We start from the raw sequence: 57671 nt of genomic DNA, 5'->3' as shown, positions 1-57671 counted from the left end.
ACGAGGATGTGGCGGACCTGCGGATCCCCTGTCTTGCTCATCGAGTACCTTTCGCGTTCCGGCGCCCGCGGGCCACGAGCCGCGGCGGCGATCAGCACCAATGTGCCGACCCTGGTTCGACCGGAACCTTGAAAGATCCTTGATCCGCCCCTGAGAGGGGGTCTGTCACTGCGTGCCGGCGGCGGAGGCCACCGTCCCCATCCGGCGCGAGTGCAGCACCCAACGCACGCCGGCCTTGGCGCCGCCGCCGGCGGCCAGGAAGATGCCGGCCAGGCCCAGCCAGCCGACCGGCCCCGCGGTGATGAGCAGGCCCGTGACCAGCGAAGGCCCGATCACGTCCTGGGTGGTCTCGCCGAGGTGGAAGACCGCGAGCGCCTTGCTGCGCCCCTTCTCGGGCGACAGATCGTAGGACACCTGCCAGGAGCCCGCGGAGTGCAGGTTCTCCCCTGCGGTGAACACGATCACGCCCAGCACCAGGAGCAGGGACGCGGCCACCGCGCCGAAGAAGTGGGCGCCGGCGAAGACGAGGGTGGCCGCCGCGAGGAGCACCCCGCTGGCCAGCAGCCCGCGCGCGGCCGACGTCACGTCCTTGGTCCACCGCGTCCACCACACCTGCCCGAGCGCGGTCATCACCGTGTTGACGAACGTGATGACCGCGACCATCACCGCGGGCGCCTCGGTGTGCTGGGTGATCCAGAGAGGCAGGGCCACGAACAGCAGGCTGTCGTTCAGCAGCAGCAAGCCGCTCGTCATGGCGAGCGTCAGGTACGGCACGTCGCGCAGCGGATGGACCTTGTGGCCGCCCTCCTTCTCCTGCGGGGGCAGCGGTTTCTCGTACTTCTTCAGCCGGCTGATGAGATACATCATGGGGATGAACGAGCACGCGTTTCCGAGGATCAGCAGCTGATAGGCGATCGGCGTGTCCGTCACCATCGCCACGCTGGACAGCGCCGCGCCGACCGCCAGGCCGACGTTGCGCACCGAGTGGATCAGCGCCATCGTCTGCGTGCGTTTGTGCCCCTCGAAAATACGGCCGATAAGGGCCTGGTTGACCGGGAAGGCGACCCGGTGGCTCACCGTGACGGCTATCACGGCGAAAACGAACTGCCAGAAATTCGTGACGAATGCCAGCAGCGCGAAGAAAAGCACCCGCGTCGCATGGAGACCGACCATGAACTGCCGCGGCCCGACTCGGTCGGCCAGCGCTCCGGCCGGGACGGCGGCCAAGGTGGCGGCCAGTCCGGCGAGCGAGAGCCCGATGCCGATCTCCGCCGCGGAAAGGTGCACGACCCGCGTGTAGAAGAGCACGCCGCCGGCGAGGAAGAGGCCCGTGCCGATCGAGCCGATCGCCACCGTGCTCACCAGAATCCACGCCGCCCCGGAATCCGGAATCAGATCACGAAGAAAGGTGTTTCGCACGCCACGACCTCTCGCGCCGACGGGACTTGACCTGCCGCCGACATTACGAGGCAATGCACCGGCCCGGAATGTTCTGCTCAATAGGAGACCTGGCCCCGCCGCCCGCCCGAGCACGTTATGAGCACAAACTTCAAACGCGCCCGGCCGCCTGCCTAACGTTCGGGACGTGCGGCGCCCTCCATCGATGGCGCGGGCCCCCTGCTGCCTTTCGGTGCAGGCTTCCGGGAAGGATGGCATGGCTGTTTCTGTGACGACGCTCGACGCGGTGCTCCGCGCGACGGTCTCCCGCCTGCCGGACCAGGTGGCCGTCATCGGGGACGAGCACTGGTCGTACGCGCGCCTGGACGCGGAGGCGACACGGCGGGCGCTGGCGCTGCGGGCGAGCGGCGTGCGGCCCGGCGACCGGGTCGCGGTCGCGCTCAAGGGCGACGCCGAGGCGCTCGCGGTGGTCGCGGCGGTCGCGCGCTGCGGGGCCTCGCTGGTGCCCGTGGATCTCGCGAACCCGCCCGCACGCGTGGCCTTCATCCTCGCCGACTCGGGCTGCCGGCTGATCGTCGCGGACAGCGCCGGGGCGCTGCGGGGGCCGCCGCCCGGCGGCTGCCCGGTGATCACGACGAGCGAACTCGCCGGCGTCGCGCCGGTGACCTCCCTGTCGCCGCCGGAGCCGGACGCGCCGGTGGCCTCGCTGGCCCCGCCCGGGCCGGACATGGAGGCTTACGTCCTCTACACGTCGGGGTCCACGGGGAGGCCCAAGGGGGTCCGCGTCAGGCACTCCGCGATCGCCGACCACGCGATCGTCTTCGCGGAGTTCCTGGGGCTCACGCCGGCGGATCGGGTCCTGCAGTTCAGCTCCCTGGGGTTCGACACGGCGCTGGAGGAGATCTGGTGCACCTGGGCGGCGGGCGCGGCGCTGGTGGTCAAGCGGGCGCGGGTGCTCGGTCCGTACGAGGTGGGCGAGCTGGTCCGCCGTTCCGGGGTGAGCGTGCTGTCGTTGCCCACCGCGTACTGGCGGACCCTGGCCGGCGAGCTCGACGGCGTCTCCCGTGCGGGATGGGAGGGGCTGCGCTGCGTCAGCATCGGCGGTGAGGCGGCCTCCGTGGCGGACCTGCGTGCTCATCGGCGCGGCGCGCTGGCGGGCGCCGACCTGGTCAACGGCTACGGCCCCACCGAATGCGTGGTGACCGCGACGGCGCGACGCTTCGGGCCGTCGGATCCGGTGGACTCTGCGGCCGGGTCGCTCCCCATCGGAGCCGCGCTGCCCGGGCGGGTGGCGGTCGCCCTGCTGCCCGACGGGCGGACGGCGGGTCCTGGGCAGGAGGGCGAGCTGCTCGTCGGCGGTGTGATCGCGGACGGCTACGTCGGCCGCGACGAGCTGACCGCCCGCCGCTTCGTGCGCCGCCGGATCGCGGGCGAGGAGCGGACGATGTACCGGACGGGCGACATCGTCCGGGTGCCGGCGGACGGCGACGGGTTCGTGTTCCTGCGCCGGGTGGACGACCAGGTGAAGCTGCGGGGGTACCGGATCGAGCTGGGCGAGGTCGACGCCGCCCTGCGGGAGCTCGGCCCGGTCCGCGACGCGGCCGCCGCGCTGGTGCCACGGGAGCATGCGGAGCCGCTGCTGGGAGCCCTGGTGGTGCCGCGCTGCCCGGAGGCGTGGCAGGCGGCCGAGGCCGCCGGCACGCTCGCCGCCTCCGTCCCGCCCGCGATGATCCCCGCGGTGTGGGTCATGGCCGACAAGGTGCCGCTGAACGTCAACGGCAAGATCGACCGGGTCAGGGTGGCGGAGGCGATCGCCGCAGGAGCGGGCGGCGCCCGGGACGCCCGCCCGCCGTCCTCGGATGACGACCGGCCGCTCGCCCTGCTGGCCCGGATCTGGGCGGATGTGCTGGACATGCCGGACCCGTCCCCATCGGACGACTTCCTCGACTCCGGCGGCGACTCCCTGCTGGCCGTGCGGCTGGCCGCACGGGCGCGCGCCCTCGGCCTGGCGGTGAGTCCGAGCATGGTCCTCCAGCACGGTTCACTCGAACGCATCGCCCTGGCCGCGACCGCCACGACCTCCACCGGTACGACGCCGCAGCCCCGGCCCGGCGCCGACCCCCTGCGGACGGGATCCACTCCGGCCGCCACGCCGGCCGGGCGGCTGATGCCGTCGCAGCTGCGGTGGATCCTGGACGGACCGGTGCCTGACATTCATCACTTCGTGCTGCCGAACCTGTTCCGCATCCCGGCCGCGCTGCCCGACGCGGCGGTCGAGGCGGCGGGGCGGGCGATCGTGGCCGCGCACGGTGCTCTGCGCAGCTCGATCGACTTCGGCGCTCCCGCGATCCGCGAACTGCCCGTGGACGCCGTGGACCCGGTGGAGATCGTCGAGCTGCCCGCAGGCCCGATGGACGCCGTCCTGCCCCCTGCCGCCGAGCGGATCCTGTCGAGCATGGATCCGGCGCTCGGCGGGTTGTTCCGGCTGGTCAGGCTGCGGTCGGGAGAGCGGCATCGGCTGCTGGTCGCCGCCCATCACGCTGTGGTGGACGGCTGGTCGATGGCGCTGCTCACCGACGAGGTCGAGACCGCGTTGAGCACCTGGGCACGTACCGGGCAGGCGCGGCTCCACCCTCCCGCGGCGAGCGTCGCGGACTACGCCGCGCACATCGCCCGGTACGTCGCGAGCGACCAGGCCCGCCACGACCACGCCGCGTGGCTGGCGGCGCCCTGGTCCGAGCTGGACACGCTGGACGGCGTACGGCGGGACGGCGCGGGGCTGCTGCCCACGATCGTCACGAGCCACGCGCTGCTGCCCGCCGGCGACACGGACGCCTTCCTGCGAGCCTCCTCCCGCATCGGCCGGCCAGACGCCCTGCTCCGGGCCTGCCTGCTCGTCGCGGTGGCGGAGTGGACGGGCGTGCCGGTGCAGGCCGTGGACGTGTACGGCAACAACCGGGTGAACCCTCCAGGAGGGCTGGACCTCACCAGAACGATCGGCTACATCCAGACCACGCATCCGGAGTTCGCCGTGGTCGAGGGAACGGGCGTGAAGGCGGTGCGCTCCGTACTCGACGGCCCCCGGTACGCCCCGCCCCGCCCGTACGGTTTCGACGCCCTGCGGTTCCTGTCGCCCTCGGCGGAGGAGCGATCGGCGCTCGCGGCGCTGCCCCGGCCGGTCCTGCGGCTCAACTACCGGAGCCAGATGGACCGGCTGAGCCGGCGCGCCTCCGACGCGATCCTCGCCGACGCCGACGAGGACACCGGCAGGCACCGCTCGCCCCGGCAGCGTGAGCGTTACCTGCTCATGTTCGAGGCCGACGTCATCGGCGACCGCCTGGACATCGGGGTGAAGTTCAGCACCGACCAATTCGACCGTGACGCGATCGACACGCTGGCGGCGCGCGCGGCCCGCCTGCTCGGCGAGACCGTACGAAAGGGGGCCAGGTGAGCGTCATCGACGACGAGGAGCGGCTGGCGCGGGTGATCGCCGGCCACGTGGCCGAGCTGCTGGGCGTCGCGACCGTCGAGACGGACGCCGGCCTGTGGTCGATGGGCCTGGACTCGCTGGCCGCCATGCGTCTCGTCCGGCGCCTGTACACCGACCACGGCCTGGCGCTCCGCGCGGACGCCGCCCTGCACGCCGGCACGGTGGCCGCGCTCGCCAAGCTGGCCGCCCAGTCCGCCCGTCCGTCGCGCGCCGAGACCGGGGCGGCCGAGGCGAGCGTCCCGACCACGGGGCAGCTGGCCCTGTGGCTGGACGGCCAGGTACGCCCCGAGCTGGCACTCGGCAACCTCGTCCTGTTCGGTTTCCGCATGACCGGCCCGCTGGACACGACCCGGCTGACGGAGGCGATCCGGCAGGTGGTCCGGCGGCACGACGCCCTGCGCACCGGCATCACCACCGACGAGGACGGCATGCCGGTCGCGGTGACGGTACCGGAGGAGCGCGCCCTGCGGCTGAACGTCACCGAGGCAGGCGGAGGCGGGCTCGCCGAACGGACATCGGCGCTGGCGCGGGCGGTGGACGTCGCCGACGGGCCGCTCATCGCGGTAGAGCTCCAGTGTGGGGACGGCTGGACGGATCTGGTCGCCGCCGTGGCGCACATCGCGTTCGACGGGCACAGCGAGGCGCTGTTCGCCGCGGAGCTGAACGCGTTCCTGCGGGGCGAGCGGCTGCCGCCGGTACGGTCGTTCGCGCACGCGTACGGCGCCCAGGCCAGTGACCGCACGGCGCCGGCGGGGTGGATCGCCGAGCTGGCCGCAACCGAGCCCCTGACCTGGCCGGGTGAACCGCCCGGCGGCGCCGGCGACCGCTACGGCCGGCTGGCCTGCGATCCGGACGAAGCCGCCTGCCGGGCGCTGGAGGCGGCGGCGCGCACGGCGGGAGTGACGCCGTTCGTCCTGGCCCTGCACCGGTTCGGGCGCGCACTGCGCGCGGTCACCGGGGCGCGGTCGTTCCGCGTCGGCGTTCCCACGGCGGGACGCGACGACCCCGCCGCCCACGCCACCATCGGCTATTTCGTCCGCGAGGCGGTCGTGCCGCTGCGGGACGGGGAGCTGGACGGCTCGCCGGCCGGCCTGCTGGAGACCTGGCGGCAGGCGATGCGCTGGTCAGGCACGTCACCGCACGACCTGGCCAGAGGCATCCGCCGGGCGGGGAACCGGGACCCGATCTTCGGGGCGCAGTTCATCTGGCAGAACACGATCTCCGCCGACTGGGACGTGCCGGGGGTGCGGGTGGAGCCGCTCGACGTCCACCCGGTCGCACCGCAGACCGACCTGTCGCTGGAGTTGTGGCCGTCGCAGGACGGGCGGATCAGGGGAGCGCTGGAGTACGACCGCGCGGTCGTTCCCGCGCAGGCCGCAGCCGAGGTCCGCGCGCGGTTCCTGGCCGAGCTGACCGAGCTGACCGAGCTGGCCGAGCTGGCCGGGCCCGCCGCGCAGGCACAGGCCGATGATCACCGTCCTCGATCCGTGTGGCGGCGGATCCGCGAGCACGCCGAGCGGAACGGTGACCACGTCGCCCTGCGCGGCGGTGGCGAGCAGGTCACCTATCGGGAGCTGACGGAACAGGCGCTCCGCCGTGCCGAGCACCTGAGCAGGCGCATGAAGGAACCGGGCGAACTGGTCGGCATCGCCCTGCCCAACGGCCGGGACGCCGTCGTGACGATGCTTGCCGCGATGGCCGCCGGCGGCGCGTTCCTCCCGCTCGACACCGCCTGTCCCCCGGAGCGGCTGGCCGAGATCACCCGCGACGCGCGCCTGCGCATCCTGATCGACGAGTCGACGCCGCCGCCGGAGGACCCGGCGACGCGATGGTCTGCTCCGCCCACGGCCGACGACCTCGACGCACTGGCCTGCGTCTTCTACACCTCGGGCAGCACCGGCCGCCCGCGCGGCGTCATGATGCCGCACGGCCCGCTCGCCGCCTACGTCCGCAACCTGGTGGCCGACTGGCACATCACGCCGGCCGACCGGTTCGTCCAGCTTTCGGCGCTGGCCTGGGCGAACAGCGGCGAGGAGATCTTCACCTGCCTCACGGCGGGAGCGACCCTGTACGTCGAGCCCGGCCTGCGTTTCCTGCCGATGGGCGCGTTCGTCTCCTTCGTGGCCGAGAACGACATCACCGTCCTCGACCTGCCCACGGTGTTCTGGCGTGAGCTGACGGACTTCCTGCACCGCGGGGAGGCCGCGCTGCCCTCCGGCGTCCGGCTGGTCGTGATCGGCGGCGACGGCCTCGACCGGCACTCGGTGCGCAAATGGCAGGCGGTCGCCCCTGCGGGGGTGCGGCTGGTGAACACCTACGGGTCCACCGAGTTCGGTCTCGCGCTGCAGGCCGACATAGACGGGCGACCGCCGCCGGAGGCGCCGCCGCCCATCGGCCGGCCGCTGCCGGGCATCGTCGCGTACGTGGACGGCCGCCCGCTCGACACGCTCCCGGCCGGCACCACCGGAGAACTCGCCATCGGCGGCGCGACGGTCGCGCGCGGCTACCTCAACGACCCCGAATTGACCACGGAACGCTTCCGGCGGGACGGGAGCGGCCGGCGGCGGTTCCACACGAGGGACCTCGTACGCGTACGCGAGGACGCGTCCTTGGAGTTCGTCGGCCGGATCGACCGCCAGGCCAAGATCCGCGGCAACCGCGTCGACCTGACCGAGATCGAGGCGCTGCTGGAGAACGAACCCGGCGTCACCAGGGCCGTCGCCGTGCCGCTGGCCGGGCCGGACGGTCAGACCAGGCTGGTCGCCGTGGTCACCGGCGAGGATCCCGATCCCGCCGGCCTGCGCGCGGCGCTCCTGCGCCGGTTGCCCGCCTTCGCGGTGCCGGACCGCGTCCTCCCGGTCGCCGACCTGCCTCTGCTGTCCAGTGGGAAGAAGGACGTGCTCACAGCCCGTCAGATCGCGGCGGAGAGGGCGGGTTTCCCATGGACGTAGCGCGCGGGACGGCGTACGTCGCGGTGAGCGTCGCGACGGTGTGGACCGGCAGCTCCAGCCCCCGCCCGCAGGACGCACCGGGCCTCGGCAACCCGGTGGACGTGCCGGGCTGGCTGGCCGCCACGTCGGCCGACCGCGAGGGCCTCATGTCCGGCGGCCTCACCCAGACCCAGGCCCTCTACGGGGACGAGGTCGAGATCGTGGGCGGGAAGGACGGATGGTGCGAGGTCGCCGTGCCGGGGCAGGCCAGCAGGAAGGACGACAGGGGCTATCCGGGCTGGATCCCCGCCGCCCAGCTCGTGACCGGCCCCGCCTTCGGCGAGCTGCGCGCGACCGTACCGTTCGCCCAGGTGGACCGGGCCCGCACCACGGTGCTGTACCAGGACCCGCGGCTCGCCTCCGCCCTGCTGCGCATCAGCGCGGGCACCCGCCTGCCCGTGCTCGCCGAGGACGGCCCCGCCGTCCAGGTGGCGACGCCGTGCGGCGCGTCCGGCTGGCTGCCCGCCGCAGCCGTCACCGTGCGCCGGTCGGTGGACGACATCCCCCGGCCCTCCGGCGTCGATCTGGTCGCGACGGCGGCGCTCTTCCTCGGCCTGCCGTACCTGTGGGCGGGGCGCTCAGGGCTGGCCGTCGACTGCTCGGGGCTGACCTCCCTGGTCCACCACATCCACGGCCTCCCCCTTCCGCGCGACGCCGACGACCAGCACTTGCACCCCGCCGGCCGGGACGTGGACGCGACCGCCGGGCTGGAGCCGGGCGACCTGCTCTTCTACACCGACGATCGCGACGGCGCGTCGCGCGCGATCGATCACGTCAGCATGTACGCCGGCGACCGCCGGATGATCGAGGCGCGAAACGGCCGCCACGCCCGCGTCACCGAGGTGCGCACGGAGTTCCTGGCGGGCGGCAGACGTTTCGCGGTGTCCTAGTCCGAGATGCGAGTCAGGAGACGTCTCGTGCGTGAACCAGCAGCACCCGGCCGTCCGGCGGGTGAGGACTTATGAAGGTCGTCTTCTCCGAGTGCGCCCCCGACTACGGGTCCTACGTCTTTCCCTACCAGGTGTGGGCGTTCCTCGAGGACGGCGAGGACATCGAGGTGCCGTACGAGAACGGGTTCCTGCCGGGTGTCCTCGACCTGTCGCGCTTCTACCTCACCCGCAGCGTCAGGGTGGACCTGCGGCGGTACACGAGCACCGGCCGGGTGCGCTACGTCCGGCGGCGCTGCCAGGACATCGGGTGGGAACTGCTCGACCGCCGGGAGTTCCGCTGGAGCCCGGAGTACAAGGCCCTGTACGCGGACTACTTCGACCAGCAGGAGATCAACGCCGGCTACCGCAGGAACCGCTTCGAGGAGATGCTGGAGGCGCCCTTCACCACGCACGTGGCGCTGTTCCACGACGTACGGGACGGACGCGCGGCCGGCCTCGTGCCCCTCTTCGCCGGCGCGGGGCTCGCCCAGTACGGCATCCCCGTCTACGACACCCGCTACCGTCCGATCAGCATCGGCAACCACATGATGAGCAGCGTGCTCGCCGAGCTCCAGGCACGAGGGCTGCGTCACTGCTACCTCGGCTCGTGCTACACGCGGGGGGACCTGTACAAAACCCGGTTCGCCGGGATGGAGGTCTTCAACGGCCACGCCTGGACGAGCAGCAGGGAGGAGCTCCACTTCCTGCTCGACCGGCAGGACGACGCCACGGGCGGCCACCTCCTCGAACACCGGCCCTACGTGGACGCCTACTGCGGCGCGGACGTCGCGTCCCTGCGCTCCACGGCGCCCGGCCGCCTCACCCTCGCCTAGCGACTGGAGACCCTCATGCGCATCGCGATGGTCGGCGGAGGCGCGGCCGCGGTCAGCCTCCTGGACAGCCTGCTGACCGTGAACCCCGGCGGCGTGGCTCTCGACCTGTGCGTGTACGAGCCAGGGGAGCTCGGGCAGGGCCTGGCGTTCGCGGACGACCTCGACTGCGCCCTGATCAACCTGCCGAACGGGCGCATGTCGATCCGCGACGCCGAGCGCGACCATTTCCTGCGCTGGCTGGAGCGGCCTGCCGTTCCGTTCCCGCCCGGCATCGACGTACGGCCCGACGGGTTCGCGCCGCGCCGGATCTTCGGCCGCTACCTGCGCGAGCACTTCGCGGCCTGCCGGGCGGCCGCGCGGGAGCAGGGATGGCGGGTCGGCGTGCGTCCTGAGACCGTGCTGGAGGTGGCGCGCGGCGGGGACGGCGGCCTCCTCGTACGCTCGGACCGGGGGACGCGGGCGTACACCCACGTCGTGCTGGGGGTGGGGCCCGGCGGGCCGGCGGACCCGTACCGGCTGGCGGGCGCGCCGAACCACATCGCCGGCCCCTACCCGCTGAAGAAGCGGCTGCCCGAGGTGGATCGAGGGGCGCACGTGCTGATCGTCGGCACGGGGCTCACCGCGGTGGACACCGTGCTCGGCCTGCTCGCATCGGGGCACCAGGGGCGCGTCACCATGGTGTCGCGCAACGGCGTCCTGCCCGAGGTGCTGGCTCCGGCCAGGGAGTGGCGGCGCCTGCATCTCACCGGCGAGGGCCTCGACCAGCGCAGGGGCACGGACGGCAGGCTGGGGCGGCGGGCGGTCATCGACCTGTTGCGCGAGGAGCTGAGCGCCGCCGGGTTCGACGCGCGGGCCGAGCTGGACTGGTACAGGCGCGGGCGATCGGCCGCCGGCTACCTGCGCCACCAGCTCACGCACCCCGAGGCGAATCTCGTGCAGTCCCTGTTGCTGTCCCTGCCGACGCCGCTCGCCCGCGCGATCCGCGCCGCCCTGCCGGACGAGGACGTGGCGCTGATGCTGGGCGGCTACAAGCCGACGCTGCGCAGCCTGCAGTGCCCCATGCCGCCGGGGACGGCCCGCACGCTGCTGGCGGCGATGGACTCCGGCCGGCTCACCGTGCTCGCCGGCGTGCGGGAGGTCCGCGCCGCGCACGGCGCGTTCACCGCGCTCGCGGGCGACGCGGTCGTGACGGCCGAGGTGGCGGTGGACGCGACCAGGGCGAGCCCCGCCAGGACGCGAGGACCCCAGGGCCGGCTCGTCGCCGCCCTCGACCGCAACGGCCTGGCCGCCTGGGACGCCTACGGCGGGCTCAGGACGGACCCCGTCACCGCACGTCTCGATCCACGGCTGAACCTCTTCGCCATCGGCGAGCTCACGGCCGGCGACATCTACTACGCCAGCAGCCTGCCGGCGGTCAACAGAGGCGCGAACGCCGTCGCCAAGGCACTGCTGACCCCCAGCTGACCCCCAGCCGACCCGCAGACCGACCCGCAACCGACCCGCAACCGACCTCGCAGGCTGACCCGCAGCCGACCCGCAGCTCCTCCCTCCCCTCTCCCCCGGTTGGTCAGCGGCGTTCAGGCGCGGGGCTCGAAGCGGAGGGCGGCGCGGAGCAGGGGGCGGGCGGCCAGGGCGACGAGGAGGGCGGCGGCCACCAGTGCGTGGGCTCCCGTGTAGCCGCCTGCGGCCTGCTGGGCGCCGGCTGCCGCGCCGAGCAGCAGCATGACGTACCCGGCCGCGATGACGATTGTGGACGGACATGAAGTTCTCCTGATACTCGGCCATGAGCATCCTGGTCCACGGCCAGGATTTCTCCAGGTAGACGGCCACCATCTCTCAAGGCCAATGGTCACCGTGCTTGATCGGAAATGTCGGACCCGGCCGCTACCCTGTCGTCTCCACCATGCGAGAGGGGAGAGCATGAGCCCGGTCACGCCCGAAATGATCAACTACTACGTGCAGCTCCGCCAGGCCCTGGGTCGAGTGGACCCTTACATCAACGACGCGATGTTCTGGATGGTCGTGCGAGGTCATGGAGAGCCCCTTACGGTCGCCGATGTCGCACGCCGACTGGGGGCCGACCCCGACGCCGCAAGTCCCGGCACTGTGCTGGAACTGGGGGAACACGTCGTCCTGGAACAGAGCGACCATGGTGTGATCGTGCTGGCGCACAACGCCTATCCCAGCGATCCTGACATCTGGGCCCGCCTGACCGAGAACGCGCAAGCATGGGGCTTCTGGTGCCTGGTCAACAACGCCCACGAGCTGTTCTATGCGGCCGACGGCGTTCTCGTCACGTCGGTGGGGCAAATCTCGTCGCCCTATGGACCGGAGTGCTTCGGCCAGGACCCCACCGCGCTCGATGCCCATCTAGGGGCCTTGCGGGCGCTGGGAAAGCGGATGAAGGCCGATGACGAGGCGGGCGTAGAACCCGCTACGCCCTACCCTGACTGGGAGACCGCACTCGCAACCGTTGAGGCGCTGACAGGCGTTCGCCTGGATCTCGACCGGTTCACGAGGAAGCGACAGTCGGTCTACGCTCCTGGGCTGAGCTGATCTATCGAACTGAACGCTCAGCCCGGACGACAATCAGCAAGGCGAGCCAGCTGACCGCCCACCAGGATTTCTCCTGTCCGTCCATCAGGAACCAGGTAGCCATCTACCTGGACCGACATGGCCACCAGCCAGGATTTTCCCGTGACCGCTTACAACGATCGAGGCGCCGTACCTGCCGGGATCCCGAACAGGCTGCGCGGCACGCCGCCAGCACCACGACCACCGGCACCTGCGGCAGCGGTCCGCCGAGGTGCGTGAGCACGTAGAGCAGGCCGCCGGCCAGCGAACCGGAGAGGGCCGGCAGCCCGCCCTCCATGGCGCCCAGCCGGCGCACGTCGCCCGGTGTCGCCCCCGCGAGGCGCAGGGCCGCCAGCCGTCGTTCTCTGGTGGCCGAGGCGAGCCGGTTGGCCTGGTGGACCAGGCCGGCGACCGGCGCGACCAGGAACGTGGCCGTAACCTGGTCAGCGCCGCCTCGGTCAGCGTGTCGATGCGCCTGCCGTCCAGCGTGACCTCGCCCGACTCCGGCCTGATGATCCCGGCCAGGCGGTGCAGCAGCGTCGACTTGCCCACGCCGCTCGGCCCGGTGACGGCGACGATCTCGCCCTCGGCGATCGTCAGGGAGACGCCGGTCAGCGCCTTGGTCGGGCCGTACGACTTGCCGAGGCCCCTCGGCTCAAGCATCGGCCGACCTGGGCGAACTTCCGCGCGGCGCTCAACGAGATCGACCTGCTGCACGCACTCGGCAACTCGATGATCATGGCGCTGCTGGCCGTGGCGGTGAACTGCGTGGTCGCCCCGCTCGCCGGGTACGCTTTCGCCCGGCGGAAGTTCCCCGGCAGCGGCGTCGCGTTCTTCGCCATCGTCGCCACCACGGCGATCCCGGTCTCGGTGACGATGATCCCGCTGGCCAGGCCGCTTGGTCGCGGTGGTCGCCATCTTCTCCTTCACCGGCACCTGGAACGACGGCGTGGACGTGCGCGGCTACCTGTACTGGTCGCTGCTGGACAACTACGAGTGGGGCAGCTACGAGCCGACGTTCGGGCTGGTGGCGTGGGATCGGGAGACGTTCGCCCGCCGCCCGAAGCCGTCGCTGGCCTGGCTGGGCGAGGTCGCGCACCGGCGTCGTGCCCGCCCGCACCAACTAGTAGTATTTTTTCGCTCAGTCATAGTACTGCACGGCAGTTGTACGACCCTGAGGAAAGGTGCGGCTGTGCGACGAATCGGCGTCCCGGGCGAGACTGCCCCGCCGCTCGAAGGCCATCTGCGGCTGGGTGATCCGCCCGGTGCGCCCGATGCGATCACCGTGAACTCCCGCCACCTGAGCAGGGGCGGTATGCCGTGGTTCCCGATCATGGGCGAGTTCCACTACGGGCGCTACCCGGCGGCCGAGTGGCGGGAGGAACTGCTGAAGGTGCGGGCGGGCGGGGTGACGGTGGTCTCCACGTACGTCTTCTGGAACCTGCACGAGGAGCGGCGCGGCGTCTTCGACTGGAGCGGCGACCGGGATCTGCGGCGGTTCGTGCGCACGTGCGCCGACCTGGAACTGGACGTGGTGGTGCGGATCGGGCCCTGGGGGCACGGCGAGTCGCGCAACGGCGGGTTTCCCGACTGGGTGCTGGAGGCCGGCTGCGTGCCGCGTACCGATGATCCCCGCTACCTCGGCCTCGTGCGGCCGCTGTTCGAGCAGATCGGCGGCCAGCTGTCCGGGCTGACCCGCGAGCACGGCGGCCCCGTGGTGGCGGTGCAGGTGGAGAACGAGCTGTACGACCAGCCCGGCCATCTCGTCACGCTCAAGCGCATGGCGCGGGAGGCGGGCATCGACGCGCCGCTGTGGACCGCCACCGGGTGGGGGCACCCGCGGCTTCCGGCGGACGAGATGATCCCGCTGTTCGGCGGGTACTCCGAGGCCGCGTGGGACACCGCGCACGACGGCTGGCCGCGGCAGAGCAGGGCCCACTACTTCTTCGGGCCGGGCCGCGACGACGACTCCATCGGCGCGGACCTGCGGACGACCGAGGTGACCGGCTCCGACGAGAGCCACCTGGCGCGCTACCCGTTCGCCACCTGCGAGCTGGGCGGCGGCATGTACACCTCCTACCACCGCAGGCCGATCGTCGAGGCGGCCGACATCGCCGCGCTCGGCCTGGTCAAGCTGGGCAGCGGCTCGGTGTGGCAGGGCTACTACATGTACCACGGGGCGTCCCAGAAGATCGGCGCGCTGTCCACGCTGCAGGAGTCGCACGCCACCGGCTACCCGAACGACTGCCCGATCGTCAGCTACGACTTCCAGGCGCCGCTCGGCGAGTACGGCCAGTTCCGTGAGTCGTTCCGGCACCTGCGGCGGCAACATCTGTGGCTGGCGAGTGACGGGCCCGGCCTCGCCACCATGACGCTGGTCATGCCGCAGGACGCGCCCGACGACCCGGCCGACCGGGACACCCTGCGCTGGTGCGTACGCTCCGACGGCCGCTCCGGCTTCCTGTTCGTCAACAATCACCAGCCCGTCGAGACGCTGCCCGCCCACGAGGACGTGCAGTTCGCGGTCGAGCTGGACGGCCGCGAGCTCGTCGTCCCGCGCGAGCCGGTGACGGTGCCGTCCGGCGCGCACTTCGTGTGGCCGCTCGCCCGCCCGGTCGGCGGCGCCACGCTGCTCACCGCCACCGCGCAACCCATGGGCGTGGTGGACGCCGGCGTCCACGTGTTCTTCCAGACCGCCGGCATCCCGGTCGAGCTGGTCTTCGACGCCGCCACCGTCACCGGGGTCGAGGGGCCCGCGACGGTGTCGCGCGACGGCGACCGGCTCGTGCTCACCGATCTCACGCCGGGCACCGGCTGCCTGCTGCGGATCCGGGATGCCTCCGGTGACCGGGCGGCCGTCCTGGTGCTGGACGCCGCACGTGCCTTGAGCGCGGCGGCGGGCCGGCTCTGGGGTGCGCGGCGGCTGGTGCTCAGCGAGCGGCCGGTGGTGATCGAGGACGATCGCCTGGTGGTGTACGGCGAGGGCTCCTCAGACGTGCGGGTCTTCCCCGCGCCGGCCGGCGCTCCCCGGACCGACGGCGTGTTCGCGCTGCTGCCCGCTGTCGCCGCCGCCGAGGTGCCCGGGATGCCCGGGGTGCCCGAGGTGAAGGTGGAGGAGGTCCGGCAGGCCGGTCCGGCCAGGGAGCCGGTGATCGACCCCGCGTCGGGGCGGGCCTCCGCGCCTGCCGACGCCGACTTCGAGCAGGCCGCCGTCTACCGTGTCACCGTGCCGGCCGAGGCGTTCGCGGGCGAGGACGAGGTGCTGCTGCGGCTCGACTGGACCGGCGACGTGGGCCGCGCCTACGTCGGCGGCCGTCTCGTGGCCGACCAGTTCTGGTACGGGCCCGCGTGGGAGATCGGGCTGCGCCGCTTCCGCGACGAGGTGCTGGAGCACGGCCTCGAGGTACGGTTGCTGCCGCTGCGCGCGGACGCCCCCGTGTTCGTCTCGCCGCAGGTGCGGCCTGCCGCGTATCCGGGCGGCTCCGTGCTGGAGCTGCGCTCGGTCACCCTCGTCCCCGTGCCCCGTACGGTGCTCACCCAGGAGGAATCTTGACGACGCTGGACGATGCGCTGGCCGCGCTGCCCGTCATCGCCATCATCAGGGCCGCCGAGGCGCGCCACCTCGACGCCGCGCTGGAGACGCTGGCCGGCGCCGGGGTGCGGGCGATGGAGGTCACCATGCCGACGCCCGGCGCGGAGGCGGCGATCCGGCGGGCGGCCGGGCTCCCGGGGGTGGCGGTCGGGGCGGGGACGGTCCTCGACGCGGACTCGGCGCGCCGTGCCGTGGACGCGGGCGCCGGCTACCTCATCACGCCCGCCGTGCTCCCCGAGGTGATCGCCGAAGGGCGGCGGCTCGGCGTGCCGGTCCTGCCGGGGGCGTTCACGCCGACGGAGATCGTCCAGGCGTGGTCGCAGGGCGCCGCCCTGGTCAAGGTCTTCCCGGCGGGTGCGGCGGGCGGCCCCGCCTACATCAAGGACGTCCGCGCGCCGCTCCCGCACATCCCCCTGGTGCCCACGGGCGGCATCGGCATCGATGACGTCCCCGCCTACCTGCGGGCCGGCGCCCGAGCCGTCGGCATGGGCTCCCCGCTGCTCGGCGACGCCTGCGCCGACGGCGACATGGCGGCCCTGACCTCCCGAGCCAAGCGCCTGATCGACGTGATCACAGGCAACGGCTCGGACGGCTGAGCCGTTCACCTTGAACCGTGGACCTTCTTGGCGAGGTCGACGTCGGCGATCGAGCGTTCGATGAGAACGCGCATCGCGGCCTCGGCCGCCTTGGCGCGCTGCTTGCGTACCGCGAGCAGGACCTCGGCGTGCTTGTCGGCGGACTCGCTGGTGAGCGTGGCGTGCACGAACTGGTCGCGCAGCCGCAGGCCCGCCTCGATGGCGGTGGCCATCTGGGCCATCAGCTCGTTGTGCGCGGCCCGCAGGAGGGCGTGGTGGAAGGCCAGGTCGGCCTCGACGTGATCGACGGCCGCCCGGCCCGCCGCCGCTCGCATGGCCGCCAGCGCGTCCTCCAGGTCGGCGAGGTCGCGGTCGGTGCGGCGCAGCGCCGCCATGCGGGCCACGGCGGGCTCGACGGTCAGCCGCACCTCGCCCAGCTCGTCGAGGAACGTCTCGTCCACGCGGTCGGCGAAGCGCCAGCGCAGCACGTCGGCGTCGAGCAGCGCCCACTGCTCGCGGGGCGCGACGAAGGTGCCGCGCCGGGGCCTGGCCCCCACCAGGCCCTTGGCGGCCAGGACGCGCAGCGCCTCGCGCACCGCCGTCCTGCTCACCGAGAACCGCTCCTGCAGCGCCACCACGTCGAGGTCCTCGTCGGGGACGAGCTCGCCGTTGACGATGGCCGTGCCGAGGCTGCTGACCACCCGGTCGTGCGCGCCGGACCTCCCGATCTCCGTCATGGCGGAATCATGCCACGCCCGCACTCCAGGCCACCGCCCCCAAGATCACCAACATCACCTCTAAGCATACTAGTGTAAAAAGTAATCGTACTTTTTATTGACTTCAGGGAAGTCTGAGTGCATCCTGCGAGACGAAGTTCCGCATCCGGGCGCCTCACACCCCCGACGAAGGAGCCGACGATGAGCGAGTTGTCCACTTTGACCATCACGCTCTGGGACTTCTCCTGGTACGCCAGGACCGGCCCGGGCGAGCCGTTCGAGGACCTCGACCGCGCCTTCGACGAGGCGGTGGCGCGCGGGTACGACACCGTGCGGATCTGCGCGATGCCGTACCTGCTGTTCGGGTCGGGGCTGGACACCTCGGCGCTGACGTTCGCCCCGTTCGGCCGCGGCTACGGCCTCGACACCCGCTGGTACGACGTGCGCGAGCCGTCCACCCTGGACGGCCGCGCGCACCTGCTGAGGTTGTTCGAGGCGGCAAGGCGGCACGGCTGCCGGGTGATCGTCTCCTCCTGGGAGTACCAGCAGAGCTCCAGCTTCCTGGCCGACCCCGCCTGGTACGAGGCGCTGCGCGCGGTGCCGGCCGAGCGGCGGGCGACCGTGCTGGCCGAGGCGCTCGCCGGCCTGGTGGACTTCGTGGCCGGGCACGGGCTGGCCGAGCAGATCGCGTTCGTCGAGCTGCACAACGAGATCCAGGCCACCTGGCTCACCGAGGTGCTCGCGCCGGGCGAGTCCGCGGTGCTGGGGCTGCGGCCGTACCTGGAGAAGGCGCTCGACGTGTTCAAGTCGCGGCATCCCGACGTGCCGGCGACCGTGAACTACGCGGGCGTGCCGCACGGCGAGATGCGCGGCATCCCCGCCAACGTGGACGTCGCCGTCTTCCACCCCTACGTCTACGGCGTGCTGGACGAGCTGGTCGAGACGTTCGCGCTGCGCGACCCGGGCGTGCCGTTCCCGCAGGAGCGCGCCCGCCGCGAGCTGCTGCGCCCCGGCGCGCCCGACCTCGCGGACTGGCATCCGGAGGAGGAGTGGCGCGGCGCGGCCACGGTGGTGCCGCCGCGCGAGGTGTACCTGCACGACTGGTGCGACCCGGCCCTGTTCGACCGCTGGCTGTACGACCGGTACGCCACCTACCGTCACGGCATGGCCGAGAAGCTGCGCCTGTGGATGGAGGTCGCCGCCGACTGGGCCGCCGCCCGCGAGCTGCCGCTGGTCTTCGGCGAGGGCTGGGTCGGCTACACCCCGCTGCGCGGCACGTTCGAGGAGGGCCCGGTGGGGGCGGAGATCTGCCTGGACGCGGTCCGCCACGCCCGCAGGCTCGGCGCGTGGGGCACGGTGGTCTGCTCGAACGCGGCCCCGCAGCACCCGATGTGGGACGACGTGGAGCTGCAGGTCACCGCCAACCGGATCTTCACGGAGGGCCGATGAGCGGCAGGACCGCCCTGGTCACCGGCGCCGCGTCGGGCATCGGCGCGGCCACCGCCCGCCGCCTCGCCGCCGGGGGCGCGCGGGTGCTGGTGGCGGACGTCGCCGACGAGCGGGGCCGCGCGGTGGCCGCGTCGATCGGCGAGCGGGCCGCCTTCCTGCACCTGGACGTGGCCTCCGCCGCCGGCTGGGCGGCCGCCCTGGAGGAGGTGCGCGAGCGGTTCGGCCGCCTCGACGTGCTGCACGCCAACGGGCCGGGCCGGGTCGTGCCCGCCCGCCCGGCCCACGAGATGCCCGAGGCGGACTGGGACCTGCAGATCGACGTCTCGCTCAAGGCGGCCTACCTGGCGGCGCGCACGTTCTGCCCGCTGCTGGCGGAGAGCGCGGGCGCGCTCGTGATCACCTCGTCGGTGCACGCCCAGACCGGCATCCCCGGCTGCGCGCCGTACGCGGCCGCCAAGGGCGGGCTGCAGTCGCTGACCAGGCAGCTCGCCGTCGAGTACGCGCCCCGCGTCCGTGTCAACGCCGTCGTGCCCGGCCCGATCATGAGCCCCGCCTGGGACGGCATCGACCAGGCGGGCCGCGACGCGACCATCGCCGAGACGCCGGCGGGCCGGTTCGGCACCCCGGACGAGGTGGCCGCGGCCGTCGCCTTCCTCGCCTCGCCCGACGCCTCGTTCATCACCGGAGCCTGCCTCAACGTCGACGGCGGCTGGAGCGTCTCCACCACTTCCTCCTAGAACGGAAACCTGCATGAAGATCGTCTCTCTGGACACCTTCCTCGTCACACCACGCTGGCTGTTCCTGCGGATCCGCACCGACGAGGGCATCACCGGCTGGGGCGAGCCGATCGTCGAGGGCCGGGCGGAGACCGTCCGCGCCGCCGTCGCCGAGCTGGCCGACCACCTCATCGGCCAGGACCCGCTGCGCATCGAGGACCACTGGCAGGTCCTCACCAAGGGCGGCTTCTACCGGGGCGGTCCCGTGCTGTCCAGCGCGGTCGCCGGCATCGACCAGGCGCTGTGGGACATCGCCGGCAAGTCCGCCGGGCTGCCCGTGCACCGGCTGCTGGGCGGTCCTGTCCGCGAGAGGGCCCGCATGTACGCCTGGATCGGCGGCGACCGGCCCGCCGAGGTCGCCGAGCAGGCCAAGGCGCAGATCGAGGCCGGGTTCACCGCCGTGAAGATGAACGGCTCGGGCGAGCTGACCGCCATCGACACCCCGGCCCGCACGATGGAGGTCGTGCACCGGGTGGCCGCCGTGCGCGCGGCCATCGGCGACGACCACGACCTGGTGGTGGACCTGCACGGCCGCGCCAGCACGGCGATGGCCAGGCGGCTGCTGCCGCTGCTGGAGCCGTACCTGCCGCTGTTCGTGGAGGAGGCGGTGCTGCCCGAGCACTCGCGCAATCTCGCCGCGCTGGCCGCGGGGACCTCGATCCCGCTCGCCACCGGCGAGCGGCTGTTCTCCCGGTGGGACTTCCGCGACGTCATCGGGCACGGCATCGCGGTCGCCCAGCCGGACGTGAGCCACGCCGGCGGCATCTCGGAGGTTCGCAGGATCGCCGCGATGGCGGAGACGTACGACGTCAGCATGGCCCCGCACTGCCCGCTGGGCCCGATCTCGCTGGCCTCCAGCCTGCAGCTGGCCTTCGCCGTGCCGAACTTCCTCATCCAGGAGCAGAGCGTCGGCATTCACTACAACCAGGGCAACGACGTCCTGGACTACCTCGTCGACCCGGCCCCGCTGACCTTCCCCGGCGGCTACGCGACCCGGACGGAACGGCCGGGGCTCGGCATCGAGATCGACGAGGCCGCGGTGGAGCGGGCGGCGGAGCAGGGCCACCGCTGGCGCAGCCCGCTGTGGCGGCACCCCGACGGCTCCTTCGCCGAGTGGTGATCAGCCGCACCGGCGGCCAGGCGATCGTCGGTACGCCGGCGACCGGCGCGGGCTACGCCGACGGCCGGAACGCGTCGGCGTCGCGGGACGTCCACAGGCGGGCGCTGTGGAAGAGCGCCTCCTGCCTGATCAGCTGATCGGGCACGGAGGCGAAGCGCCGCCACAGCTCGCGCGCCTGCTGCGGGTGGTGCCGCGCCAGGTGCGGGTGCAGCCGGGCGGCGAGCCGCACGGCGTGGTCGGGCAGGCCGCCGCCGATGCCGAGGTCGACGGCCTCCATCAGCAGCGGCCACTCGCGGTCGAGCCAGCCGCCGGGATCGCGGCGCACCAGCGCCGCGATCGCGCGGACGACCGGGTCGCCGCTCGGGGACGGCGGCGCGGGCGGGCGGTCGTCGGCGCCGTACGTGCCGGCGGGCAGGCGGGAGCGGGCCAGCTCGGCGAGTTCGGCCCATAACGTGAGCACGTGCCGCAGCGCGGCGGGGTATTCCGGGTCCTCGGCCAGCAGGTCGAGGGCATAGTTGCGGAACAGGTTGAGCATCCGGTAGCGGGGCCGGCCCTGCGGCGACGAGCCCGCGTCCTGGAGCAGCGAGCGGTCCCGCAGCGCCTCGACCAGGTGCTCGGCGCCGACCCTGCGGAGCAGGACGCAGGCCGTCCACTCGGAGAAGTCGTGCGGACCGGCCAGGGCCAGGTAGCGGAAGGCGCGCTGCAGCTCGGGGTCGAGCGTGGCGTAGCTGCCGGCGACGGTGGCGCGCAGGTGCGGGTCGCGGCCGACCTGGGTGACGAGAGTGGAGCTCGGCGTCAGCATGTCGGCCGCGTAGGACAGCGACCACGTCACGCGGGTCGCGAGGCGGTCGCCGATGATCCGCAGGGTGAGCGGGATGCCCTCGCACGCGTGGGCGATGCTTTCCGCGGCGCGCTGCTCCCCGCCGACCCGCGCGCAGCCGATGATCTTACGGAGCAGGTGCAGGGACTCGTCCATGTCGAACGGCTGCAGCTCGAACAGGTGGGCGCCGGGCAGGTGGATGTTCTGCCTGCGGCTCGTCACGACGGCCACGCATCCGGAGGCGCCGGGTAACAGGGGCAGGATCTGCTCGCTGTCCTGCGCGTCGTCGATGAGGACGAGCATGCGCTTGCCCGCCAGGATCGAGCGGAACAGGGCGGCGCCGTCGCTGAGCGTGTGGGGAATGGCCTCCTGCGCCACGCCGAGGGTCCTGAGCAGCTCGTGCACCGTCTCCTCCGGCTCGCGGGCGGTGCCGTCCTCGCGGGTGCCCGGGATGAAGAGCTGGCCGTCGGGGAAGGCGTCGGCCACCCGGTGCGCGGCCAGCACGGCGAGCGAGGTCTTGCCGACGCCGGGCGGGCCGTGCACGTGCACGATGGGCACGGCGGCGCGGTCGGCCCGCTTGAGGATGCCGGCGATCTCGTCGAGCTCTTTCTCGCGGCCGGTGAAGTCCCTCATGGTGGGCGGGAGCTGGCGCGGGACGGGCACGCTCGCGGGGCCGGCCGGAGGAGCAGGGGCCGGCTCGGCGGCGGGCACGGGCGCGGCTTCGTCGAGCCGCAGGGGTTGCGGCGGGGGCATCAGCAGCGGGTCGTTGGCGAGGATGCGCTGGTGCAGGGCCTGGACCTCGCCCGACGGTTCGATGCCGAGCTCGGCGACCAGCCGCTGGCGGGCGGCGCCGTAGGTGTCGAGTGCCTCGGCCTGGCGGCCGGCGCGGTAGAGCGCCAGCATGAGCTGGGCGCCGAAGTGCTCGCGCAGCGGGTGGGCCATGACCAGCTCGACCAGCTCGTGGATCACGTCGTCGTGGCGGCCCAGGTGGAGCAGCGCGTCGATGCGGGACTCGAGGGCCTGGAGCCGGATCTCCATCAGGCGGGGCACCTCGGCCCGCAGCAGCGATTGGGCGGGGATGTCGCTGAGCGGGTCGCCGCGCCACAGCTCGAGTGCGGCCGACATCTCCTGCACGCACTCCTGCCATCGGCCCATGCGCTCGGCGTGGCGGCCGCGCTGGAAGTGCTGGTCGAACAGGCGCAGGTCGAGCTCGTGGTCGGTGAGCTCAATGTAGTAGCCGGGCTCTCTGGTGCCGATGCGGGTGCCCGCGATGGGCCCGATGGAGCGCCGCAGGCGCATGACGTAGGAGCGCAGGGTGGTGCGCGCTCCTGCGGAGGGGGTGCCGTCCCAGACGATCTCGGCCAGCTCGTCGGCGGAGATGACCTGATTCGGCCTGGTCAGCAACGCGGCCAGGGTGATGCGCTGGCGTGCCGAGGGTATCTTGATCACTTCGTGGTCCACAGACACTTCCAAGTGACCGAGCACCCCGAACCGCATGCAGACCTCCAGTGACGCTCTCCCGTGAGGACATCGCCGTGCGCACCGTCGCCGTGGACGCACGACAGCGGCTGCAAAGACATGTCAGCTGTTCTGCAAGTGCAGATACTACAAGTTTTCTTCACGTATCGGAAAGCGCCGTAGGGAAACTCCACCAATCGTCACTCTGACGTTTTCTGGTCCTTACTCCATGATGCGGGTGAGTGCAACAGCGAACTGCGCAAAAGCGCCGAAGCGGTGTCAAGAGCCCAGGACGTGGGCGGACACCGCCGATCAGGAGCCGCCCGGGAAAGAAGTAGAGAATTAAATCAATGGGCACGCGGAAAGTATGGTGAAAGTGTGGGGCGCATATGGACGAGGGCCCGCACGGCCCTGGCTCGCGGAAACGCGGGCCCCTCCACCCGCGGTGCGAGCCGGCTATTGGGCCTGGCCCGACTACTGCGCCAGCCGCCGCTCGTGCGCGTCGCCGGCCTTCTGCTTGGTGAACGGATCGGTCACCTTCGACCGTTTCTCCAGCTCCAAGGCCACCTCCCGCCACATCTCCGAATTCTGCCAGGCGACCTGCATGATGAGCGACAGGCAATGCGAGGGCACCGCGGCCACCACGTCATGCATGGTGCTCGCGCCGCTGACGTTCTCCTGCAGCAGGCGCAGGAGCTGACGGCCCTTCTCGTTGTGCCGCAGCGAGGGATCGCGCAGCAGCTTCTGCAGCGCGAGGCCCGGCGGCGGCCCGGGCCAGTCGGTCTCCTGCGCGGCGGCCTGCTTGGGCCAGCGCCCGCCACCGCCGGCGGCCTGCTGGGGCGGGACGGGCTCCTCACCGCGCTCCAGCCGCTTGCGGACGTCCATCGCGGTCGCGGCGGACACACCGGCCACCCTGGCGATGTGGCGTAAGGACGCCTCGGGATGCTCGGCCAGTAACGCCGCCACCCGCAGCCGCCCCTCCCTGCTGCTGAGGGGCCGGACCTTGCCGTCCTTGCCGATCCTGGCGTTCAGCTGCGGCACGGCGTCGTTCGAGCGCCGCAGTTCCGCCACCGCCTTGGTGCCCAGTCCCGTCGACTCCGCGATCGCCCGGTCGGACATGCGCGGATGCGTCATGAGGATGCGCAGCGCGGCGGCCCGCCGGTCGGCCTGCGACAGCGGCAGCCCGTGCTTCACGTTCGACTGGACGGCGAGGAGGAACGCGTCCTCCGGGCTGCCGTCGAAGAACTCGACGTCGATGGTCGCCTGCCCGCGCAGGGAGGCGGCCATGAGGCGGTGCACTCCGTCGATCACCCGCATGGTGTGCCGGTCCACGATGATGGGCGGCAGCGGCTGCTCGGTCTCCGCCAGGCGCATGATGTGCGCCTTGTCCTCGCCTTTCAGGCGTGGCGACTCCCCCAGCTGCAACGTCAGGATGGGCACGGAGACGACCCGTGGTCGTTCCGTCTGCACATCGATCGATCTGATCCTCCGCCGCGCTTGCGATGCGGCGCTTACACGAACCACCCATGCCTCCCGGTTTGCAGCATGGCATCGGGACGCCCCACCCCGTACACAACCGCGATGACGGACGGCTCGGCCGGCCACGTGGCCTGACCTCGCCTTCCCGCCGGTTCTGGAGGCCCCTCTGCTGGTCAGTCCTCATGGTCATACACGGCCGTGGCGCGAGCGTGGCACCGGCGTGGCGTTGATCAATCATCGCTCCAGACGGGCTCCCGCTTCTCGGCGAACGCCTCAGGGCCCTCGACGAGGTCCCTGCCGCGCAGCCGTCGTTCCTCCCACACGTAGCGCGTGGCGAACGCCCGCTCCAGCGGCATGTCGAGCGAGGCGAGCACCGCCTCCTTGATCGCCCTGACCGACAGCGGGGCGCTGCGCGCCAGGTCACGCGCCCACCCGGCGACGCACTCGTCCAGCCGCTCGCTCGCGACGACCTCGTTGACCAGCCCGAACCGCTCGGCCGTGGCCGCGCTCATGCGGCGGCCGGTCAGCAGGTGCCCCATGGCCTGCTTCAGCGGTAGCTGCCTGGCCAGGCGGAACGCCCCGCCCGCGCCGGGTACGAGCCCCAGTCCGGCCTCGGGCAGGCCGAACTCCGCCCGATCCGACGCGACGATGACGTCACAGGCGAGCGCCAGCTCGAAGCCCCCGCCGAGCGCGTACCCGTCGACGCGCGCGAGCACCGGTTTGGCGAAGGCGAAGCGCTCGGTGAGCCGGGGCCAGCCGGGCTGGTCGCGGCTGCCGAAGGTGGTGGGCGGCGCTCCCCCGGCGTTCAGCCTGGCGCGTTCCTTCAGGTCCTGCCCGACGGAGAAGGCGCGCTCGCCCGCTCCCGTGAGCACCGCCACGCGGACGGACGGATCCGCCTCGACGTCGTCCCAGATCGCCGCCAGCTCCTCGTGCATGCGCAGGTCCATCGCGTTGAGCACGTGGGGCCGGTCGAGCGTGACGTAGGCGACGTGGTCCTTCTTGGCGTAGCGGACGCGGGGACGGTCATCCTCTGCGGCGCTCATGACCGTCCCGTCCGCTTCGGGGGTGGATCATCCGAGGTAGACGTTGTTCGGGTTGAACCTGGTCCCGGCCACGGGCACGCAGCGGTGGCCGCTGATGTCGAGGTTCGACCCGTCGTAGGTGTCGCCGGTCGCGCGCTGCGGGTATACCCAGGTGTCGCCGAGGGTGTAGCGGGCGTTGAGCGCGAGCCTGGTCGTGGCGTCCGGCAGGGAGCCGCGCGAGCGGTGCATGCAGCGCTCGCTGAAGATGACGTACTCGCCGGCCTTCATCGGCATCGTCTGGGTGTCGCCCGGCTTCACCTCGAACGGCTCGGTGACGACCGCGAGCAGGTCGTCGCAGAAGGCGTCGAGCCGGTCGAACAGCTCGTCGAGGGTGTACTTGTCGGGGTCGACGTCCCTGAAGACGTTGCGGGTGTCGATGTCGAGCAGCACGCTGTTGTTGGCCGCGCGGGTCAGCAGCTCCTCCTTGGTGCTGATGCGGTTGCGCGGGTTCACGTACGCGCCCGACTCGACCAGCTTGACCATCCGCTTCGGGTACGAGCTGCGCTGCGAGCCCTTGACGAACTCCATGACCCCGTCGTCCTCGGAGACGTCGGTCAGGGCCATCCATACCGTCCAGTCCCATTCGCCGGCCGGGTTCATCGGGAACAGCGCGGGGCGGTGGCCGCCGATCTCCTCGCCGTCGAAGTAGCCGTACTCCTGGTGCCAGTCGATGGGGCCGTCACCGGGGAACTTCTCGAAGAGCTTGGAGCGCCACAGGATGAGCGAGTCGGCGCCGGTGACCTCCTGCACGGTCTGCACCAGCTCGGGGGCACTCATGACGGCGCGTACCTTCTCGTCGACGAGGTGCCAGTCGCGGACGGAGTAGCGCCCGTAGAGCGGGTGCTGCGGGGCGTCGTCGAGCAGGGTGGCGAAGAAGTCCCGCAGCTGCGTGATCGTCTCTTCCGAGGCGAAGCGGGGGAAGGGACCCGCGAAGCCGTTCTTGGCCAGGGACTCTTTGGGAGTCAGTTCGATCATGTCTGGGGCCTCTCACTGGTGGGCGAGCTTGCGGTGGTGAAACGGCTGACCTTGGTGACCACGTCGATGCTGTAGAGGCGGAGCGCCTGGTGCAGGGCGAAGTCGGCCATGTAGCGGCGGAACGCCTCGAGCGGCTCCTCGGTGAGGTTGAGCATCCTGCGGTTGGCGACCACGGCGGCGCCGCGCAGCCGCTGGAGCGCGCCCTCGATGGCCAGGTCGAGCGTGTCGGGGTCGTGCACCTCGTCGATCAGGCCGATGGCCCGCGCCTCGTCGGCCGGGAGGCGCCGCCCGGCCAGGATGATCTGGCGGGCCGGCCGTGGGCCGGTGTGCCGGGTGAGCCGGAGCGCGGAGGCGCCGGGGATGATGCCTTCCTGCGCGGCGGGCAGGCTGAGGTAGGCGTCCGACGCGGCGACCACGTGGTCGAAGACCAGCAGGAGCTGCGTGCCGCCGCCGATGGCGAAGGTGTCCACGGCGGCCACCCACGGTTTCTGGATCGGCTGGGCCCGCCAGGCCGGGCCCTCGTCGGTCACCAGCCCGCGCAGCAGCTTGTGGATGTAGCCGAGCTCGCGCCGCAGCAGGAAGTCGACCAGCGAGATCGTGCCGTTGTGCAGGGCCTTGAGGTTGATGCCGGCGCTGAAGACGCGCCTGCCCCGGTAGCGGTGGTGGGTCATCTCGCCGCCGCGCAGCAGGCCGGCCTCGACGCCGGGATCGAGCAGCGCCAGGTCCACCGCCGTCTCCATGTCCTCGACCTGCCGGTTGTCCTCGGCGTTCAGGCAGTCGTCGCGGCACATGGTGAGCCGGGCCACGCCGTCCCTGCGCTCCATGCGTACGGAGCCGAGGTCCGCGGTGCCGGTCCTGGTGAACTCCGCCAGCAGGCCGAGCGCGCGGGGCGTGGGCCGCAGCATGGTGCCGAGCAGGTGGTCGCCGGCGCGCGGCGCGTGCAGCACCCGGTTGAAGAAGATGCCGATGTCGATCTCGTGGCCTTCTTTGTCCTGCTGCTGCCTGGCCTGCTCGCGGGCCAGCCGGTCAGGGCCGGGCACCAGCCCGGGGAAGGCGGCCGCGGCGGCCGCGGCCAGCTCGGGCAGCCGCAGGCGGCGGGTACGGCCGGCGGTCAGCTCCTCGTAGACCTCCTCGGCGTGCGCGTCGAGGAAGGCGCAGCGGGCGTCGCGGGCGGCGTCGATGGCCGCCGTCGCGGCGGCGCGCTGCCCGGGCGAGCGGTCGGCGGGCTCGGGCAGCCCCGACAGGACGCGTTCCTCCTGCTCGGCGGCCCGTGCCAGGGCGGCGCGGTCCTCCTCCAGAGCCGCTGTCATGAGGTGCTCCCTTCCGCGGTCGTGCGCCGCAGGGCTCGCTCGCAGGCCGACAGGTGCACGCCGAGCGCCTCCTCGAAGCCGACGGTGGGGGCCTCGAGGAGCAGCTGACGTCTGATGGCCAGCTCGGGGCCGGCGATGCCGGCGCCGTACCGGCCCGCCACGGCCACCGCCTCCTCCTCGTCGGCGGCGACCGCGTCGATGAGATGCGCGGCCAGCGCGTCCTCCAGGCCGATCGGGGTGCCGAAGAGCGCCGCCCGGCGGACGGCCGCCGCGCCGCCGCCGTGCTGGGCGAGCCGGTAGAGCGCCATGCCGGGCCAGGTCGCCCCGGCGCTCACGGGCAGGACGAGGCGCGGCCTGCCGATCGCGACGCGGTGGTCGGCGGCCAGGAAGGCGTCGAGGGCGAGGCCGCCGCAGTCGCCGCGGGCGATCGCGAGGGTGGGCAGGGGCAGGCGTTCCAGCGCGCGCAGCGCCCGCTCCCACTTGCTGACCGACGCGACGGTGACGCCGCTCAGCCAGCCGTCGCCGGGGGCGCCGGTCACGTGCACGACGAGCATCCCGTGCTGCACGGCCGCGTCGCAGGCGGCGTTGACCTCGGCGACCACGTCGGGCGTCAGCGGCCTGGCGCCGTCGATCCGCAGCGTCGCGGGCCCGGGGCTCACCATTGGATCAGCGCCGTCTCGATGGTGGAGCCCGGCCCCATGGTCATCATCACGCCGTAGTCACCCGCTCTGACGACGCCCTCGCGCAGCAGCCGCTCGTAGGAGAACAGGAACGACCCGCTGGACAGGTTGCCGTAGTCGCGCAGGACCGAGCGGGTGTGCCGGACGTCGTGGCGGGTGAGGCCGAGGTTGACGCGGACCGCGTCGATCACCTTCTTGCCGCCCGAGTGCACCAGCCAGTGGCTGACGTCCTCGCGCCGCAGGCCGGCGGGGGTGAGCAGGCGGTCGACGACCTGCTCGGCGTGCGCGCCCACCACGTACGGCACGTCGGGGTCGATGTAGAAGCTGAACCTGCCCTGGTCGTCGTCCCAGTCGTAGCGCATCGCGGCGATGGCGTCGGTGATGAGGAGGCTGGCGGTCGACAGCACCCGCGGCCCCGCCGCGGATCCGCCCTCATCTCCCTGCCCGTTCTCGCGCCCGCCTTCTGGTGGGTCGGCGACGAGCGCTACGGCGGCGGCGCCGTCGCCGAAGAGGCTGTTCACCACGGCGGTGCGCATGGTCGCGTCCATGACGTACGCCGCCGAGCATGCCTCCGTGCACACCATCACGGCGAGCCTGCCGGGGTGGGCCACGGCCCAGGAGGTGACCGCGCCGAGCCCGTTGAGGCCGGCGTTGCACCCCATGCCGACGATGTCCGCCCGGCCGCAGGAGGGGTCGAGGCCCAGCGCGTCGATGAGGTACGCGCTCAGCCCGGGGCTGAGGAAGCCGGTCGTGGTGACGCAGCACAGGTAGGCGACGTCCTCCAGCCGGAACCCGGCGTCGTCGAGGCACGCCCGCACGGCCCTGCCGCCCATGTCGAGCGCGTTGCGCTTGTGCTTGGCGAGCAGCTCGCCCTGCGCCTCGGGCCGCCGCTCGCCGTCGGCCCCGGCCGGGGGCAGGACGAGGTGGCGGCGCTCGATCGCGCTGTTGAGGAAGAGCGAGCGCACCTTCGGCGAGGTGACGTGGAGCAGGTCGAGCAGCTCCCGCTGCGTGTACGACGTCGCGGGCACCGCGGTGCCGACGCCGGCGATCCTGGCGGGGGCCGCCGCCTGCCACGTTCGCGGCGGGGCGAGGACGGCCTCGGACAGCGTCATGGTCATCGGTAGGTCCACCCCCACATGCGGGTCTTGCTTCTGATCCGTCGCACGACGGTCAACATGCCGCTCTCCCTTCCTTCGCCTCGGCCCTGATGAAGCGCGCCAGCCTGGCGGCGCCTTCGGTGATCTCGGTGTCGCTGAGGTAGCTGATGGACAACCGGAGTGCCCGGTCGCCACCGCCCAGCGGGTAGAAGTAGGACATCGGCGTCCAGATGACGCCGAAGTGTTCGGCGGAGCGGGCCAGCGCCGCGTTGCCGGCGTGGAACGGCACCCGCATCGCGAGGAAGAAGCCGCCGCTCGGCCGGTTCCAGCGCACGCCGAGCGCGGCGCGTTCCGCCTCGGTGAAACAGCCGTCGAGGGCGCGCAGCGTGCCGCGCATGGCCTGTTCGTAGTACGCGGCGGCGGCGGCGTTCAGCTCGCGGGTACGCCCGCCGGCCGCCAGGAGCATGCCGCCCACCACCGCCTGACTGAGCGGCGAGGTGTTCACGGTCACCATGCTCTTGATCTTGGTGAGCTCGTCCGCCAGCAGCCCCGCGCCGCCCCGGCCGTCCGCGACGGGCTGGTCGGCCACGACGAACCCGACGCGGGCCCCGGGGAACAGCGTCTTGGAGAAGGAGCCGAGGTGGACGACGCGGCCGGTGCGGTCGAGCGCCTTGAGCGTGGGCAACTGCCGGCCGGGGCTGACCAGCCGGTACGGGCTGTCCTCCAGGACGAGGAATCCCTCCCTGTCCGCGAGGTCGAGCAGCGCGTGCCGCTGCTCCAGCGACATCGTGGTGCCCGACGGGTTCGCGTGGTCGGGGATCACGTAGAAGGCCCGGGGGCGGCGGCCACGGGCCCGCTCCCTGGCCAGCGCGGCTTCGAGCGCGGCGCACGCGAAGCCGTCCTCCTCCTCGTCGACCGCGCCCACCTCGGCGTCGAGCAGGCGGGCGGCGCCGGTGATGCCCACGTAGCAGGGGCTGGACACCAGCAGCACGTCCTGCGGGCCCGCGATGAGGGCGCGCAGGGTCAGCAGCATCGCCTCCTGGGCGCCCACGGTGATCACGATCGACTCGGGCGGCACGTCGATGCCCTCGTCCTTGGCCAGCGAGTCCGCCACGAGGTCGCGGATGCGTCCGCTGGTGGGCCCGTACTGGAAGATCGCGTCGCGGATCCCGGCGTCGGTGTGCCCGTTGCCGGCGAGGTGCTCCAGGTAGCGGCGCAGGTGGGTGAAGACCTGCTCGGTGTCGAAGAACCCGTCGTAGGGGCGTCCCGGTGCGAACGAGATCGCCTCGGGGTAGCGGTGGGTGATCTCGTTGAGGAAGTTCATGGTGTCCAGCACCGGGTCCGAGACGCTGGCGTGCAGGTCCGCCCTGCCGAGGGCGCGGCTCGGAGCCCGGGCCTGGCCCGCTACCAGCGCCATTCCCGCTGGCGGAACAGGTGCTCGGCGTGGATGCCGCGGTCGGAGCACCACGTGAGGAACTCGTTGATCTGCTTGATCTGGTAGGTGTCGTCGTTGTACGTGGTCGCCATGACGTGGCCCAGCCAGTCCTCCTCGCCCATGGCGTACACGTAGGCCTCGCTGGCGCCCAGCTCCGTCATGATGGCGGCGGCCTGCTCGGCGTTGGAGCCCGACAGCTTGCGCGAGTCGCTCATCTTCTTGGTCACCGGCTTGGTCAGCAGCGCCTGGTAGAGCCAGGTGAGTGAGGCGCCGTCGCACTCCATGCCGAGGAAGGCCAGGTCGACCTGCCCGAGGTGCTCGCGGATGTAGCGGTAGAGCACCGGGTCGATGCCGGAGGAGTCGGCGCCGACGAACATCGCCTTGCCGGCCATCTCCACCCAGTAGGTGGACTTGCCGCGGATGTCCAGGTCGCAGTGCTCGCCGAGGAACGGCGTGGCGACGACCTTGCCGCCGGGGATCTCCACCTCGTCGAAGTCGTCCACCTCGACGACGGGGAAGCCCAGGTTCTTCAGGTACAGCGCGATGGACGGGTCCTCGAGGTTGCCCCGCGAGGAGCGCGGCGCGACCACCGCTCCGATGCGGCCGCGCAGCTGCAGCAGCGTCTCCAGCACGATGTGGTCCTGGTGCCCGTGGGTGATGAGGACCAGGTCGATGAAGTCGGGCAGGTCGTCCAGCGTGTACCGGTCACCGGCCGTGCTGTCGGCGCTGATGAACGGGTCGGTCACCACCGCCGCCTGGGGCGACTGCATGACCAGGCAGGCGTGGCCGAAGTAGCGGACCCGGCCGCCGGCCTCGATGTGCCGGTCGGGCGCGCCGCTGGGCTGCTCGCTGAGCAGGCCGGCCAGCAGCGCGGCCTGGGCGTCGTCGCCGATCTCCAGCGCCTCGCGCAGCGCGTTCAGCGACGTGGGGCGTACGCGGGCCATGAACAGCGCTTTCAGGCCGTCGTGGCGGAACGGCAGCGGCAGCTCCAGCACGTCGGGCGAGGGCAGCCGGGGCGTGCTCAGGATGAAGGGCCGCTCGTAGCCCGGCTCCAGCGACAGCTGCACCGACTGCCGCGACTCCATGTAGACCGGGCTCTTGTAGACCAGCGGCTCGATGAAGCGCACGGCGGCCTGGTTGTCGGTGTCGTAGGCCAGCTCCACCAGGCCGTTGAGCTCCGGCGGGAGCTTGGGGTAGAGCGGGGTGAGGTCGAAGCCGGTGGCGTTGACCCGCAGCAGCTCCTGGCCCTCGGCGATCGCGTTCGCGAAGCGGATCATGGCGGCGCGGTCGCGCTTGATGGAGTCGAGCAGGTCCCGCACCTCGTCGCTGCGCTCCTCGGCGATGTTCACGAAGAACCCGCCGCGCAGCTCCGGGTTGTTGCTCGCCGCGATGTGCACTTGCGGCGACTGCAGGTACGACTCCAGCATGGGCACCTGGAGGTATGCCAGGTTCATGGACGCCTGCACCGGCGCCACCGTGTGCATCCATCCGAAAAAACGGTCGACCAGCGGTTCGACAATGGCCTTCGACCGCAGGAACATCGGCGCGTCGGACATCTGGGCTCTCCTTTCCGCGGGAGAATTCAGCAAATCCCGGAGGGGTGGCAGGGGCGCCGATAAAGGCACGCACCGCGAAGCGCGCCGCGTCCGGGTCCACGGCATGACGCGGCACCGGGACAGTGAAACAAGAATGGTGTCGCGGACGCCAGCAATAGCGCCGCGGAAAAGTGTTCAACCGTCATCGCACCGCAGTTGAACACCGAGCCGGGCGCCCGTTCTCCGGCGCGATGAATGCCTGCCCTCGTGTACTGTGCGACCCGCGTCACCGGTGCGCAGAATAATTGCCCGCCGCGTCGTGATACGACTTCCCTTGTGGTCACCGGCGGGGGCAAGGTGAGCGCATGGCGTCTGCGACCGATCGATTGTCGGCTGTTTCCCCGGATGTGGCTCAGGAGATCGAGGAACTCACTCTCCGGCTCGCCAAAAGATACGACGGCCCGGAGGACGAGGAACTGCTCCGTGAATTGCCCGTCGTCGCCTCCGAGCTGCCGGCGGCGCAGCGCAGGTTCCTGCGCGGTTTCGCGCTCGACGACGCCCTCGGCTACTGCGTCGTCGGCGGCCACACCGTCGACCAGACCAGGATCGGGCCCACGCCACGCCACTGGCGCGGCCGGCCGCGGCCCGGCCCGGAGCTCGCCGAGGAGATCCTGCTCCTGCTGTACGCGTCCCTGCTGGGCGAGCCGTTCGCGTGGAAGACCCAGCAGGACGGCCGGCTGGTCCACGACGTCTTCCCGATCAAGGGGTACGAGACCGAGCAGCTCGGCGTCGGCAGCACCGACCTGCTCACCCTGCACACCGAGGACGCCTTCCACCCGTGGCGGGCCGACTTCCTGCTGCTGGGCTGCCTGCGCAACCCGCGCAGGGTGGCCACCACCGTCGCCGAGCTCGACGCCCGCCTGCTGGACCCGGCGCACGTGCGCACGCTGTTCCAGCCGCGCTTCCTGATCAGGCCGGACGACTCCCATCTCGCCGAGCACAACGCGCCGTCGGACGCCTACCGTGAGCAGTTCGCGGAGATCGCGGAGATGAAGCGGGACGACAACAGGGTGGCGGTCCTGTGGGGCGACCCGGCCGCCCCCTACCTGCGCATCGACCCGTACTTCATGGAGGTCCCGGACGGCGACGACGAGGCCGCCGCCGCGCTCGCCGCCGTCGGCGGCCTGCTGGAGCGCAGGACCGAGGACGTCGTGCTGCGCCCCGGCGACGTCCTGTTCATCAACAACCACCGGCTCGCGCACGGCAGGCGGCCGTTCACCGCCTCCTACGACGGCACGGACCGCTGGCTCAAGCGCGTGAGCGTGACGACCGACTTCCGCAAGTCACGCGAACGGCGTGGCACCGCGACGGCCCGATTCATCTAGTCGTGAGGAGAGGCGCCCGATGAGATACGAGTCCGCTGCGCTGGAAGAGTGGATGCGGCTCTACTACTTCTCGGCCGAGATCGACATCGGCAGTAGCGGGGTCGAGGACTACTCGCTCGCCGACCTGCGCAGGCTGCTCGGCATCGAGCCAGAGGAGCTCGACGCGATCACGCTGCGTGACAGCACCTCGCTGGGCGGCGCGGAGGTGCGCGCCGCCGTCGCCGACCGCTGGGGCACCGGGGATCCGGAGCGCGTGATGGTCACCCACGGCGCCAGCGAGGCCATCTACCTCGTGCTGAGCACGCTGCTCGACCCCGGGGACGAGATCGTCGCGCTGGAGCCGTCCTACCACTCGCTCACCTCCGTGGCGCAGACCCTGGGCTGCGCGGTGCGCGGCTGGCCGCTGCGCGCGGAGGACGGGTACGTGCCGGACATGGGGCTGCTCAGGCAGCTGATCAACGACCGCACCAAGGCCGTCGTCGTGAACTTCCCGCACAACCCGACCGGCGCCACGCTGGCCCCTGCGCAGCGCGACGAGCTGGTCGCCGTCACCGCGGACGCGGGCGTGCACCTGGTGTGGGATCAGGCGTTCCGCGAGCTGACCCACGACGGCGAGCCGCTGCGCGACCCCGGGCACGACCATCCGCGGGCGATCTCGATCGGCACCCTGTCCAAGGGGTACGGGCTGCCCGGCCTGCGGGTGGGCTGGTGCCTCGCCGACCCTGACCTGCTGGGCCGCACGCTGCACCTGCGGGACCGGATGACGCTGCACCTGTCGCCGCTGGTGGAGTTCCTGGCCACCAGGGTGGCGCGGGGCGCGGACCTGCTGCTGGCCGGCCGGCTGGCGCAGGCGCGGCGCAACCTGGAGGTGCTGCGGCAGTGGATGCGCGACAACGCCGACGTGGCCGACATGGTCGAGCCGCGCGGCGGCGTGTGCGCCTTTCCCCGGCTGCGCGGCCACGAGGACACCACCGAGCTGTGCCACCGCCTGGCGCGCGAGCACCAGGTGCTGCTGGTGCCGGGGGCCTGCTTCGGCGATCCGGCCAGGGTCAGGCTCGGCTTCGGCGGTCCGGCCGAGCCGTTCGCACGCGGGCTCGACCTGCTGGGCAAGGTGCTGCATGTTTAGGATCCGGCTGAGCGCCGCCGACCTGGAGGCGATCGGCGGGCTCGTCGGCGAGCTGCGCCGCTCGTACGCCTCGGTCGAGGACCCGCGCTTCCTCGCCACCGCCACGACCCACGCCCAGGAGCTGCCGCGCGGCCTGCGGCACGGGCTGAACGAGTTCCGGCTGCGCGAACCGGACGCGGTGTGCGTGATCGGCGGCTATCCGATCGACGACGAGCGCATCGGCCCGACCCCGGCCCACTGGAAGGACTGCGTCGGCCGCACCACCACCCCGGAGGAGGACTTCTACTTCTTCCTGTGCGCGTCCCTGCTCGGCGACCCGATCGGCTGGGCCACCCAGCAGGAGGGCCGGCTGATGCACGACGTGTTCCCGATCAAGGAGCACGTGCGCGAGCAGCTGGGCTCGGGCAGCGAAGAGCTGCTCACGTGGCACACCGAGGACGCCTTCCATCCGCTGCGGACGGACTACGTGGGCCTGATGTGCCTGCGCAACCCGGACGGGGTCGAGACGACGTACGCGTCGGTGGACGACGTCGAGCTGCCCCCTGAGGTGGCCGAGGTCATGCGGCGGGAGCGCTTCCCCATCAGGCCCGACCTCTCGCACCGCCCCGGCGTGAGCGGGCGGCCGGACGCGGACGACGAGGAGACGCGGCGGCTGCTGGAGCGCAGCTACGACTGGATCGCCGGCCTGGAGGCGGATCCGGCGCCCATCGCCGTGCTGTTCGGGCATCCGGACCAGCCGTACCTGCGGCTCGACCCGTACTTCATGGACCCGCCCGGCGACGCGGAGGAGGCGGCGGCGCTGGAGGCGACGGTCGCCGCGATCGACGCGGCCATCGGCGGGTACGCGCTGCGGCCCGGCGAGATCATCTTCCTGGACAACTACCGCGCCGTGCACGGCCGCAAGCCGTTCACCGCCAGGTTCGACGGCACCGACCGCTGGCTCAGGCGGCTGAACATCTCCCGCGACCTGCGCAAGTCCAGGGGCAGCAGACTCAGCGCCGACTCACGCGTCATCTACTGACCGATCTCTCCCAAGGAGCCGGCCGGGGCACACCGCCCCGGCCGGCTCCTTTTCACCGCGTGCCGTCCAGCCCCAGCCAGGCGGACGCGGCGTCCCACACCTGGGCCAGCACCTCGGGCTGGTTCATGTCGTTGTGCTCGCACGGCAGCCTGACCTCCGTGATCTTCCCGGAGACGTGGGGCCGCCAGCGCTCGGCGGTGGGCTCGTCCTGCGGGCGGCCGTGCTCGGCGACGACCAGCAGCAGGTCGCCGTCGAAGGTGCCGTAGTCGTGGGTCCTGCCGATGGTCAGGTTGTTGTGGAAGACGCGGGCGAAGCGCACCAGCTCCTCCTCGGTGACCGCGCCCAGGACGTCGCCGGCGTGGCGGCGTACGACCTCGGTGAGCCGCTCCAGCTCGGCGTCCGCGTCCTCCAGGCCGGCGTCCGGGTCGTGGCCCGCGGGGAACTGGTCCAGGACGATCAGCGCCGCGATCTCCTCCCCTTCCGCGCGCAGCTGGACGGCCATCTCGTGCGCCACGATCGCGCCGTACGACCAGCCCAGCAGGTGGTACGGGCCGCTCGGCTGGGCGGCGCGCAGGCGCTCGATCGACGTCCGCGCGGCCTCGCGGACCGAGCGCGACAGCTCGCTCTGCCCGTCCAGGCCGCGCGACTGCAGGCCGTAGAGCGGCATGTCGGCCGGCAGGACGCGGCCCAGCGGGCCGTATCCCCAGCACAGCCCGGCGGCGGGCGGCAGGCAGAACAGCGGCGGGCCGTCGCCCTTGACCCGCAGCGGCAGCAGGACGTCGAAGGAGTCGCTCACCGCTGACATGCTCAGCCGTTTCATCAGGTCGGCGGCGCTCGGGGCGGCGAACAGGTCGCGCACCTCGACCTGCACCCCGCGCTCGCGCAGCCGCTCGACCCACGCCACCGCGAGCAGCGAGTGGCCGCCGAGGGCGAAGAAGTCGTCGTGCACGCCCACCTCGGGCACGCCCAGCACCTCGGCGAAGGCGTCGCACAGGATCTCCTCCAGCATGAGCCCGGCCGAGCTGCGCTCCCCCGCCGTGTACTCGGGGGCGGGCAGCGCCTTGCGGTCGAGCTTGCCGTTGGGCATCAGCGGCATCCGGTCGAGCGGCACGACCGCGGCCGGCACCATGTAACCGGGCAGCCGGTCCCTCGCGAGCCCGCGCAACGTCTCGCGCAGCTCATTCCCCGGGCGCTCATCAGCGCTTCCGGAGGGGACCACGTAGGCGATCAGGCGGCGGTCTCCCGGGGTGTCCTCTCTGACGACCACCACGGCCTGGGCGACCGAGGGGTGCGCGGCCAGGAGGGCCTCGATCTCGCCGAGCTCGACGCGAAAGCCGCGGATCTTGACCTGGTCGTCGGTGCGGCCGAGGAAGCGCAGGTCGCCGTCCCTGCTCCACCGCACCAGGTCGCCCGTGCGGTACATGCGCGCGCCGGGCCCGCCGTACGGGCAGGACACGAAGCGCTCGGCGGTCAGGCCGGGCCGCCCGAGGTAGCCGCGGGCGAGACCGGCACCGGCGATGTACAGCTCGCCGGCCACGCCGGGCGCCACCGGCGCGAGCCTGTCGTCCAGGACGTACACCTGGGTGTTGCCGACGGGGACGCCGATCGATGTGGCGTCCGGCCGGTCCTGGGTGAGCGCTCCGGCGGTCGACCAGACCGTGGTCTCGGTGGGGCCGTACAGGTTGGTGAGGGCGCCGGCCCGGTCCAGGAGGGCGCGGGCGAGGTCGTCGGGCAGCGCCTCGGCGCCGACGAGGACGCGGACGCGCGTCCAGTCCACCGGGTCGCCGTCGTCGGCCAGCAGCCCGCGCCACAGGCTGGGCGTGGCGTGCACGGTCACGCCGCCGCCCGCGTCGACGGACTCGTCAAGGGACTCACGGACGAGCGCGCGCAGCTTCCAGGGGTCGAGCACCTGCTCCTGCGCCGCCATGACCAGCCGCGCGCCGGTGAGCAGCGGCAGGTAGAGCTCCAGCCCGCCCATGTCGCAGCCCACGGTGCTGACCGCCGCCAGGTGGTCGCCGGGGCCGAGCGGCACCAGGTCACGCATGGAGGTCAGGAAGTTCACCACGGCCCGGTGCTCGACGAGCACGCCCTTCGGCCGGCCCGTCGAGCCGGAGGTGTAGATGACCCACAGGGGATGCTCGGGCAGCAGCGGCGCGGTGCGCTCGCGCTGGGCCAGGGGCGCGCCGTCCAGCGCGGCCACCTCCGCGACCAGCGCGGGATCGTCGAGGACGAGCACGGGCACGCCGTCCTCGCCGTCCGGTGAGATGCCGAACTCGGGCAGCCGCTCGCGCAGGTCGTCGCTGGTCAGCAGGCACACCACGCCCGCGTCGGCGATCACGTACGCGGTCCGCTCCGACGGATAGGCCGGGTCGATCGGCAGGTACGCGCCGCCGGCCTTGATCACGGCCAGGAGCGCCACGAGCAGGTCCACGCCGCGCTCCAGCACGACGGCGACGACCGTCTCGGGGCCCACTCCCCTGCCGGCGAGGTGGCGGGCCAGCCGGTTCGCCCGCTCGTGCAGCTCGGCGTAGGTCAGCCGGTCCGCGCCGAAGGTCAGGGCGACGGCGTCCGGGGCCTGGCGGGCCTGCTCCTCCAGCAGGCCGGCGACGGTCGCGCGGGGCACGTCGAGCGCCGTGTCGTTCCACTCCCGCAGCACGCGGTGGCGTTCGCCGCCGTCCAGGACGTCCACCTGGCTCAGCCGCAGGCCGGGGTCGGCGGCGAGCGTGTCCAGCACGCGGGCCAGCCGCTCGGCGATCATCTCGGCCGTCTCCGCGTCGAACAGGTCGGCCGCCGCCGTCACCGAGCCACGCAGCCCGGCCGGGGCGCCGCTCGCGTCGAGCACCTCGACCACGCTGACGTCGAGGTCGAACTTGACGACCGCGGCGCCGGTGCCCAGGCCGCCGCCGTCCTGGCGCACGCCGGGCAGGTCGAGGACCGGCGCGGCGGTGTTCTCCAGCAGCAGCACCACCTGGAACAGCGGGTGGCGGGCCAGGGACCGGGCCGGTGACAGCTCCTCCACGAGCCGTTCGAAGGGCACGTCCTGGTGGGCGAACGCCTCGAGACCTGTCTCCCGCACCCGGCTGAGCACCTCGCGGAAGGCCGGGTCGCCGGACAGGTCGGTGCGCAGCACGAACGTGTTGACGAAGTAGCCGACCAGGTCGTCGAGCGCCTCGTCGCCGCGTCCCGCCGCCGCCGACCCGACGGGGATGTCGGTGCCGGCGCCCAGCCGCGACAACAGGACCGCGAGCGCGCCGTGCAGCACCATGAACATCGTCACGCCCTCGGCGCGGGCCAGCTCCAGGAGCCGCGCGTGGGTGGCGGCCGGGATGTCCAGGGGGACGCGGACGCCGCGGTGACCGGCGACGGCGGGGCGCGTCCTGTCCGCGGGCAGCGGCAGCTCCTCGGGCGCGCCGGCCAGCGCGCCGCGCCAGTAGGCGATCTGGCGGGCGATGACGCTGTCCGGGTCGCCGGCGTCGCCGAGCAGGTCGCGCTGCCAGAGCGTGTAGTCGGCGTACTGGACGGGCAGCGGGGTCCAGGCGGGCGGCCTGCCCTCGCGCCTGGCCGCGTACGCGGTGGAGAAGTCCCTGGCCAGCGCCGACCACGACCAGCCGTCGCCGGCGATGTGGTGCATGACCACGACCAGCACGTGCTCGGCCGGCCCTGTGCTGAGCAGCGACATGCGGATCGGCGCCTCGCGCGCCAGGTCGAAGGCGTGGCGCTCGGCCTGGGCGGTGGCCGCCGCGAGGTCCTCGGGCGCGACGGCGCGGAACTCCGGCTCCCAGTCGAGGTCGTCGAGGTCGAGGACCACCTGGTACGGCTCGCCGCCCACCACGTGGAAGACCGTGCGCAGGGTCTCGTGGCGTTGGAGCACGTCGCCCAGGGCGGCGCGGAGCGCGTCGCGGTCCACCTCGCCGTCCATGCGCACGGCGGCCGGGATGTTGTAGGCGTCGCCGGGGCCTTCGAGCTGGGCGATGAACCACAACCTGCGCTGCCCGTACGACAGCGGCACCAGCTCGGGGCGTTCCCTGGCGGCGAGCGGCGGCCGGCTCCTGCCCGCGCTCGCCAGCCGGACCGCGAGCCCGGCCACCGTCGGCGCCTCGAACAGCTCGCGGATCTCGATGTCCACGCCGAGCACGGCGCGGATGCGGCTGACGAGCCGGACGGCCAGCAGCGAGTGGCCGCCGAGTTGGAAGAAGTCGTCGTCCACGCCGACCCGCTCCAGGCCGAGCACGTCGGCGAAGGCGGCGCACAGCAGCTCCTCGCGCAGGTCGGCGGGGCCGCGGCCGTCGCCCGCCGCCGTGGCGCGGCCGGGGGCGGGCAGGGCCTTGCGGTCGAGCTTGCCGTTGGACATGAGCGGCAACTCGTCGAGCACGACCACCGCCGCGGGGATCATGTGGCCGGGCAGCCGGGCGGCTGTGAACGTGCGCACGTCCTCGGGCTCGACGCCGTCGCCGGTCACGTACGCGACCAGGCGCCGGTCGCCGGGGACGTCCTCGCGCGCCACGACGGCGGCGCCGGTGACGCGCGGGTGCGCGGCCACGACCGCCTGGACCTCGCTGGGCTCGACCCGGAAGCCGCGGATCTTGACCTGGTCGTCGGCGCGGCCGGCGAAGAGCAGCTGCCCGTCGGGGGTCCAGCCGGCCAGGTCGCCGGTACGGTACATGCGCCCGCCGTACGGGCAGGCCACGAACCGCTCCGCGGTCAGCCCCGGCCGGCCGACGTAGCCACGGGCCAGCCCCTCGCCGGCGGCGTACACCTCGCCGAGCGAGCCGGCGGGGACCGGTCGCAGCCAGCGGTCGAGCACGTACAGGCGGGTGTTGGCGACGGGCCGGCCGATGGGCACCGGGCCGCCCGGCGCGAGCCGGGTGGTGGCCACGCCGATCGTGGTCTCGGTGGGGCCGTAGTGGTTGAACACCCGGCGCTCGCCGGCCGCCGCGAGCAGCTCGCCGACCCACGGCTCGGGGGCGGCCTCGCCGCCCAGCACCAGCGACCTGGCGGGCAGCACGTCGGCGAGACGGCCGTCGGCGCCGAGCGCGGCCAGGTGGGAGGGCACCGCCTTGAGGTAGTCGATGCGGTGCTCGCTCAGGTAGGGCGCCACGGGGGTGCCGGCGTCGAGGACGTGCAGCTGCCCGCCGTGGGCGAGGCTGGCGAACATGATCGTGTTGCCCAGGTCGGTGGCCTGGCCCTGGAGGACGGCGTAGCGGGCGCCTGGCTCGCCGAGGCCGACCGCGCCGGGCACGTGCGCCACGTAGTTGGCGAGCCCGCCGTGGGTGACGGCCACGCCCTTCGGCCGGCCGGTCGAGCCCGAGGTGTAGATCACGTACGCGACGGCCTGCGGGGGGACGGCGATCGCGGTCGAGCCGCGCGTGGCCGCGGCGATCTGGGCCGCGACCAGCGGATCGTCGAGCGCGAGCGTGCGGATCCTGGCGACCGGCAGCTCGTCGAGTATGTCCCCGGTGCCGAGCAGCAGCGCGGCGCGGCTGTCGGACAGCATGTACACGATCCGGTCGGCGGGCTGCTCGGGGTCGATCGGCAGGTACGCGGCGCCCGCCTTCCACACCGCGAGGATCGCCGTCACCACCTCCACGCCCCGGGGCAGGCACAGGCCCACGACCGACTCGGCGCCGACGCCCTGGGCGGTCAGGTAGGCGGCCAGCCGGGCGGCCCGCTCGTCCAGTTCGGCGTACGTGAGCCGGGTCGCGCCGCCCACGACCGCCACCTCGTCCGGGGTGCGGGCGGCCTGCTCCTCGAACATGCGGACGACCGTGCGGTCCGGGACGTCCGCCGCGGTGTCGTTCCACTCCTCCAGCAGGCGGCGCAGCTCGTCCTCGCCGAGCACCTCGACGGCGCGCAGCGGCACGTCCCGCTCGGTCTCCAGCGCCGCCACCAGGTTCTTCAGCGCGGTCATGACGAGCCCGCCGACGGCGTGGGGGTCGATGGGCGCCACGGCGTCCACGGCCAGGCCCATGCCGTCGCCGTCGTCGTCCACGGCGACGGTGAGGGGATAGTTGTTGACCGGCCTGGTGTAGGCGACGCGGACGCCGCCGGCGTCCGCGTCCGGCTGACGGTCGGGGGCGGCGGTGTTGTGGCGGTAGTTCAGCAGCGAGGTGAACAGCGGGGCGTCGGCGGGCACGCCGCTCGCGCGCTGCGCCACGGCCAGGGGGGCGTGCTCGTGCTCCAGCAGCGCGGCGAGCTGGTCCCGCATGGCGGTGACGGCGCCGGTCACGCTCGTCCCGCCGTCGCCGAGGCGGACCCGTACCGGCAGGGTGTTCATGAACAGGCCGAGCGCGCGGTCGGCGCCGGTGCCGGCGTTCATGCGGCCGAACAGCACGGTGCCGAAGACGACGTCGTCGCGGCCCGACACGGCGGCCAGCACGCGGGCCCAGGCGACGTGCGCGATCGTGGCGGGGCTGGCGCCGAGGCGGCGCGCCACCGCGCGCAGGCTCGCCTCCAGCCCGGGATCGACGCGCAGCAGCGCCTGCTCGGTCGCGGTGCCGTCGGCGTGCACGTCCACCAGGCCGAACGGGGCGGTCGGCTCGGTCACGTCGCCGAGCAGCCCGGTGAAGTAGCGCTCGTGCTCCTCCCGGGTGACGCCGCCGCGCGCCTGGGCCACGAAGTCGCGGAACGGCACCGGCTCGGGCAGCTCGCCGCCGCGGCCCGCGAGGATGGCCGAGACCTCCTCGTACACGGCTTCGAGCGCCATGTGGTCGCGGACGATGTGGTGCATGCGGACCATCGCCAGCCACCTTCCCGTGGCCGGGTCCTGGGCCGCCGTCACGTCCATCAGCGGGGCGCGGGCGAGGTCCATCGGCTCGGCGGCGAGGGCGAGCAGGCCGTCGAGCGCGTCGCCGTCGCCCAGGCTCGCCTCGCGTACGGGGAGTTCCGCGTGCCGCCACACGACCTGCACCGGCTCGCGCAGGCCCTCCCACACGACCGCCGTCCGGTGGATGTCGTGGCGGTCCACCACCTGCCTCAGCGCCTCGACGAAGGCGTCGAAGCCCTGCCTGGAGTCGCACTCCACGACCGTGGGCGCGGCGTAGGTGTCGCGGCCGCCGCCCGCCATGAGGTGGTGGAAGAGCAGGCCCTCCTGGAGCGGCGCCAGCGGGTACACGTCGGCGACGTTGGCGGCGCCGCCCGTCACGCTCGCCACGATCCGCTCGATCTCCTGGGGGGTCAGGTCCACCAGCGGGAGCATGTCGGGGGTGATCTCCCGCGCGTTCTCGGGGATGCGGCCGGGCGGCACCTCCACCCAGGGCACCGCCGCCGCGGCGGCCAGGCCGGCCACCGTGGGCCGGTCGAACAGGGCGCGCACCGACACCGCGACGCCGCGTGCCCGCAGGCGTTCGACCAGCGAGACGGCCAGGAGCGAGTGGCCGCCGAGGCGGAAGAAGTTGTCGTGCACGCCGACCCGGTCCAGGCCGAGCACGCGGGCGAACTCCTCGCAGAGGATCTCCTCCCGTACGGTGGCGGGGCCGCGGCCCTCGGTCACCGCGTACTCCGGGGCGGGCAGCGCGTCCCGCCTGAGCTTGCCGTTGACCGTGAGCGGCAGCGCGTCCAGCACCACGACGGCGGCGGGCACCATGTGCTCGGGCAGCCGCCCGGCCGCGAAGGCGAGCACCTCGTCCGGCGCGACACCGGCCGCGACACCGGCCGCGACACCGGCTCCCGCGTCTGCCGGGACCACGTAGGCGACCAGGCGAAGATCGCCTGGTCTGTCCTCGCGGGCGATCACCGCCGCCTGGGAGACCAGGGGGTGGGCGGCGACGGCGGCCTGGACCTCGCCCGGCTCGATGCGGTAGCCGCGGATCTTGACCTGGTCGTCCGTGCGGCCGAGGAACTCCAGCTGCCCGCCGGCGTTCCAGCGCACGAGGTCGCCGGTACGGTACATGCGCCCGCCGTACGGGCAGGCCACGAAACGCTCGGCGGTCAGCCCGGGGCGTCCCGCGTAGCCGCGGGCGACCTGCGCGCCGGCGATGTAGAGCTCGCCCGGCACCCCCACGGGGACCGGCTCCAGGCCGCCGTCCAGCACGTACAGGCGGGTGCCCGGCGCGGGCCGGCCGATCGGCGCCCACGTGCCCACCTCCTGCCCGGCCCGCACCTCGAAGGTGCAGCACCCGACCACCGCCTCGGTGGGCCCGTACTCGTTGACCACCACCGACTCGGGCGCCCGCGCGAGCCAGGCGCGCACCTCGGCCCCGGCGAGCGGTTCCCCGCCGACGACCCAGTGGCGCGCGCCCGCCGCGACGTTCCCCGGCTCCTGGCGCAGCAGCGGCAGGTGTCCCGGCACGACCTTGGCGAGCCCGAACCCGCCGCCCTGCTCGCGCACGAGCGCGGCCAGCCCCTCGGCCCCGCCCGCCACGCTGAGGCGCACGCCGGCGCCGGCCGCGAGCGGCACCCACACGCTGGTCACCGTCAGGTCGAACGCCAGCGACGAGTGCACGGGCGCGCCGCCCGCCACCTCGTACGTTTCGGCCGACCAGGCCACGTAAGAGGCCAGGCCGCCGTGGGTGACCGCCACCCCCTTGGGCAGCCCGGACGAGCCGGAGGTGTACATCACGTACGCCAGCCCGCCCGGCTCGGCCCGGGTGCGCACCGGCGCGGGCACGCCGTCCACCGGCCGATCGCCGAGGACCATCACCCCCGGCACACCGGACAGGGCGTCGGCGGTGGCGGCGTCGGCGAGCACGGCCACGGCCCGCGCGTCGGCGAGGACGAACCGGATGCGCTCGGCGGGATGCGCCGGGTCGATCGGCAGGTAGGCGCCGCCCGCCTTCCAGGTCGCGAGCATGGCGGTCAGCGCCCCGATGCCGCGCGGCAGGCAGAGCCCCACGACCGACTCGCGGCCGACGCCCAGGTCGGCCAGCCGGGCGGCCAGCAGGTTCGCCCGCGCGTCCAGCTCCCCGTACGTCACCTCCACGCCGTCGCAGGTCACCGCGACCGCGTCCGGCGTGGCCGCGGCCCACCGCTCGAACCGCTCCACGACCGGCACGGCCCGCGCGGGGGCGGGCGTCCCGTTCCACTCCTCCAGCACCTGCCGCCTGGCGGCCTGGTCCAGCACCGGCACGCCGGACAGCGCCGCCTCCCGGTCGTCGCGCAGGGCGGTGACGAGGCCGTCCAGCGCGGTGCTCAGCAGCCGGGCCACCAGGCCGGGGTCGATGGGCGCGACGGCGTCCACGGCCAGCGACAGGCCCTGCCCGTCGTCGTCCACGGAGACGGTGAGCGGGTAGTTGTTGCTCTCGCGCGAGTAGGCGACCTTGATGCCTTCGAAGGCGTCCGCTGCCTGATCGTCCTGTCCGGGGTTGTGCCGGTAGTTGAGTATCGAGGTGAACAGCGGCGTCCCGGCGGGCACCCCACCGGCTCGCTGCGCCACCGCCAGCGGCGCGTGCTCGTGCGCGAGCAGCTCGGCCAGCTGCCCGCGCATCGCGGCGACGGCGTCCGCGATCGTGGCGCCGCCGATCCGCGTCCTGACCGGGAGCGTGTTGATGAACGGCCCAGGCACGCGGTCGGCGCCCGCGCCGGCGTTCATGCGGCCGAACAGCACCGTGCCGAACACGACGTCGTCGCGGCCGGACACGGCGGCCACCACGCGGGCGAACGCCACGTGCAGGAGCGTCGCCGGGCTGACGCTCAGCCGGCGCGCGGTCTCCCGGACCCGGTCCGGCAGGCCCTGCGGCAGGTCCAGCTCGGCGCGGACCACGTCCTTGCCGTCGCCGTGCACGTCCAGGACGCCGAACGGCGCGGTCGGGCCGTCCACGTCGCCGAGCAGGCCGGCGAAGAACCGCTCGTGCTCCTCCTCGGTGAGCCCGCCCCTGGCCTGGGCGACGAAGTTGCGGAACGGCAGCGGCTCCGGCGGCTCCTCGCCCTTCATGAACGCCGCGACCTCGTTCATCAGGATCTCCAGGCCGAGGTGGTCCTGGACGAGGTGGTGCACCCGCACCAGGGCCAGCAGGCGGTCGCCGTGCCGGGCGGTGTGCACGTCGAGCAGCGGCGCCCGCCTGAGGTCCATGGCCAGGCCGACGGCGGACACCAGCTCCTCGGGTGCCGCCGGGGCGACCTCCGTGACCGGCAGCGTCGCCGTCCGCCACACCACCTGGACGGGCTCGGCGAGCCCCTCCCACAGCACCGCGGTGCGGAAGATGTCATGCCGGGCGATCACCCGCCGCAGGGCCGCCAGGAACGCCTCCAGCCGGGCCTGGGAGTCGAACTCCACGACGGTCGGCGTCACGTAGGCGTCCTCGCCGCCGTCGGCGAGCAGGTGGTGGAAGAGGATGCCGCTCTGCAACGGGGCCAGCGGGTAGACGTCGGCGACGTTGGCCGCGCCGCCGTCCACGGCGGCGACGACCCGGTCCACCTCGTCCTGGGTCAGCGTCACCATGGGGAGCATGGCGGGGGTGATGTGCCGGGCGTCGCCGGGGATGCCGTTGGGGGGTGCGGTGACCTGCTCGTCCTCGGCCGCCGCGGCGAGCCCCGCGACGGTCGGCGTCCGGAAGAGCGCGCGTACGGAGATCGTGACGCCGCGCGCCCGCAGCCACTCGACGAGCGACACCACCAGCAGCGAGTGGCCGCCGAGCGCGAAGAAGTCGTCGTCCACGCCGACGCCGTCGAGCCCGAGTGTCGCGGCGAACCCGGCGCACAGCAGCTCCTCGCGCGCGTTCGCCGGGCCCCTGCCGGCGCCGGTGGCGAACGCGGGCGCGGGCAGCGCCTTGCGGTCCAGCTTGCCGTGCGCGTTGAGCGGCAGCGCGTCGAGGACGACGACGGCCGACGGGACCATGTAGCCGGGCAGGCTGCGGGCCGCGTGCTCGCGCACCTCCTCGGGGGCGACGCCGGTGCCCGTCACGTAGGCCACCAGGCGCTTGTCCCCGGGCAGGTCCTGCCGGGCGATCACCGCCGCGTGGCGCACGGCGGGGTGGCCGGTGAGCACGCTCTCGATCTCGCCCGGCTCGACGCGGAAGCCGCGCACCTTCACCTGGTCGTCGGCGCGGCCCAGGTAGTCGAGGTCGCCTTCGGCGTTCCAGCGCACCAGGTCGCCCGTACGGTAGAGCCGCGCGCCAGGGCCGCCGAACGGGTCGGCCACGAACCGTTCCGCGGTCAGCCCAGGCTGGCCGAGGTAGCCCCTGGCCAGGCCGGCGCCGCCCACGTACAGCTCGCCTGGGACGCCGGGCGGCACCGGGCGCAGGGCGGCGTCCAGCACGTGGGCGCGGACGTTGGTGATGGGCCGCCCGATGGGCGGGGCGCCGGTGGAGGTCTCGCCGTACCAGGCGGTGGCGTAGACGGTGGCCTCGGTGGGGCCGTAGATGTTGGCCAGCCGCACGTCCGGCAGCGCCTCCCGGACGGCGGCGACGGCGTTCGGGGTGAGCGCCTCGCCGGCCATGACGACCGTACGCGCCCGCACGTCGAGGCCGTCGACGTCGAGCAGCCGCGAGAACGCCGACGGCACCGCGCTGATCAGGCTCAGGTCCCAGCGGTCACGGTCGGCGAGGGACAGCAGGTCGTCCACGATCTCGATGGAGCCGCCCGACACCAGCGGGCCGAAGATCTCGAAGACGGACACGTCGAAGTTGAGCGAGGTCGAGGCCAGCACCCGGGAGAACTGCTCGCCCCCGAACTCGGCGGCCGCCCACGACAGCAGGTTGCCGACCGACCGGTGCTCGACCACCACGCCCTTCGGCCGCCCGGTGGAGCCCGAGGTGTAGATCACGTAGGCGGGGTGCGCGGGGGTCGGCGCGCCGGCGGGTGGCTGCGCCGGCATGGCCGCGACGGCGGCGGCGGTGGCGGGGTCGTCGAGCAGCACGCGCGGGGTGGCGCCGGTCCGCTCCTCCTTCGCCGTGGTCAGCACCAGCACCGGCGCGGCGTCCTGGAGCATGAACGCGACGCGCTCGGCCGGGTAGGAGGCGTCGATCGGCAGGTAGGCGCCGCCCGCCTTGGACACCGCGAGCAGCGCCACGATCAGGTCGATCCCGCGTTCCAGGGCGACCGCGACCAGCGTCTCGGGGCCCACGCCGCGCTCGGCGAGGAAGTGCGCCAGCCGGTTGGCCCTGGCGTCGAGTTCGGCGTACGACACCTGCGCGCCGCCGCACACCACGGCCACGGCGTCGGGGGTGCGGGCCGCCTGCGCCGCGAACAGCTCGGGCACCGTCGTCCGCGGCACGGGCAGCGAGGTGTCGTTCCAGGTGGCGAGCAGCCGGCGCTCGTCGTCGTCCAGCAGGTCCACCGCGCCGGTGCGGGTCCGCGGGTCGGCGGCCACCTGCCGCAGCACCCGCGTCCAGCGGGCGGCCAGGGCGGCGGCGGTGGGCGCGTCGAACAGGTCCGCCGAGGCCAGCAGGGAGCCGCGGATGCCCGCGGGGCGTCCTGCGGCGTCCACGGTCTCGGTGACGCTGATCTCGAGGTCGAACTTCGCCGCCGGGGCGGCCGTCGGCACGCCGTCGCCGTCGTCCGGGCCCTCCGTGGCGGTGTCGAGGGTGAGCATGACCTGGAACAGGGGGTGGCGGGAGAGCGACCTGTTCGGGGCCAGTTCCTCCACCAGGCGCTCGAACGGCACGTCCTGGTGGGAGAGCGCCTCCCATCCTGCCTTGCTGACGCGGCCGAGCAGCTCGCCGAAGCTCGGGTCGCCGGACAGGTCGGTGCGCAGCACGAGCGTGTTGACGAAGAAGCCGACGAGGTTCTCCAGGGCCGCGTCCAGCCGGCCCGCTACGGGCGTGCCGATCGGGACGTCGGTGCCCGCGCCGAGCCTGGACAGCAGCACCGCGAGCCCGGCCTGCAGGACCATGAACGTGGTGGCGCCCTCGGCCCTGGCGATCTCCACCAGCCGCGCGTGCAGGCCGGCCGGGATGTCCACGGTCGCCACGTGGCCGCGGTACCCGGGCACGTCGGGGCGCGGGTGGTCGTACGGCAGCGGCAGCTCCTCCGGCAGCCCGTCGAGCACGCCCCGCCAGTAGCCGATCTGGCGGGAGATCAGGCTGTCCGGGTCCTGGTCGTCGCCGAGCAGCCGGCGCTGCCACAGCGTGTAGTCGGCGTACTGGACCGGCAGCGGCTCCCAGTCCGGGGCCCTGCCGGAGGAGCGGGCCTCGTACGCGGCCGACACGTCACGGGTGAGCGGCTTCAGCGACCAGCCGTCGCCGGCGATGTGGTGGATCACCACGACGAGCGTGTTCTCGCCGGTGTCCGTCACGAACAGCCACGCCCTGATCGGCGGCTCCCCCGCCAGATCGAACGCGTGCCGGCACGCCTCGTCCACGGCGCCGCCGAGCGCGCCGTGCGCCACCTCACGGACGGTCAGCTCCCACTCCAGCTCGTCCACGGGCAGGACGTGCTGGTACGGCTCGCCGCCCGCCACGGGGAACACCGTGCGCAGCGCCTCGTGCCTGGCCATGACGTCCAGGAAGGCGGCTTGGAGTGCTCCCGGGTCCACATCGTCGGCCAGGCGGAGGGCGATCGGGATGTTGTAGGTCGCGCTCGGCCCTTCGAGCTGCTGGATGAACCACAGCCGACGCTGCGCGTACGACAACGGGATCATGAACGTTCCTCCTGGTCACGCATCGGCTGCAAAGGGGGTCTCACAGTGGGCCGCTGTTCGCCCAGCCGCTGCGCGACGCCCGCCACGGTCGGCGACTCCAGCAGCACGGGCAGCGGCAGTTCGATGCCGAGGTCGGCACGGATCCGGCTGATCAGCCGTACGGCCAGCAGCGAGTGGCCGCCCAGGTCGAAGAAGTCGTCGTCCACGCCCACCCGGTCCAGGCCGAGGACGTCGGCGAACAGGCCGCACAGGGTTTCCTCGCGCGCGTCGGCGGGCTCCCGACCGGCCGCCGACACCGAGATCTCGGGCGCCGGCAGGGCGCGGCGGTCCAGCTTGCCGTTGGCGTTGAGCGGCAGGGCCTCCAGCTCCACCACCGCCGCCGGCACCATGTGGCCGGGCAGGCGGTCGGCGGTGAAGCGCCGCACCTCCTCCGCCACGCCGGGCTCGTCGGGGACGATGTAGGCGACCAGCGTGTCCTCGCGGGCCACCACCACGGCGTGAGTCACCGAAGGGTGCGCTGCCAGCACGGTTTCGATCTCGCCGGGCTCCACCCGGAAGCCGCGCACCTTGACCTGCTCATCCACGCGGCCGAGGTACTCCACTTGGCCGTCGGCGTTCCACCGGGCCAGGTCACCGGTGCGATACATGCGACCGCCGTAGGGGCAGGCCACGAACCGCTCAGCGGTCAGGCCCGGCCGGCCCACATAGCCCCGCGCGAGCCCGGCACCGGCGACGTAAAGCTCGCCGGCCGCGCCGACCGGGACCGGCCGCAACCCGCGGTCGAGGACGTACAGGCGGGTGTTGGTGAGCGGCCGGCCGATCGGCGGAGCACCCTCGGTGTCCCCGTGCCAGGCCGCCGCGTACACCGTCGCCTCTGCGAGGCCATAGATGTTGTCCACTTGTGCGCCCGGCAGCGCTTCCCTCACCGCGCGCATGACAGGAGCGTTCAGCCTCTCACCGGCCAGGACCACCCGGCTCGGTCGCGCCGTCGTCTCCGTCAGGACCTGCGACAGCGCCGAGGGCACCGCGCTGACCAGCGACACTGCTGGGCGATCGGCGAGGGCTGGCAGGTCGTCGACGAGCTCGATGGAGCCGCCCGACACCAGCGGCGCGAAGATCTCGAAGACCGACGCGTCGAAACTCAGCGACGTGGCCGCCAGCACCCGGGACAGCTCGGTGAACGTGCCCGTGGCCCAGTGCAGCAGATTGGCCAGCGACCGGTGCTCGACCAGCACCCCCTTCGGGCGGCCGGTGGAGCCCGACGTGTAGATCACGTAGGCCGGATGCTCCGGCCGCAGCCCCGCCCCGCGGACCGGCCCCTCGGCACCGAGCAGATCGTTCAGGGTCAGCGCCGGGACAGGCAGCAAGGCCGCCGTCCTCGCCGACGCGAGCACCGTCACAGGGCGGGCATCCTCGATGCGTTCGGCGGGGTGACTGACGTCGATCGGCAGGTAGGCGCCGCCGGCCTTGAGCACGCCGAGCACGGCCACGATCAGGTCGATGCCGCGTTCGAGCGCCACCCCCACGATCGACTCCGGCCCCACCCCACGCTCGACGAGCGCGTTCGCGAGCCGATCCGCCCGGCCGTTCAGGTCGGCGTAGCTCACCTCGACGCCCTCACGCACCACGGCCACCGCGTCCGGTGTCCGCGCGGCCTGCGCCTCGAACAGATCGACCACGGTCGCGTCCGGAACCGTGGCGGCGGTGTCGTTCCACTCCTCCAGCACGCGCCGATCGTCCTCGTCCAGCACTCCCACCGCCGACAACGGCGTTCCCGCGTCGGTCTCCAGGACGTGCACCAGGTTGCCGACCGTCGTGATGAGCAGCTCGGCGACGAGCGCGGGGTCGATGGGCGCCACCGCGCCGATCACCAGGCCGAGGGTGCGGCCGTCGTCGTCCACGGCCACGGAGAGGGGGAAGTTGTCGCGTTGCTGGGAGAAGGTGATGGTGATGCCGTCGAAGGTGTCGGTGGCCTGGTCGTCGGCGCTGTTGTGGCGGTAGTTGAACAGCGAGGTGAACAGGGGTGCGTCTCCTGGGACTCCGCTGGCTCGCTGCGCCACCGCGAGCGAGGCGTGCTCGTGGGCCAGGAGTTCGGCCAGTTGTCCGCGCATCGCGGTGATCGCCTGTGCGACGCCGGTCTCACCGACCTTGACCCGGACCGGGAGTGTGTTGATGTAGGGGCCGGGCACGCGGTCGGCGCCGGCGCCCGCGTTCATGCGGCCGAACAGCACCGTGCCGAAGACCACGTCGTCGCGTCCGGCCACGGCCGCCAGCACCCGGGCCCACGCCACGTGCAGGACCGTCGCCGGGCTCACGCCGAGCTCGCGCGCCATCCGCCGCACGCCTGCCGCCACCTCATCGGGGATCGCGGCCTGAACCTCCCTGGCGTCGGCCCCGCTCCCGCGTACGTCCACCACGCCGAACGGCGCGGTGGTCTCCTCGACGTCACCGAGCAGGCCGGCGAAGAAGCGCTCATGCTCTTCGGCGCGCACGGCTCCCTTGGCCTGGGCGACGAAGTCGCGGAACGGCAGCGGCTCGGGCAGCTCGTCGCCCCGCCCGGCCAGGAACGCCTGGACCTCGCCGAGCAGCAGGTCGAGGCCGAGGTGGTCCTGCACCAGGTGGTGCACCCGCACCAGAGCGAGCCAGCGGTCATCGTCCTGCGTGACGTGCACGTCGAGCAGCGGCGCGCGGCCCACGTCCATCGACAGGCCGACCGTGGACACCAGATCGCCGGTGACCTCGGATACCGGCAGCTCCGCTGTTCGCCACACCACCTGGACCGGCTCCGGGAGCCCTTCCCACCTCACCGCCGTGCGGAAGATGTCGTGCCGATCGATCACGCGCTGCAACGCCTCCGTGAAGGCGTCCAGCCTCGCCCGCGACTCGAAGGCCAGCACCGTCGGCGTCACGTAGGCGTCGTCGCCGCCCTCGGCGAGCAGGTGGTGGAAGAGCAGACCTTCCTGGAGCGGGGCCAACGGGTAGACGTCGGCCACGTTCGCCGCGCCGCCCGGTACTCCCGCCGTGATCCGGTCGATGTCCGCCTGGGACAGCTCCACCAGCGGGAGCATCTCGGGCGTGATCTCCGTGGCGTCGTCGGGGATCGCGTTGGGTGGGACGGTCACCTGCTCGGGTCCGGACGCGACAGCCAGGCCGGCGACGGTCGGCGTCTGGAACAGGGCCCGTACGGACACGCTGACGCCGCGCTCGCGCAGCCACTCCACCAGGGTGACCACCATCAGCGAGTGGCCGCCCAGCGCGAAGAAGTCGTCGTCCACGCCGACCCGCTCCAGCCCGAGCACGTGCGCGAACCCCTCGCACAGCAGCTCCTCACGGGCGTCGGCGGGGCCACGGCCCTTGCCGGCGGCGTACTGCGGGGCGGGCAGCGCCCTGCGATCCAGCTTGCCGTTGACCGTGACGGGCAGCGCGTCCAGGACGACCACCGCCGACGGCACCATGTGGTCGGGCAGCCACTGCCGGGCGTGCCGCCGCACGTGGCCCGGCAGGTCCGTGACCTCGCCGGCCGGGACGACGTAGGCGACCAGCCGCGGGTCGCCCGGAATGTCCTCGCGGATCACCACCGCCGCCTGCGCGACCCGGTCGTGCCGCTGGAGCACCGCCTGGATCTCACCGGGCTCGACCCGCATGCCGCGGATCTTCACCTGGTCGTCGGCCCGGCCCCCGAACAGCAGCTCGCCGTCGGCGTTCCACTTGACCAGGTCCCCGGTACGGTACATGCGCCCGCCGTAGGGGCAGGCCACGAACCGCTCGGCGGTCAGGGCGGGACGCCCGGCGTAGCCGCGGGCGAGCTGTACCCCGGCGAGGTAGAGCTCGCCCGGCACGCCCACGGGGACCGGCCGCAGGCTCTCGTCCAGCACGTACGCCCGCGTGGCCGCCACCGGGGCGCCGATCGTCACCGGGTGCCCCGGCAGGCAGCGCGACGCGGTCACGTCGACGGACGCCTCGGTGGGGCCGTACATGTTGTGCAGCTCGGTGTCCGCGAGCCGGGCGAAGAACCGTTCCTGCAGATCCTGCGGGAGCGCCTCGCCCGAGCAGACGACCTGCCGCAGCGGGACGCCGGCGCTGCCCGGCTCGTGCAGGAACACCTCCAGCATCGACGGCACGAAGTGGGCCACGCTCACCTCGGCCCGCCGCATGAGCTCGGCGAGGTAGGCGGGGTCGCGGTGCCCGCCGGGGCGGGCCACCACCAGGGCGGCTCCGACGGTCAGCGGCCAGAAGAACTCCCACACCGACACGTCGAACCCGAACGGCGTCTTCTGCAGCACGCGGTCGTCGCCGGTCAGCGGGAGCCGCCGCTGCATCCAGGCCAGCCGGTTCACGATGCCCGAGTGCGGGACGACCACGCCCTTGGGGCGGCCGGTCGAGCCGGAGGTGTAGATGACGTACGCGGGCAGGTCGGGGCTGAGCCGTCCCCGTTCCGCCTCGGTCAGCGGCTGGCCCGACACGTCCGCCGCCTCGTCCACCCGCAGGCAGGCGGCGTCGTCCGGCACGAGGTGCGCGGTGCTCGCGGCGGCCACGACGATCCCGGCGTGCGCGTCCGCCGCCATGAGGGCGATGCGCGACGCCGGGTGCTCGGGCTCCAGCGGCAGGTACGCGGCCCCGGCCTTGAGCACGCCGAGCAGCGCGATGACCAGGTCGGGGCCGCGTTCGAGCGCGACGCCGACGACCGACTCGGGGCCCGCCCCGCCCTCGATGAGGCGGCGGGCGAGCCGGTTGGCGCGGGTGTCGAGCTCGCTGTACGACAGCTCGGCCCCGTCGAAGACCACCGCCGTCGCGCCGGGCGTCCGGACCGCCTGAGCCTCGATCAGCTCGACCAGCGAGCCGCCGGGCTGCGGGGCTCCGGTGTCGTTCCAGCCGTGCAGCACCAGGTCACGCTCGTGCGTGTCCAGCACGTCCACCTGCGACAGGCGGGTGCCGGGTGCGGCCACCACCACGGCCAGCGCCCTGGCCCACCACTGCGCGAACCGCTCCGCCGTCCCCGCCTCAAACAGGTCGGCGGCCAGGATCGCCGCGCCGCGCAGCCCGTCCGCCGTCTCCCTGAGGTTCAGCTCCAGGTCGAACTTGGCGGACGGCTGGAGCCGGGCGTCCCCGCCCGGGGCAGCGCCGGTGACGGGGAGGTCGACGTCGGCGTCGGCGACGTTCTGCAGGGTCAGCATCACCTGGAACAGCGGGTGCCGCGCCAGCGACCGGGCCGGCGCCAGCTCTTCCACCAGGCGTTCGAAGGGCACGTCCTGGTGGGCCAGCGCTCCCAGGCTCGCCATACGGACCCGGCCGAGCACCTCGCGGAAGGTGGGGTCGCCGGACAGGTCCGTACGCAGGACCAGCGTGTTGACGAAGAAGCCGACGAGGTCGTCCAGCGCCTCGTCGGTGCGTCCCGCGTTGGCCGTGCCGATCGGGATGTCACGGCCCGCGCCCAGTCTGGACAGCAGGACGGCCAGCGCGGCCTGCAGCACCATGAACGGCGTCACGCCCTCGGCCCGCGCCACCTCCTGCAGCCGCGCGTGCACCTCGGCGGGGACGTGCAGCGGCACCACGTGACCCAGGTGACCGGCCACCGGCGGGCGCGGCCGGTCGCTGGGCAGCGTCAGCTCCTCCGGTGCCCCGGCGAGCGTCTCCCGCCAGTAGGCGACCTGGCGGGACAGCAGGCTGCCCGGGTCGTCCTCGTCGCCCAGCAGGTCACGCTGCCACAGGGCGTAGTCGGCGTACTGGACGGGCAGCGGCTCCCACCGCGGGTCCTGCCCGGCGCGGCGGGCGGCGTAGGCCAGAGAGAGGTCACGTCCGAGCGGGGTCATCGACCAGCCGTCGCCGGCGATGTGGTGCACGACGACCACCAGCACCTGCTCCTGCGGCCCGGCGTCGAACAGCCACGCCCTGATCGGCACCTCGGAGGCCAGGTCGAAGGCGTGCTGCTCGGCCCGCGTCACCGCTTCATGCAGCTCATCGGGAGCCACCCGGACCACCGGCAGCTCCCACTCCAGCTCGTCCATGCTGAGGATCCGCTGGTACGGCTCGCCGCCCTCGACCGGGAACACCGTCCGCAGCACCTCGTGCCGGGCGATGACGTCGCGCAGGGCCGCGTCGAGCGCCTCCCTGTCGATCTCGCCGGTGAGGCGCAGCGACGTGGGCAGGTTGTAGGTGGCGCTCGGGCCCTCCAGCCGGTGGATGAACCACAGGCGGCGCTGCGCGAACGACAACGGCACCCGCTCCGGGCGGTCGCGGAGGGTCAGCGGCGGCCTGGCCGCGCCGGCTTCGGCGATCCCGGCGGCCAGCCCCGCCACGGTCGGGTGCTCGAACAGCGTCCTGATCGGCACCTCGACGCCGAGGATGGCGCGGATCCTGCTCACCAGCCGCACCGCCAGCAGCGAGTGCCCGCCCAGCGCGAAGAAGTCGTCGTGGACGCCGACCCGCTGCTTGCCGAGCACGTCGGCGAAGGCGGCGCACAGCAACTCCTCGTGCAGCCCCACTGGGCCGGCGGCCGTGGTGGTCTCCTGTTGCGGCGCCGGGAGCGCGGTGCGGTCGAGCTTGCCGTTGACGGTCAGCGGCAGCTCGTCCAGCACGACCACCGCTGAGGGCACCAGGTGGGCGGGCAGCCGGTCGGCGGCGTAGCGCCTGACGTCCTCGGCCTCGCCGCCGACGACGTAGGCGACCAGGCGTTTCTCGCCCGCGTCGGCGCGCACGATCACCGCCGCCTGGGCCACGTCCGGGTGCGCGGCCAGGACCGCCCGCACCTCGCCCGGCTCCACGCGCATGCCGCGGATCTTCACCTGCTCATCGGCCCGGCCGACGAACACCAGCTCGCCGTCGGTGGTCCACTTCGCGACGTCGCCCGTCCGGTACATCCGGCCGCCCTCGAACGGGCACGCCACGAACCGCTCTCCGGTCAGGGAGGGCCGGCCGACGTAGCCGCGTGCCACCTGGACGCCCGCGATGTAGACCTCTCCGGCGACGCCCGGGGCCACTGGGGCCAGGTTGTCGTCCAGCACGTACAGCCGGGTGTTGGCGATCGGACGGCCGAAGGGGACGACGCCGTTGACGTGCTCCACCGGGCCGGCGGTCACCATCACCGTCGCCTCCGTGGGCCCGTAGGTGTTGACGAGCTTCCGGTCCTGGGCCCAGGCCCGTGCCGTCGTGCTCGCGATCGGCTCGGCACCGACCAGAACCGTTTCCACCCCGGTCCAATCGGCCGGGTCCACGACCTCCAGCAGCGACGGCACCACACTGGCCGCACGGACGTCGGCGGAGGTCAGCAGGTCCTTGAGGAGTGCCGTGTCCATGCGCTCGCTCCTGCCGGCGATCGCCAGCCGGCCGCCCCGGCTCAGGGTCACGGCGACATCCAGGACCGAGGCGTCGAAGCCGAACGAGGCGAACTGCAGCACCCCCACGCCCGGCTCGACCCCCATCACGGGGCCGAACACCTCGATCAGGTTCACCAGCCCGGCGTGCGCGACGCCCACGCCCTTCGGGACGCCGGTCGAACCCGAGGTGTAGATCACATACGCCAGGCTCGAACCGTCGATCGCGACGCCCGGCCGCTCGTCCGGCAGCGTCGCCGAGTCGTCCAGCGTCACCCGCTCGACCTCCGGCGGCGTCTCCAGCCTTCCCTCGGTGAGCACCACGACCGGTGCGGCGTCGGCCAGCATCCAGGCCCTGCGGTCGGCCGGGTATTCGACGTCGATCGGCACGTACACGCCGCCCGCCTTCCAGACGGCCAGCATCGCCACCACCACGCCGATCCCGCGCTCCAGCACGACCCCCACCGGAGACTCAGGGCCCACGCCCTTCGCGATCAGATGCCGGGCCAGCCGGTTCGCCCGCGCCTCCAGCTCCGCGTACGTCACCTCGCCCCCGCCGCACACCACCGCGACCGCATCGGGGATTGCCTCCGCCCGCGCCTCGAACAGCTCCACCACCGACGTGGGCGTGCGCGGGGTGAGCTCGCCCTGCCAGTCCCGTACGACCTGCCGGCGCTCGGTCGCGTCGAGCACGTCGAGGTCGGACAGCCGGACGGAGGCGTCCTGCACGAACCGTTCGAGCAGCCGCACCCACCGCCGCACCAACCCGTGGGCGGTGCCCTCGTCGAACAGGTCGGTCGCCGCGATCAGCGACCCCCTGAGCCCGGCCGGGGCTCCTTGCTCGTCGAAGACCTCGCCGACGTTGAAGTCGAGGTCGAAGCGGGCGGACACCTCTCCGGCGACCATGCCGGACGCCGCCACATCGGGCAGGTCCAGCGTCGCCTCGGTGTTGTTCTGGACGGTGAGCATCACCTGGAACAGCGGATGCCGGGCCAGCGACCGG

Annotated in this window: 30 protein-coding genes (1 of these 30 running past the window's edge); 14 read left to right on the top strand and 16 right to left on the bottom strand. The window is 73.1% G+C overall.

The features are described 5' to 3' along the window. Both ACFFR3_RS43370 and ACFFR3_RS43365 read right to left on the bottom strand, forming a co-directional pair. Positions 1–41, bottom strand: the start of a protein-coding gene (locus tag ACFFR3_RS43370; protein ID WP_345409155.1) for a response regulator. It extends 679 nt beyond the left edge of the window; 41 of the gene's 720 nt are visible here — the first part of the coding sequence; its start codon is at positions 39–41; its stop codon lies beyond the left edge, outside the window. A 124-nt stretch (positions 42–165) separates the two neighbouring features. Beyond that, positions 166–1533, bottom strand: a complete 1368-nt coding sequence (locus ACFFR3_RS43365; RefSeq protein ID WP_379485035.1) for an MFS transporter — start codon at positions 1531–1533, stop codon at positions 166–168. A gap of 121 nt (positions 1534–1654) precedes the next feature. Between ACFFR3_RS43365 and ACFFR3_RS43360 the strand changes: the two genes are divergently transcribed. The 5 genes from ACFFR3_RS43360 (at position 1655) to ACFFR3_RS43340 (ending at position 11104) form a co-directional block, all read left to right on the top strand. Beyond that, the gene (locus ACFFR3_RS43360; RefSeq protein ID WP_379485034.1) at positions 1655–4849 is read left to right on the top strand and encodes a non-ribosomal peptide synthetase; all 3195 of its coding nucleotides are present in this window, start codon (positions 1655–1657) and stop codon (positions 4847–4849) included. Beyond that, positions 4846–7839: an AMP-binding protein gene (locus tag ACFFR3_RS43355; protein WP_379485033.1), complete on the top strand. Its 2994-nt coding sequence runs from the start codon at positions 4846–4848 to the stop codon at positions 7837–7839. Before ACFFR3_RS43360 ends, ACFFR3_RS43355 begins: the two co-directional genes overlap by 4 nt. Next, entirely contained in the window at positions 7830–8768 is a 939-nt protein-coding gene (locus ACFFR3_RS43350; protein WP_345409160.1) for a C40 family peptidase, read from the top strand. Before ACFFR3_RS43355 ends, ACFFR3_RS43350 begins: the two co-directional genes overlap by 10 nt. A 71-nt stretch (positions 8769–8839) precedes the next feature. Continuing rightward, positions 8840–9640 (top strand): hypothetical protein, encoded by an 801-nt coding sequence (locus tag ACFFR3_RS43345; protein WP_379485032.1) that lies wholly within the window; start codon positions 8840–8842, stop codon positions 9638–9640. A gap of 15 nt (positions 9641–9655) precedes the next feature. Further along, complete coding sequence (locus ACFFR3_RS43340; RefSeq protein WP_364383260.1) at positions 9656–11104, top strand: FAD/NAD(P)-binding protein; 1449 nt, start codon at positions 9656–9658, stop codon at positions 11102–11104. Positions 11105–11217: 113 nt separating this feature from the next. Here ACFFR3_RS43340 and ACFFR3_RS43335 read toward each other — a convergent pair whose 3' ends face one another. Then, positions 11218–11364 (bottom strand): hypothetical protein, encoded by a 147-nt coding sequence (locus ACFFR3_RS43335; protein ID WP_345409163.1) that lies wholly within the window; start codon positions 11362–11364, stop codon positions 11218–11220. A gap of 196 nt (positions 11365–11560) precedes the next feature. On the opposite strand from ACFFR3_RS43335, the gene ACFFR3_RS43330 reads away from it, so the two are divergent. After that, the gene (locus ACFFR3_RS43330; RefSeq protein ID WP_345409164.1) at positions 11561–12196 is read left to right on the top strand and encodes a hypothetical protein; all 636 of its coding nucleotides are present in this window, start codon (positions 11561–11563) and stop codon (positions 12194–12196) included. Between the two features lie 84 nt (positions 12197–12280). Here ACFFR3_RS43330 and ACFFR3_RS43325 read toward each other — a convergent pair whose 3' ends face one another. After that, positions 12281–12877 carry an ATP-binding cassette domain-containing protein gene (locus tag ACFFR3_RS43325; protein WP_364383329.1) on the bottom strand — a complete coding sequence of 199 codons (597 nt, stop codon included), beginning with the start codon at positions 12875–12877 and terminating at the stop codon, positions 12281–12283. Between the two features lie 244 nt (positions 12878–13121). On the opposite strand from ACFFR3_RS43325, the gene ACFFR3_RS43320 reads away from it, so the two are divergent. Together ACFFR3_RS43320 and ACFFR3_RS43315 are read left to right on the top strand one after the other, a co-directional pair. Beyond that, positions 13122–15767: a family 1 glycosylhydrolase gene (locus ACFFR3_RS43320; RefSeq protein ID WP_379485031.1), complete on the top strand. Its 2646-nt coding sequence runs from the start codon at positions 13122–13124 to the stop codon at positions 15765–15767. Then, positions 15764–16402, top strand: coding sequence for a bifunctional 4-hydroxy-2-oxoglutarate aldolase/2-dehydro-3-deoxy-phosphogluconate aldolase (locus ACFFR3_RS43315; RefSeq protein ID WP_345409169.1), 639 nt, complete (start codon positions 15764–15766; stop codon positions 16400–16402). Before ACFFR3_RS43320 ends, ACFFR3_RS43315 begins: the two co-directional genes overlap by 4 nt. Positions 16403–16407: 5 nt before the next feature. Here ACFFR3_RS43315 and ACFFR3_RS43310 read toward each other — a convergent pair whose 3' ends face one another. Then, on the bottom strand, positions 16408–17118 hold the full coding sequence (locus ACFFR3_RS43310) for a FadR/GntR family transcriptional regulator (RefSeq protein ID WP_379485030.1): 711 nt from the start codon (positions 17116–17118) through the stop codon (positions 16408–16410). Positions 17119–17298: 180 nt separating this feature from the next. On the opposite strand from ACFFR3_RS43310, the gene ACFFR3_RS43305 reads away from it, so the two are divergent. The 3 genes from ACFFR3_RS43305 to dgoD are packed head-to-tail and all read left to right on the top strand — an operon-like array spanning position 17299 to position 20442. After that, positions 17299–18546 carry a cellulase-like family protein gene (locus ACFFR3_RS43305; protein WP_379485029.1) on the top strand — a complete coding sequence of 416 codons (1248 nt, stop codon included), beginning with the start codon at positions 17299–17301 and terminating at the stop codon, positions 18544–18546. Continuing rightward, positions 18543–19283, top strand: a complete 741-nt coding sequence (locus tag ACFFR3_RS43300) for an SDR family NAD(P)-dependent oxidoreductase (protein WP_364383242.1) — start codon at positions 18543–18545, stop codon at positions 19281–19283. Before ACFFR3_RS43305 ends, ACFFR3_RS43300 begins: the two co-directional genes overlap by 4 nt. Before the next feature lie 13 nt (positions 19284–19296). After that, positions 19297–20442, top strand: a complete 1146-nt coding sequence (gene dgoD / locus ACFFR3_RS43295) for a galactonate dehydratase (protein WP_345409172.1) — start codon at positions 19297–19299, stop codon at positions 20440–20442. A 52-nt stretch (positions 20443–20494) separates the two neighbouring features. On the opposite strand, the gene ACFFR3_RS43290 is transcribed toward dgoD, so the two are convergent. The 9 genes from ACFFR3_RS43290 to ACFFR3_RS43250 form a co-directional block, all read right to left on the bottom strand. Beyond that, positions 20495–22711, bottom strand: coding sequence for an AfsR/SARP family transcriptional regulator (locus ACFFR3_RS43290; protein ID WP_364383238.1), 2217 nt, complete (start codon positions 22709–22711; stop codon positions 20495–20497). Positions 22712–23194: 483 nt separating this feature from the next. Continuing rightward, positions 23195–24190, bottom strand: coding sequence for a ParB N-terminal domain-containing protein (locus tag ACFFR3_RS43285; protein WP_364383236.1), 996 nt, complete (start codon positions 24188–24190; stop codon positions 23195–23197). A gap of 239 nt (positions 24191–24429) precedes the next feature. After that, positions 24430–25242 (bottom strand): enoyl-CoA-hydratase DpgD, encoded by an 813-nt coding sequence (dpgD, locus tag ACFFR3_RS43280; RefSeq protein ID WP_345409176.1) that lies wholly within the window; start codon positions 25240–25242, stop codon positions 24430–24432. A 27-nt stretch (positions 25243–25269) separates the two neighbouring features. Continuing rightward, positions 25270–26256, bottom strand: a complete 987-nt coding sequence (locus tag ACFFR3_RS43275; protein WP_345409177.1) for a phytanoyl-CoA dioxygenase family protein — start codon at positions 26254–26256, stop codon at positions 25270–25272. After that, on the bottom strand, positions 26253–27566 hold the full coding sequence (dpgC, locus tag ACFFR3_RS43270; RefSeq protein WP_345409178.1) for a (3,5-dihydroxyphenyl)acetyl-CoA 1,2-dioxygenase DpgC: 1314 nt from the start codon (positions 27564–27566) through the stop codon (positions 26253–26255). The genes ACFFR3_RS43275 and dpgC overlap by 4 nt, the downstream gene beginning before the upstream one ends. Then, positions 27563–28228, bottom strand: a complete 666-nt coding sequence (gene dpgB, locus ACFFR3_RS43265; protein WP_364383229.1) for an enoyl-CoA-hydratase DpgB — start codon at positions 28226–28228, stop codon at positions 27563–27565. Before dpgB ends, dpgC begins: the two co-directional genes overlap by 4 nt. After that, a complete protein-coding gene (gene dpgA / locus ACFFR3_RS43260) occupies positions 28222–29364 on the bottom strand; it encodes a 3,5-dihydroxyphenylacetyl-CoA synthase DpgA (RefSeq protein WP_345409180.1) in 1143 nt (380 codons plus the stop codon). Before dpgA ends, dpgB begins: the two co-directional genes overlap by 7 nt. 52 nt (positions 29365–29416) lie before the next feature. Then, positions 29417–30760: an aminotransferase-like domain-containing protein gene (locus tag ACFFR3_RS43255; protein WP_345409181.1), complete on the bottom strand. Its 1344-nt coding sequence runs from the start codon at positions 30758–30760 to the stop codon at positions 29417–29419. Further along, positions 30748–32334, bottom strand: coding sequence for an MBL fold metallo-hydrolase (locus ACFFR3_RS43250; protein WP_379485028.1), 1587 nt, complete (start codon positions 32332–32334; stop codon positions 30748–30750). The genes ACFFR3_RS43255 and ACFFR3_RS43250 overlap by 13 nt, the downstream gene beginning before the upstream one ends. Before the next feature lie 344 nt (positions 32335–32678). Between ACFFR3_RS43250 and vioC the strand changes: the two genes are divergently transcribed. Genes vioC through gntD form a run of 3 tightly spaced genes read left to right on the top strand, consistent with a single transcriptional unit; the run spans position 32679 to position 35845 of the window. Next, positions 32679–33698, top strand: coding sequence for an arginine beta-hydroxylase, Fe(II)/alpha-ketoglutarate-dependent (gene vioC, locus ACFFR3_RS43245; RefSeq protein WP_345409183.1), 1020 nt, complete (start codon positions 32679–32681; stop codon positions 33696–33698). 19 nt (positions 33699–33717) lie between these two features. Then, positions 33718–34824, top strand: coding sequence for a capreomycidine synthase (gene vioD / locus ACFFR3_RS43240; protein ID WP_345409184.1), 1107 nt, complete (start codon positions 33718–33720; stop codon positions 34822–34824). Next, complete coding sequence (gene gntD, locus ACFFR3_RS43235; RefSeq protein WP_345409185.1) at positions 34817–35845, top strand: guanitoxin biosynthesis L-enduracididine beta-hydroxylase GntD; 1029 nt, start codon at positions 34817–34819, stop codon at positions 35843–35845. Before vioD ends, gntD begins: the two co-directional genes overlap by 8 nt. 52 nt (positions 35846–35897) lie before the next feature. Here gntD and ACFFR3_RS43230 read toward each other — a convergent pair whose 3' ends face one another. Together ACFFR3_RS43230 and ACFFR3_RS43225 are read right to left on the bottom strand one after the other, a co-directional pair. Then, the gene (locus ACFFR3_RS43230; RefSeq protein ID WP_379485027.1) at positions 35898–49358 is read right to left on the bottom strand and encodes a non-ribosomal peptide synthetase; all 13461 of its coding nucleotides are present in this window, start codon (positions 49356–49358) and stop codon (positions 35898–35900) included. Then, a complete protein-coding gene (locus ACFFR3_RS43225) occupies positions 49355–57637 on the bottom strand; it encodes a non-ribosomal peptide synthetase (protein ID WP_379485044.1) in 8283 nt (2760 codons plus the stop codon). Before ACFFR3_RS43225 ends, ACFFR3_RS43230 begins: the two co-directional genes overlap by 4 nt. Positions 57638–57671: the final 34 nt, after the last annotated feature.

Source organism: Nonomuraea salmonea, from assembly GCF_042428605.1.
Classification (GTDB): Bacteria; Actinomycetota; Actinomycetes; order Streptosporangiales; family Streptosporangiaceae; genus Nonomuraea; species Nonomuraea salmonea.
Note: the sequence above shows the minus strand (reverse complement) of the source record. Positions and strands in the feature narration are given on the sequence as shown.

Excerpts from the sequence above, each read along its gene's own strand:
- ACFFR3_RS43360 (WP_379485034.1), top strand. The coding sequence starts at position 1,655 with ATGGCTGTTTCTGTGACGACGCTCGACGCGGTGCTCCGCGCGACGGTC.
- ACFFR3_RS43350 (WP_345409160.1), top strand. The coding sequence starts at position 7,830 with ATGGACGTAGCGCGCGGGACGGCGTACGTCGCGGTGAGCGTCGCGACG.
- ACFFR3_RS43345 (WP_379485032.1), top strand. The coding sequence starts at position 8,840 with ATGAAGGTCGTCTTCTCCGAGTGCGCCCCCGACTACGGGTCCTACGTC.
- ACFFR3_RS43340 (WP_364383260.1), top strand. The coding sequence starts at position 9,656 with ATGCGCATCGCGATGGTCGGCGGAGGCGCGGCCGCGGTCAGCCTCCTG.
- ACFFR3_RS43335 (WP_345409163.1), bottom strand. The coding sequence starts at position 11,364 with ATGCTGCTGCTCGGCGCGGCAGCCGGCGCCCAGCAGGCCGCAGGCGGC.
- ACFFR3_RS43330 (WP_345409164.1), top strand. The coding sequence starts at position 11,561 with ATGAGCCCGGTCACGCCCGAAATGATCAACTACTACGTGCAGCTCCGC.
- ACFFR3_RS43325 (WP_364383329.1), bottom strand. The coding sequence starts at position 12,877 with ATGCTTGAGCCGAGGGGCCTCGGCAAGTCGTACGGCCCGACCAAGGCG.
- ACFFR3_RS43310 (WP_379485030.1), bottom strand. The coding sequence starts at position 17,118 with ATGACGGAGATCGGGAGGTCCGGCGCGCACGACCGGGTGGTCAGCAGC.
- ACFFR3_RS43305 (WP_379485029.1), top strand. The coding sequence starts at position 17,299 with ATGAGCGAGTTGTCCACTTTGACCATCACGCTCTGGGACTTCTCCTGG.
- ACFFR3_RS43300 (WP_364383242.1), top strand. The coding sequence starts at position 18,543 with ATGAGCGGCAGGACCGCCCTGGTCACCGGCGCCGCGTCGGGCATCGGC.
- dgoD (WP_345409172.1), top strand. The coding sequence starts at position 19,297 with ATGAAGATCGTCTCTCTGGACACCTTCCTCGTCACACCACGCTGGCTG.
- dpgD (WP_345409176.1), bottom strand. The coding sequence starts at position 25,242 with ATGAGCGCCGCAGAGGATGACCGTCCCCGCGTCCGCTACGCCAAGAAG.
- ACFFR3_RS43275 (WP_345409177.1), bottom strand. The coding sequence starts at position 26,256 with ATGATCGAACTGACTCCCAAAGAGTCCCTGGCCAAGAACGGCTTCGCG.
- dpgC (WP_345409178.1), bottom strand. The coding sequence starts at position 27,566 with ATGACAGCGGCTCTGGAGGAGGACCGCGCCGCCCTGGCACGGGCCGCC.
- dpgB (WP_364383229.1), bottom strand. The coding sequence starts at position 28,228 with ATGGTGAGCCCCGGGCCCGCGACGCTGCGGATCGACGGCGCCAGGCCG.
- dpgA (WP_345409180.1), bottom strand. The coding sequence starts at position 29,364 with ATGACCATGACGCTGTCCGAGGCCGTCCTCGCCCCGCCGCGAACGTGG.
- ACFFR3_RS43255 (WP_345409181.1), bottom strand. The coding sequence starts at position 30,760 with ATGGCGCTGGTAGCGGGCCAGGCCCGGGCTCCGAGCCGCGCCCTCGGC.
- ACFFR3_RS43250 (WP_379485028.1), bottom strand. The coding sequence starts at position 32,334 with ATGTCCGACGCGCCGATGTTCCTGCGGTCGAAGGCCATTGTCGAACCG.
- vioC (WP_345409183.1), top strand. The coding sequence starts at position 32,679 with ATGGCGTCTGCGACCGATCGATTGTCGGCTGTTTCCCCGGATGTGGCT.
- vioD (WP_345409184.1), top strand. The coding sequence starts at position 33,718 with ATGAGATACGAGTCCGCTGCGCTGGAAGAGTGGATGCGGCTCTACTAC.
- gntD (WP_345409185.1), top strand. The coding sequence starts at position 34,817 with ATGTTTAGGATCCGGCTGAGCGCCGCCGACCTGGAGGCGATCGGCGGG.
- ACFFR3_RS43230 (WP_379485027.1), bottom strand. The coding sequence starts at position 49,358 with ATGATCCCGTTGTCGTACGCGCAGCGTCGGCTGTGGTTCATCCAGCAG.
- ACFFR3_RS43225 (WP_379485044.1), bottom strand. The coding sequence starts at position 57,637 with ATGCTCACCGTCCAGAACAACACCGAGGCGACGCTGGACCTGCCCGAT.